Origin of the sequence: Sediminibacterium roseum (assembly GCF_009939005.1) — a bacterium.
Taxonomy (GTDB): Bacteria; Bacteroidota; Bacteroidia; order Chitinophagales; family Chitinophagaceae; genus Sediminibacterium; species Sediminibacterium roseum.
On sequence record NZ_JAACJS010000002.1, the window covers coordinates 665,032 to 721,999 of the forward strand.

A 56,968-nucleotide genomic window follows, 5' to 3' on the forward strand; every position below is an offset into this window, starting at 1 on the left:
GGCTCAAAATATTCTCAAAGAGGCCGAACTAAGGGCCGAAACGATCAAAAAAGAAAAACAACTGGAAGCGAAAGAACGCTTCGTTCAGTTGAAATCCGAGTATGAGCGTGAGGTGAACGAACGCAACCGCAAACTGGGCGAGTCTGAGAACCGTGCCAAACAGAAAGAACAGTCTATTAACCAGAAAGAGGCCAACCTCGACAAACAGGTTAAAGAGAACGAGGCCATCAAAGAAAACCTCAACCGCCAGATAGAGGTGGTGAACCAGAAGCGTACCGAACTGGAGAAACACCAGGAGGAACACATCCGCCGACTTGAAAAAATTGCCGGCCTCAGCGCCGAAGAGGCAAAAACGCAGCTCGTAGAAAGCCTCAAAGCCGAGGCGCATTCGCAGGCGCTTACTTTACAACAGGAGATCATCGAAGACGCGAAACTGAAGGCCAACAAAGAGGCCCGCAAGATCGTGATACAGTCTATACAGCGTACCGCTGCCGAAGTAACCATTGAAAATACGGTTACCGTGTTCAACCTCGAAACAGATGAGATCAAGGGGCAGATCATTGGCCGTGAGGGACGCAACATCCGCGCCATCGAAGCGGCAACGGGTGTTGACCTGATCGTTGACGATACGCCGGAGGCGATCATCCTTTCTTCATTCGATCCGCTGAGAAGGGAAGTGGCGCGTTTGAGCCTGCAGCGGCTGGTGTCAGACGGACGTATCCACCCGGCACGTATCGAAGAAGTAGTAGAAAAAACACGCAGGCAACTGGAAGAACAGATCATCGAAATAGGAGAGAGAACAGTGATCGAGATGGGTATTCACGGCCTGCACAAGGAACTGGTACGCATAGTGGGCAAGATGCGTTTCCGTTCATCTTACGGGCAAAACCTGCTCATGCACAGCCGCGAAACGGCCAACCTTTGTGCGATCATGGCCGCAGAGCTGGGTATGAACCCGAAGCTGGCAAAACGCGCGGGCCTGCTCCACGATATCGGCAAAGTGCCCGACGAAGAAACCGAACTCACACACGCATTGCTCGGCGCAAAACTGGCAGAGAAGTATGGTGAGAACCCTGCGGTGGTAAATGCCATCGGTGCGCACCACGATGAAATGGAGATGCAGTACGTAATCTCCCCGATCATCCAGGCCTGCGATGCAATCAGCGGTGCGAGGCCGGGTGCACGCCGCGAGATCATGCAGCAATACCTCCAGCGCATCAAAGACCTTGAAAATCTCGCGTTAACGTATACCGGTGTAGAAAAAGCCTACGCCATCCAGGCCGGCCGCGAACTCCGCGTGATCGTAGAAGCAGATAAGGTAACAGACGTAGACAGCGACAAACTAAGCTTCGAGATCGCACAAAAAATACAAACAGAAATGACCTACCCCGGCCAGATCAAGGTTACGGTGATCAGGGAGAAAAGGGCGATAAATATTGCGCGATAAATTTCTAATTCGTAGTTAGAAATTAGGAATTAGAAATTAGGAATTAGTAATTAGGAAGTAATAATTGTAACTAAAGATTAATGTGTGGCCTTTGTCAAACATAAAAACAGCATAAATATGCAACCACAGGGCTTGCAAAAAAATAATTACTAATTACTAATTATTAATTATCAATTATCCTTACCTTTGCCGTCCGCAAAAAAGAAAAGTTATGAACGCAGCAGTTCAATTTGTACACGACCAGTTGACCACACAGAAGACCCATCCTAAATTCAAGGCTGGTGACAATGTTACTGTGAAATATAAGATCGTAGAAGGTGGTAAAGAGCGTATCCAGGATTTCCGTGGAGATGTGATCAAATTACAGGGAAATGGCGCTACGGCATCATTTACTGTACGTAAAATATCAGATGGCGTAGGTGTGGAGCGTCTTTTCCCGATGCTTTCTCCAAACATCGATTCTATCGTTCTGAACAAGACCGGTAAAGTCCGCCGCGCAAAACTCTACTACCTGCGTGAGCGCAGCGGTAAGAGCGCACGTATCAAAGAAAAACGCTTCTAAGAACAGCGGTTTCAAAATAAACAGGAGCGAAAGTTTAGTAAATGCTAAACTTTCGCTTTTTTATTGCGTCTAAAACATGTTTTGCAGCGTATTTACCTATTAATTACTTGGAGAATATTGGTTTTCTCTTACCTTCACATCTCTTAAAACAATTTTTATGGGCAACTTAGGATTCCAAGAAATATTACTGATTGCAGTAGTAGTATTAGTATTGTTCGGTGGCAGGAAGATTCCTGAATTCATGAGAGGGCTGGGTAAAGGCATCCGCGAATTCAACGATGCAAAGAGCAACGTTAAGAAAGAACTGGAAGAAGGCATGAAAGAAAAAGACCAGACCACAACCACAACTACTACCCCACAACCGTAATTCATTTCTAAAAGTATTTTAGCCTTTGTTTCGCTACAGCTCAATCAAAGACTATCATAAAGCATTACAGAACGGCCAAACCACCTGCGTGGAGGCCGTTCGTTGTTATTTGGATGTCATCAGGCAAAAAAAACACCTCAACGCTTTTCTCGAAGTATACGATGATGAGGCGCTGAAAGCCGCAGCAGCACTGGATCTCCAACGCAATGGCCTTTCTGAGCTCCCACCTTTGCATGGCGTGGTGGTTGGGTTGAAAGATGTGATCAGTTACAAAGGCCATACCCTCTCCGCGGCTTCCCGCATTCTCGAAAATTTTACGGCCGTTTACAACGCAACCGCAGTCGATAAATTATTGGCCGCCGGCGCCATTGTGATCGGCAGGCAGAACTGCGACGAGTTTGCCATGGGCAGCAGCAATGAAAACTCTGCGTTCGGCCCGGTAAAGAACAGCATCGATGAAGAACGCGTGCCCGGTGGCTCTTCCGGCGGCTCCGCAGTAAGCGTGCAGGCCGGTATGTGCATGGTGAGCCTGGGCAGTGATACGGGCGGGTCCGTTCGCCAGCCGGCGGATTTCTGTGGTGTGGTGGGATTGAAGCCTACCTATGGAAGAATTTCCCGCTATGGTTTGATCGCCTACGCTTCTTCGTTCGACCAGATCGGCATTTTTGCCAACTCGGTCGAAGACGCAGCGATCGTACTCGAAGTGATCTCGGGTGCGGATGATTTCGACAGCACCGTTTCGCAACGGGAAGTGCCTGCGTTTGCGGAAGCACTGCCCGGGCCGGAAAAAAAATACCGGATCGCCTATTTCAAGGAAGCGCTGGAACATCCCGGGCTGGATGCGGCTATAAGGACGTCGATCGAGTCGTTTATAAAAAAATTAACAGAATCCGGGCATGTTGTAGAAGCCGTTGATTTCGAGTTGCTTGAACATGTTGTTCCTACTTACTATGTTTTAACTACCGCAGAGGCTTCCAGTAACCTTTCCCGCTTCGACGGGGTGAGATACGGTTACCGCGCCAACATCGCCAACGGCGATCTCACGGAGCTCTACAAGGCCTCCCGCAGCGAGGGTTTCGGTAAAGAAGTGCAGCGGCGCATCATGCTGGGCACCTTTGTGCTGAGTGCGGGGTACTTTGACGCCTATTTTACTAAGGCCCAGCAGGTTAGACAGTTGTTGTGCGATCGTACGAAACAGCTATTTTCTAATTACGATGCGATTGTTTCGCCTACCGTTCCCTCTACCGCTTTCAAGATCGGGGAGAAGAGCAGCGACCCGGTTGAAATGTTCCTGGCAGACATATATACGGTGTTCGCCAACCTGGCCGGGATACCCGCTATTTCCATCCCGCTCTTTAAACACCCCGATGGCATGCCGTTTGGCCTGCAGGTAATGACTTCTCATTTTGATGAGGTATCTTTGCTGCGCCTTTCCCAACAGCTTACACAGATGGCGGGGTAGGTAACTGACTGGTTCTTTCAACATGGCCCTGTCAGCTATTTGTTTCACGAATTCGATAGGCATGCGATGGTTCGGTATCAATATCAATAGTCATATTTCGTTGGCCAGGATCGGGCTGGTGGGTTTCTCTTTCGTGGTGGGAAGCATGGCCACCATGTCTTTCACCAATAAACCAGACGACGGCCAGCTCATCTCCGATTCTACTATTTCAGACAAAAACGGTTTTAAGAGTCTTTTCGCATCAAATACTTTCGATGCAACCAAGCCGTATGCAACGCAATTGAACCCGCGTGCGGTTTCTTTTGTGCAGGAATACATCCGCAAACAGGGCAAGGAGCTGGAGAGAATGAAGTCGTGGGGCAAACCCTATTTCGATCTTTATGATAATGTGCTGAGCCTTTACGGTGTTCCCAAAGAAATGAAATACCTGAGCGTGATTGAGAGCCACCTCAGCTCCGGCCTCGTTTCATGGGCGGGTGCCGTTGGCCCGTGGCAGTTGATGGATTATGAAGCAAGGCGTTTTGGCCTGCGCACCGGTGGCGCGGGCGACGACCGAATGGATTATTACAAAAGCACCCACGTGGCCGCCAAACTTATGAAAGAGCTGTACACTGAATTTGGCGATTGGCTGCTCGTAGTGGCTGCTTATAACGGCGGCGCAGGACGTGTAAGGCAAGCCATCAAAAGATCGGGGAGCAGGGATTTCTGGGAGCTCCAGTACAATTTACCCGAAGAAACACGCAACCACGTCAAAAAATTCATCGGTACCCATTATGTTTTTGAAGGAAGCGGCGGATGGACCACCCTTACCGCCAGCGAAACAGAGGCGCAGAAGCAATTGTTTGCCAAACCGCAGGAGGCTGTGCTTACCGATCTCGACCTCGAGAATACCGCCACCACAGAGATCAGCGGCCGTTACAACTCTGTTATTGTTGCAAACGGTCTGGCGATGGAAATCAACCAGTTCAACAAATGGAACCCGGGCTTTGATAAAACATTGGCAGAAGGGAAGAAATATCCCTTGCGTTTGCAAAAGGACAAGGTCGCGGTCTTTCATGCGCGCAAGAATAATTTCCTGATGGAGTCGGTAAGGGCGTTGCTGGACGGCAACACGAGTTCGCCGGCCAAATAGAAGAGCGCTACGAGAGTACTTTCCTTATCGCTTCGGCCTTCAATAAACATTCTTCGTATTCTTTTCCGGGATCACTGTAAAAAGTAATGCCCCCACCCACGAGGTACGAGAGATACCGGTTGGCCGCATTGTATAAAATACTCCGTATAACTACGTTGAAGTCGAAGTCCTTTCCCGGGCTTATGTATCCCACTGCGCCGGAGTAGATGCCGCGTTTTGTTTTTTCATACTGTTCTATCAGCTCCATCACCCTTCTTTTCGGCGCGCCCGTCATGCTACCCATGGGAAAGGTGGCGGTGATGATCTTCGATAGCGTTATACCGGGTTTCAAGTCGCCGCTTACCGTTGAGATCATCTGGTGCACCTGTGGGAAGCTGTACACGCCAAACAGCTCGTCTACTTTTACCGAACCTTCTTCGCAGATCCGGCTCAGATCGTTGCGCACAAGATCTACCACCATTACGTTTTCACTCTTGTCTTTCTCGCTTTGCTGCAGTTGCTGTTTCAGTGCCGCATCGGCCGCTGCATCCAACGCGTTGCGTTTGAATGTTCCTTTGATGGGTTGGGATAAGATATGGTTCCCTTTTTTCTGAAGGTATCTTTCCGGGCTTGCGCACAAAACATACCTGTTGTTCAGCTTGTAAAAACAGGAAAAAGGGTTGGGCGATATGGCAGTTAAACGGCGGTAAACCTGCAGTGCATCTACTTCAACATCTTCTGCAAAAAACTCCTGGCAGAAGTTGATCTCGTAACAATCGCCGCGCAAAATATGATCGCGCAGTTTTTCAACCGTTGCAATGTAATCGCTGCGCGGGATCTTCTGCCGGATCGGGATCGCCCACGATTCATCTGTTCCGGTAATGGACAGGGAGCTTATTTCCTGGTATACCGCAGCCGGATCTTTTTCAAGACAGGAGATCGTAAGTGTATCATCCTTCAACTGCAAAACAGTTTCCGGTTGAAAGAAAAACACATCGGGAAACCCGATCCTGTCTTCGTGCTGCGAATGGAGCGGGGCGGTTTCGTTTTTGAGGTCGTAGCCAAAATGGCCAAAGAGCCAGTCGTGGTGCGTATTACTGAATGCATCGAGTTGCGACAATGCATTTTCGCCCGGTGAAAAGATGTTTACTGCGCCTGCGGCCGCAAGGCACTCAACGGCCTGGTGCTGCGAATGGTACTGGTGGTTGTCCAGAAAGCAACAAATGTTGAACCGGTTTGCCCAGTTCAACATTTGCTGTTTGCATACATCGGTATGTTGTATTGAAAAAGATGCGGTTGTTCTGTTCACTGGCAGTTGCGATGATTAAAAATCATCATCTTCATCATCATCAAATCCACCACTTTTATCATTGAAGAGATCGAACTCTTTAAAGTCGTCGTCGAGCTTGAAGTCGTCGTCATCGTCGCCTTTCTTTTTGCCACCGGCGCCCGCAGCTTTCTTGCCCTTGCTTTTGGGGATGTCGAATTCATCAAAATCAGGATCCCAGTCGTCGTCGCCTTCTTCCGGTTTTTCCCAATCATCGTCTACATCAACATCTGAATCATCATCTTCATCATCATCGTCTTTTGATTTTTTTGATGATCCTTTTGCTGCTGTTTTTTTCACAGGTGCGGTATCCTCATCATCATCTTCCAAATCATCGTCGTCTTCTTCCATTTGTTTTTTGCTTTTGGAAGAAGGTTTCGCATCAGCATTTTTTGCCGGTGTTTTCGGAGTCGTGGATTTAGGACCCTTATCAGATTTCGCTGCCATATCCTAATAAGATTATTGCGTAAAATTTCAACGCAAATTATTATTAACCAAAAAAATTTTTACGTCACAAATGAAGTGCCAATAATTCCTACAGATGAATGATCTGTTCTCTGCCCGGCCCGTTTGAAACATATTTAACCGGGGCCCCGATGCTGCTGTTTATAAAGTTAATGTAATTCGTCATAGTTGCGGGCAAAGCTGCCACGTCGTTTATCTGGGTCGTATCCATGTTCCAGCCCGGGAAACCCTCCAGCACAGGGTCTATCTTCACCCTTGAGATCCGGAACGGTACTTCTTTGGTTTCTTTTCCATCGATGTTGTACGCGGTGCACACTTTAAGCTCGGCAAATGAATCGAGTACGTCGGCTTTTGTCATGATTACCTGTGTAACCCCGTTCAGCATACATGCATAACGAAGCGCCACAAGGTCTATCCATCCGCAACGGCGCGGCCTGCCGGTGGTGGCACCGAATTCGCTGCCTATTTTCCGAAGTTCTTCGCCTGTTGCATCGTCCAGTTCGGTTGGGAAGGGCCCGCCGCCCACGCGTGTGCAGTATGCTTTGGTTACGCCCATTACCTCATTGATGAGTTTCGGGGAAACGCCAAGCCCGGTACAGACTCCTGCCGAAATGGTATTGGATGAGGTTACAAAAGGGAAAGTTCCGAAATCAATATCCAGCATGCTTCCCTGCGCACCTTCTGCCAATACTTTTTTGCCTTTGGCGATCTGGTCGTTGATAAAATATTCGCAGTTCACCACGTTCAGCGTTTTGAGGAACTCGATGGCCTCAAAAAATTCTTCTTCCCATGATGAAATGTCTTCAATAAAATGAAAGTTATCCAGCAGTTTCTGGTGTTTCAACCGCAGCTTGATGTAATTGGTGGTAAAACTTTTGTCGAGCAGATCGCCCACACGCAGTGCATTGCGCCCGGTTTTATCCATGTATGCCGGCCCGATGCCCTTTAAGGTAGAACCGATCTTCGCTTCGCCCTTTGCCAGTTCCGAAGCCTTATCGAGTGCACGGTGCGTTGGTATAATGATGTTGGTGCGCTCCGAGATGAAAAGATTTTTTCTTACATCGATGCCATACGCTGCAACGGCGTCGCATTCTTTTTTCAGGGTAACCGGGTCGAGCACCACGCCACCGCCAATGATGTTGATGGTATTCTGGTGAAAAATGCCCGAAGGGATCTGGTGCAGCACCATTTTCTTTCCCTCTACATACAAGGTGTGCCCTGCATTTGGTCCACCCTGGAAACGGGCGATGATATCATAATTGGGTGCGAAATAATCGACAATCTTTCCCTTGCCTTCATCGCCCCATTGTAAGCCTAACAGTACGTCAACCATAAAATTATTTTGGATCGCGGCAAAAGTAAGCGAAAAACAAGCAACAAGAAACAAGTAGCCGCGAAGCTGGATGGTATTTTACATGAAATCACAAGTCCGGCTCTTTGTTACCCGTATTCCTGGTACCGGTACCTGTGTTTCCCGGTTCTCCTGGTTAGTTTTCTGTATCAAACCTGTCAACCGTTTGTATCCCGTTCAATTGTTTCAATGCATTCACCAGTACTTCCAGTTCCTCTTTATCGTGCACAAACACTTTGATGGTACCCTCAAACAGTCCTTCCCTCGATTCGATGGTCAGCCCCGCGATGTTGATGCGCAGGTCGCCGCTGATCACGTTGGTGATCTTGTTGATCACACCAACATCGTCCAGTCCCACAATTTTGAGGCCGGTGAGGAAAGAGATCTCCTTGTTCTTTGCCCATTTCGTTTTTACCACCCGGTGGCCGTAATTGGCGAGCAGCTGCGCGGCATTGGGGCAACTTGTGCGGTGGATGATCAGGCCCTTTCCGGTGCTCACGAATCCAAACACATCATCGCCGGGAATGGGGTTGCAGCATTTGGCAAGGGCATACATGATCTTATCGCTGCTCTCCCCGAAAATGATCAGCTCTGAATCTTTTTTGCTGTAATTTTTTGATGGTGCCTCGGGCTGTATCTCGGTAACAACCGGCTTGGGCTTTGGAAGTTCTATCTTATCGCCCAATACCTGGAATTCTTTCAGCTCTTTCAGATCGATTGCCTTGGTTGCGATCTTGTAATGCAGGTCGAGCGGCGATGGAAGTTTGTAAAACTGTACGAGCTCATTAATATTGTGTTCATTGTAAGCCGCGCCCATGCCTTCCATCTTGCGCTGCAAGGTGTATTTTCCGTCTTCTGCGATCTTTCTCTTCTCTTCGCGCAGCGCATCCTTGATCTTGCTTTTGGCCTTTGCCGTAACCACAATACCGAGCCAGTCTTCCGAAGGCTTCTGTTTGTTAGAGGTAATGATCTCCACCTGGTCGCCGCTGCGCAGCTTATGGCTGATGGGCACCAGTTTGTGATGCACTTTTGCGCCTATGCATTTGGTGCCGATGGCCGAGTGGATGGCGAAGGCAAAATCGAGCGCCGTGCTCCCGGTGGGGAGCATTTTTACTTCGCCCTTTGGCGTGTATACGTAAATTTCTTCGGCGAGGAAGGAGGTTTTAAAATCCTGTAAAAAGTCAACCCCGTCCGTATCCTGCGTGTTCAACACTTCGCGTATCTGGCCAAACCATTTATCGAAGCGGTCCTCGTCGCTTTTTTCTTCTTTGTATTTGTAATGCGCGGCAAGGCCCTTCTCTGCGATCTCGTTCATGCGCTTGGAGCGGATCTGTACCTCCACCCATTTACCCTGCGGCCCCATCACGGTTGTGTGCAGGGCCTCGTAACCGTTGTTCTTCGGGTTGCTCAGCCAGTCGCGTAGCCTTTCGGGCGATGGCGTGTACTCGTCTGTGATCATCGAATATACTTTCCAGCAGTCTTCTTTTTCTTTCTCGGGCGCCGAATCCAGTATCACCCGTATGGCGAAGAGATCGTAAACTTCTTCGAAGGCAACGGATTTCTTTTTGATCTTGGTCCAGATGGAATGGATGCTTTTTGGCCGTCCGTAGATCTCGAAATTCAATCCTACTGCTGTCATCTTTTCTTTCAGCGGCCTGATGAATTCGTTGATGTAACGGGTGCGTTCCCGTTTGGTTTCGGAGAGTTTCCTGGCGATGTCGCGGTAGGCTTCCGGCTCCATGTATTTCATGGAAAGATCCTCGAGTTCGGTCTTGATGTTGTACAGCCCCATCCTGTGCGCCAGCGGCGCATACACCCAAACCGTTTCGGAAGCGATCTTCAGCTGCTTCTCGCGTTTCATGTGATCGAGTGTGCGCATGTTGTGGAGCCTGTCGGCCAGCTTGATCAATATCACGCGCGGGTCGTCGGTGAGCGTGAGCAGGATCTTTTTGAAGTTTTCCGCCTGCTGGCTCGTATTGGTATCGATTACGTTGGAGATCTTGGTGAGCCCGTCAACGATCCGGGCGATCTCCGGGCCGAATTCCCTTTCCACATCTTCGAGGGTGATGTCTGTGTCTTCCACGGTATCGTGCAGCAGGGCGCAGATGGTGCTGCGAACCCCGAGGCCGATCTCTTCCACGCAGATCATCGCCACGGCTATGGGGTGAAGGATATAGGGTTCGCCGCTCTTGCGCCGCATGGTCTTGTGCGCCTCTGCGGCCATCTGGAAAGCTTCGCGTACCAGTTCCTTATCGCCTTTTTTCAATTTGGGGCGCAGGCTCCGCAACAGGGCACGGTAGTGCCTGATGATCTCATTTTTTTCCTGTTCGGGATTGAGATTGTATTTCGGTAAAACGGGTTCGGAAAGGGTTTCAGGTGCTTGCTCACTCATCCCTGCAAAGTTAAGCGTTTGGAGCGATGAGTTGGAGCGGTGAGGGGTTAAAATGGTCAAACCCATTAAAGCCGCGTTCAACTTAAATTATGATCGGCAGAATCCCTGCCGTTATACTCCTTAAATTTGCACCTCACTATGAGCCAATCGCCGAAAAAGAAAATATTTGATGTGTCGCTGCTGGGAAGGGTGTTCCGTTTTGTGCGGCCTTACCGTTCGTTTTTCTACATCAGCCTGGTACTGGCCATCGTAATGGCCGTGTTTGCGCCCATCAGGCCGTACCTGATACAGCTTACCGTAGACAAGGCCACGGGCAAACCGATCGCAGTTCCGCATTGGCTCGAGCTGTTCCTGTTCAAGTCAGATCTTTCGGATGCCACGCAGTTCATCATTGCCGTGAGCATTTTCCAGGTGATCTTTCTTTTTGTAGAAACAGCGATCCGTTTCTTCTTCACGTTCATCACGGCATGGATGGGGCAAAGTGTGGTGAAAGACATGCGCAATGCGGTGTACCAGAAAATCCTGAGCCTTAATTTAAGGCAGTTCGATAAAACGCCGATCGGCACGCTTACCACCAGGACCATCAACGATATCGAAAGCATCAACGATATTTTTTCGGATGGGCTGATCCCGATCATTGCCGACCTGCTCACGATCGTCATCACCCTGGGGTGGATGTTCTGGATGGATTGGCGCGTTACATTGATCAGCCTCATTCCTTTCCCTGTAATGATCATCGCCACCTATTATTTCAAGGAGAGCGTGAACAAAAGTTTCATCCGCGTGCGCAATGCCGTAACGGCGCTCAATGCTTTTGTGCAGGAGCACATCACCGGCATGCAGGTGGTGCAGGCTTTTGCCGCGGAAGAAAGGGAGATGGCCAAATTCAAAAAGATCAATACCGAACACCGCAACGCAAACATCAAGGCGATCTTTGCGTATTCCGTATTTTTTCCTGTGGTGGAAGTGGTGCTGGCCATCAGCATGGGACTGCTCGTGTGGTGGATCGCCGGGCATCCCACGAAAGATTCGGCGGGTCTGCTCGTTGCCTTTATTTTGTACCTCAACCAGATCTTCCGGCCGCTGCGCGTGATCGCCGATAAGTTCAACGTATTCCAGATGGGAATGGTGGCCGCCGAACGCGTATTGAAAGTGCTCGACAATGATGATGTTACGCCTCCCGCCCCAGCAAAAACCTACGACCCGGTACTGGTAGAAGGAAAGATCGAATTCAAGAACGTTTCCTTTGCCTATGTAGATGAGAATTATGTGTTGAAGAACATCAATTTCCAGGTGAAGGCGGGAGAAACGGTGGCGCTGGTGGGGCATACCGGCAGCGGCAAAACATCGATCATCAGCCTGCTCAACAGGCTGTATCATATACAACAGGGAGAGATACTGGTGGATGGCGTAAACATCAACGACTACAAACTGGATACCTTGCGGAAGAGCATTGGTGTGGTTTTGCAGGATGTGTTCCTGTTTTCGGGATCGGTGATGGACAACATCACCCTGCGCAACCCCGCCATCACGCGCGAGCAGGTGATCGCCGCTGCGAAGATGATCGGCGTTGATGAATTCATCACACAGCTTCCGAGCGGTTACGATTATAATGTGATGGAACGCGGAAGCACCTTGAGCCTTGGACAGCGGCAGCTGCTGTCGTTTATACGCGCCTTGCTGTACAACCCGTCTATACTCATATTGGATGAGGCCACTTCCTCTATTGATACAGAAAGCGAAATGCTGATAGAGAAAGCAACGGATGCGCTTATTTCGGGCAGAACGTCTATCGTGATCGCGCACAGGCTTTCAACCATACGCAAGGCCGACAAGATCATTGTGCTCGACAAAGGAGAAGTTAAAGAAATGGGCAACCACGAAGAGCTGTTGGCGCTGGGTGGATTTTATGCTAAATTGCATGAGATGCAGTTTGAGATGAAGAAGACTGCGTTGGTGTAACAATGTCGGAAAACAACAACATATTAAACGAACCCGATCAAAATGCTTATTTTGAAAAAGCAGAATTGGATCAATTGCGCGATGCGCTGAAACGCACATATGCTGAGCGTTTCAATATGATGGCAGAGTTAATGAAAATGAACCTGATGTTCCGCAAAGCAAAAATCACCCACAAACCCCTCAACGCAACCGGGCAAGCTTAATTGAGCAGTATATGGACATTTTCAACGAGGAACTGATAAATTTTTGGGTTTCCTTAAACAAAAATGAAGTTCGATATATAATGATCGGAGGCGTAGCTACCAATCTGCACGGTTATCAACGGACAACAGATGATATCGACGTATGGATCGATGATACGCGGGAAAACAGGACAAGATTTCGGTTGGCGATGAAAGAATACTGCGGGACGGACTACTTCATGCTCGAAACACTCCAGATTGTTCCCGGGTGGACACATTTCAATCTTAACAATGGAATGAGATTAGACCTTATGGTGGCCGTAAAAGGGCTGGAAGAGTTATCGTTCGAACAGTGCCTGCAAGCTGCCGCAATGGCCGATTTGGGGCCGGTTACCATCCCTTTTTTACATATTAATCATTTAATTTATTCAAAAAAAGCCGCCAATCGACCTAAAGATCAGATTGATGTATCCGTTTTAGAAAAACTGAAGCGTCTTATGGCCGAAGACGATCCAGAATCGGGCGGATAAATTTCTCCATTTTCTCCCGCCCCGTTCACATTTTTCAGCACCTTACCCCTATCTTTGCCGCAAATTTAGAAAGAGGTATGGCCCTTAGAACTGTGAAATATATACTGGTAGCGACTTTCAGCCTGTTTACGATCTTTTTTTCGGCTCCTTTGCTTGCACAGCATGATACTACCCATTCCGGTGAAACGGCCGGCAAGGGGGAACATGAGGCGGCGGGCGGCCACGAAGAGAAAAAAGAGGGTTTCGACGCAGCCGGCGTAATTTTCGGTCACATCCTCGATAACCACGAGTTCCACATTACAGAATACAAAGGCAGCGATGGCGCTGAACACAGCATTTCCATTCCTTTGCCTGTTATCCTTTATTCAAAAGAAAAGGGCCTCAGTCTTTTCTCATCTTCCCGTTTTGAGCATGGTCATGCAACCTATAACGGATACAAGATCACCAGCGAAAAGATCGTTGCCGTAAACGAAGACGGCAGCATCAACGAAAGCATCAAGGTTTACGATCTTTCGCTTACGCGCAACGTGGTACAGATGATGATCGCCCTGGCGGTGCTTACCTGGCTGATGCTCTCTATTGCCGGTGCCTATAAAAGGGGCCATGGCGTTACTTCTGCGCCAAAAGGCAAACAGAATTTACTCGAGGTGCTGATCATTTTTGTACGTGATGAAGTAGCAAGGCCCAACCTTGGCAAAAAATGGCAGAAATACCTGCCATACCTGTTAACTACTTTCTTCTTTATCCTCATCAACAATATTTTCGGATTGATACCAGGCACGGCGAATGTAACCGGGAACATAGCGTTCACAGTTGTATTGGGGCTGATCTCGTTCGTGGTGATCATCGCGAGCACGAACAGCCATTTCTGGGGCCACATCTTCAACCCGCCGGGTGTTCCGGGTTTTGTAAAACCGATCCTGGTGCTGGTAGAGTTTCTCGGCGTGTTCATCAAACCCTTTGCCTTGATCATCCGTTTGTTCGCGAACATGGTGGCGGGGCACATCATTATCATCTGTCTTATTTCCCTGATATTCATCTTCGGCGAAATGAACAAAGCGGCCGGATGGGGAACAAGCCCCGTAGCAGTAGGGTTCACGGTATTTATTTATATGATCGAGGTATTGGTGGCGTTCTTACAGGCGTTCATCTTTACCAATCTTACCGCGGTGTTCATCGGTTCGGCATTCGAGGGCGGGGATCATGAGGGCGAAACACTGCATGTATAAACAAGTATTTTTTAACTGTAAATAAAACGATCATGAGTTTGACTACAATTTTGTTGGATGGCGTTGCGAACGCGGGTGGCGCGGTAGGTGCAGGTTTGGCTGCAATCGGCGCAGGTTTAGGTATCGGTCAGATTGGTAAAGGTGCCGTAGAAAGCATCGCGCGCCAGCCTGAAGCAATGAACGATATCCGCGCGAACATGATCCTGGCTGCAGCCCTCGTAGAAGGTGCCGCATTGTTCGGAATCATCGTAGGCTTCCTTGCAATGGTATTGAAATAAACCATTGTAACAAATTACTAAACTGCACCTGAAGTACAGGACGGAGGGTGCAGTTTACTTTAACTTCCCTCCTCAGTTCCCGGTAAAAGGGAAGGACAGGAAAGGTCAAAAAATAAAACATCATGGAATTACTTACACCCGGCCCGGGGCTATTAATCTGGACGCTGCTTGCGTTCCTGATCGTTTTCTTTATTCTGAAAAAATTTGCATGGCCCGCGATCATCAAAGGACTGAATGAGCGTGAAGCAGGTATTGCCGAAGCCATCGCTACCGCTGAAAAAGTGAAAGGCGAAATGGCCGCTCTCAAAAACGAGAACGAAGCATTGATGGCGCAGGCGCGTGAAGAACGCACAGCGATGATCAAGGAAGCAAAGGAACAATCGGCTAAAATGATCAGCGAAGCAAAAGACAAGGCAAAATCAGAATACGACCGCATCGTAGCAGATGCACAGGCAGCCATCCTCCAGCAAAAAAATGCCGCATTGACCGACGTAAAAAACCAGGTTGGTGCATTGGTTATCGAAGTGAGCGAGAAGATCCTCCGCCGCGAACTGAGCAACAAAAGCGAGCAGGAGAAATACATCAAGGACCTTGCAGAAGGAGTGAAACTGAATTAATAATCACCAGGTACTAATAGTAATGGGCAATTATAAGCATACCAACCATTACCACTATACTCAATTATTAATTACTAATTTCTAATTACTAATTAACAAAGATGCCTAACCCGAGATTAGCAGACAGATACGCCAAAAGCCTGATCGACCTTTCTACAGAGAAAGGCCAGCTGGAAGCGGTGTATGCTGACATGAAATATTTACAGGCGGTTTGCAAATCGAGCAAAGAGTTTGTTGCAGTGCTGAAGAGCCCGGTGATCAATACCGATCAGAAGAACAACATCGTTGCTGCTGTTACCAAAGGAAAAGTAAGCGCGCTCACAGATTCATTCAACACATTGCTGGTAAAGAAGAAACGCGAGAGCGATCTTCCTGAAATTGCTTCTGCTTTTATTGACCAGTACAATGCCATCAAAGGGATACACAGGGTTAAACTGACCACTGCCGTTCCGGTAAGCGATGAACTGAAAAAATCGATCGAGGCAAAAGTAAAAAGCGCACAAAACCTCGGCTCGGTGGAACTGGAAACAGTGGTTGATGAAAAACTCATCGGTGGTTTTGTACTCGAGTTCAACAACAAGCTGGTGGATGCGAGCATACTCAGGGACCTGAACGATGTTAAAAAACAATTTGCAGGAAACCTGTTCGTACAGCAGTTGCGATAAAAATAGAAACAAGAATTTTAAACAATCATAAAAGAAGATAGATCATGGTAGACATTAAACCCGACGAAATATCAGCGATTCTGAGGCAGCAGCTCAGCAACTTCAATGCCTCCGCTGACCTGGAAGAAGTGGGTACCGTATTACAGGTGGGTGACGGTATCGCCCGTGTGTATGGCCTCAACGGCGTACGCAGTGGTGAGCTCGTTGAATTCGACAATGGCGTAAAAGCCATCGCCCTTAACCTGGAAGAAGACAATGTGGGTGTGGTATTGATGGGAGAAGGCGGAGAAATCAAGGAAGGTGCCAAAGTAAAAAGAACCGGACAGATCGCCTCTATCAAAGTGGGAGAAGGTGTTGTTGGCCGTGTTATCAATACACTCGGTGAACCGATCGATGGCAAAGGCCCATTGCTGGGTGAGCTGTACGAAATGCCACTGGAGCGTAAAGCACCGGGTGTTATCTACCGTGAGCCGGTTAAAGAACCACTGCAGACAGGTATCAAAGCGATCGATGCGATGATCCCGGTTGGCCGCGGACAGCGTGAGCTCGTGATCGGCGACCGCCAGACCGGTAAAACCGCCATCTGCGTGGATACCATCATCAACCAGAAAGAATTTTACGATGCAGGTAAACCTGTATACTGTATATATGTAGCCGTTGGACAAAAAGCATCAACCGTAGCCGGTGTTATGAAAACATTGAGCGATAACGGTGCGATGGCTTACACAACCATTGTCTGCGCGTCAGCCTCAGATCCGGCTCCTTTGCAGTTCTACGCACCATTTGCGGGTGCTGCGATCGGGGAGTTCTTCCGCGATACAGGCCGCCCGGCGCTGATCATCTATGATGACCTGTCGAAACAGGCGGTGGCTTACCGTGAAGTTTCTTTGTTGCTGAGAAGGCCTCCGGGACGTGAAGCGTATCCTGGTGACGTGTTCTACCTCCACAGCCGTTTGCTGGAGAGAGCTGCAAAAGTGATCGCGAACGACGATGTTGCGAAGAACATGAACGACCTGCCGGAATCGATCAAACACCTTGTAAAAGGTGGCGGATCACTGACCGCTTTGCCGATCATTGAAACACAGGCGGGCGACGTATCAGCATACATTCCTACCAACGTGATCTCGATTACCGACGGACAGATCTTCCTCGAGGGTAACCTTTTCAATGCGGGTATCCGCCCGGCGATCAACGTGGGTATCTCTGTGAGCCGTGTGGGTGGTAATGCGCAGATCAAATCGATGAAGAAAGTGGCAGGTACACTGAAACTCGACCAGGCACTTTACCGCGAGCTGGAAGCGTTCTCGAAATTTGGTGGAGACCTCGATGCGGCTACCAAGAACGTGATCGACAAAGGTGCGCGCAACGTGGAGATCCTGAAACAGGCGCAGTACACGCCGTTCACTGTAGAAAAACAGGTAGCGATCATCTATCTCGGTACACAAGGTTTGTTGAAAGACGTAGCGGTTTCAAAAGTGAAAGATTTCGAATCACACTTCCTTACCGATATGGAAAACAAATTGCCTGATGTACTTGCAGAGTTCAAAAAAGGACAATTGAACGATGAGAGCCTGGCCAAAATGGTAAACCTCGCAAAAGGTTTGATGCCATCTTACAAATAAGACCGTAACCAAACGATAAAAAACCCTTACAGCAATGTGAGGGTTTTTGTTTTTAAAAGGTCCGTTGTCGAAAAAATTATTTTGTTACCAAGCCTTCTTCGAATAACCTGCTTACGATAGGTTTGATCTCGTTGAGCGGCTCAATCGCCCATCTTATATCAACACCAACCGGCAAACAGGTAAGCCTCGTTTTCAACAGAATATTGGATATTGTCATGTTTCTTTCCGACTCCAGATCTTTCAGTTTTCCTGTGTTTACGATGAGAGGAGCACGTTTCACATAATCGATAAAAAGGGTGACAGCACCTGTGGTATCTGTTTTTGAGGCGAACTCATATGCTTCGTGCAATGTTCCAGAATCGGTATTGATTATGGATTGAAAAAGTTTATAATCGGCTGTATTAAAAAGGTTGTTCAGTTCAACAGGGGTGACTTTATAATCTTTCAGAATAGAATCAGCGATATCTTTTTGCCCGTTGATGTTTTTGTATTCATCGAAATCATATCCAAAAATGCTGTCTTTGATATGAAGAAAATAATGATAACGCACCTCCTGTACGATCACAGAATCATCAACCGACTCTGAATAATGATAAGGCAACCCGTAAACCGTTTTGTTTCCGGATTGGTACATTTCGATATAGACCGAATCAAAAACAGAAGATCTGCCTACGCTGTCAACAAATGCCATATAGCTCAATACCCTGGTGCTTTTAATGGGTTGCGATTGTACACCTGCTGATAACAACAGAAAACCGAATAGAAATTTCATTTTCATAGGAAAAATTAAAACAATATTAATCATTTTATTAATTTGAAAGAATGGGAAAAACACCCAAATCACTTGCGCTGGAAACCAAAAGAATTTATTTATCAAATAATTTGGTTTATAAAATAAACTGGTCTATGTTTGTCTTGTCAAACCAAAACAAATGAAAAAGCTAACAATCCTGCTTCTTACTGTTTTATCAGCAGGCTGGGTAAATGCCCAGGTAAAACTCTCCGGTAAAGTAACCGACAACCGCAACCACATCATAGCGGGCGCGAGCATACAGGTAAAAAATTCTTACGATGGCGGTGTCAGCGATTCTACCGGCCACTTTTCCTTCAAAACAACAGAAAAAGGCACACAGGTGATCGTGGTTACGAGCGTTGGTTACAAACCCGCCGAACAAACCATCACGATAGGAACGGATACCATCGACCTTATTTTCCTCCTCAAAGAAGAGATCAGCGAACTGAAAGCCGTAACCGTAACAGCGGGAAGCTTTGAGGCAGGCGACAAAAAACGCGCTGCTACCGTTCTGAGCCTGCTGGATGTAGTAACTACCGGCGGCGCCAATGCAGACATAACCGCCGTTGCCAAAACATTGCCCGGTGCACAACAGGTAGGAGAACAGGAAGGGCTCTTTGTTCGGGGTGGTGCGGGATACGAAACAAAACAGTTTATCGATGGAACGATGGTGAACAACCCCTACTTCAGCAGCGTACCCGATATTTCGCAACGCGGGCGTTTTTCACCCATGTTGTTCAAAGGAACGGTGTTCAGCACGGGCGGTTATTCTGCTTTGTACGGGCAGGCGCTTTCTTCCGCGCTCATTCTCGAAAGCATAGACATCCCGGAACGTTCCGAAGCAAGCGCATCCATCTCACCTATATTTTTAGGGGCCGCGATCCAGAACATTGCAAAAGATAAAAAATCGTCGTGGGGCGCCGACTACAACTACACGAACGTTGCGGCTTATTTCGCCCTCGTTAAACAAACGCCGGACTATTTTAAAGTACCCGAATTTCATGCAGCCTCTTTCAACTACCGCGCAAAAACAAAACGCGGCGGCATGATCAAGTTTTATACAACGTTTGCGGCCAACCAGCTCGGACTGCGCAGGCCCAACATCGATGACCCGTCTGTGAAAAATGCATTCGGCCTGAAGAATACAAACCTGTACAACAATTTCAGCTGGAGAGAAAACCTGGGCAATGGCTGGAAACTCAACCTGGGCGCTAGTTTCAGCACAGATCACAACGATATTACCAACCAGATCCAGGATGCGGGCAATGCACCCGTTACTACAGGACAGGTGTGGATAGACAGCACCAATTTCAACCTCACCACACGTGGCGACCTGAGCCAGGTCAAAGCGGTGTTCGATAAAAGATTGAGCGGCATCAGCATACTACGTTTTGGCGGTGAGTACCAGTATGCCTACAACAAAAGCTTGTACAATAGTTACAATGGTGTACTTTCTGATCATTATAAATCGTTGTTTGGTGAGGCGGACCTTTACATTACCAACGACCTCGCTGCAAAACTGGGTGCACGTTTTGAACATTCATCCGTGATCAACAAAGCGAACTTTGCCCCGCGTTTATCGCTCGCTTATAAAACAGGCGCCGGCGGGCAAATGAGCATCGCATACGGTGTTTTCTACCAGAAACCCGAGAATACGCAACTGAATTATACAACCAGTTTCGGATACACAAAAGCAACGCATTACATCATCAACTACATAAAAAACACAACACTGCAAACCTTCCGTGTAGAAGCGTTTTACAAACAGTATGATGATCTTGTAAAAACATTCCCCGCATACAACAACAGCGGAAGTGGTTATGCAAAAGGTGTGGAGCTGTTCTGGAGAGACAAAAAAACGTTCGAGGGTCTCGATTACTGGATCAGTTATTCATACCTCGATACAAAACGCGATTACCTGAATTACCCTGCGCAGCTTCAGCCAAACTTTGCCGCCAACCATACGGCCTCGCTGGTACTGAAAAAGTTTGTGACGAAATGGAACACAGGGTTCAACTTCACTTACTCATACGCAACCGGACGGCCTTACTATTTCTTCCAGAAGAACGGTACAAAATATGATATTGCCGACCAGGGTAAAACGATCGATTACAACTCACTTGGCTTCAGCACAAACTATCTCACCTCAATAGGTAAAGCATATGGTGTGTTTGTGTTCTCTGTAACCAATGTGCTCAACAGCAAACAGATCTTTGGATACAACTACTCCCACAATGGCGCCAGGAAAGAAGCAGTAACAACAACAGCGCCGCAGTTCTTTTTCATCGGCTTGTTCCTGAGCTGGGGAGTAGACAGGAGACAGGATGCGATCAACAACAACCTCTAATGCATCAAAATCAATAAACCCTAAAACCGACCAACCATGAACCCGCAACAACGCGACGACGAACTCTGGCAAACGGCAAAAGCAAGAGTCGCTTTCAAATGGAGCCTTGCAGTTTATTTTATTGTAAACGCATTTCTCGTGGCCCTTTGGTTTGTGACTGATGAGAACCACGATTACTTCTGGCCCGTATGGCCAATGATGGGCTGGGGACTGGGCATCGCATTCCAGTATTTTCATGCCTACCACGGTGGAAAACTCAACAACGTGAATGCAGAGTATGAGAAACTGAAAAGAAGGGAACAGGATCAGAACTTATAAACATAAAACGCAAATATCATGAGCACAAATGATGAAATATTATGGCACATCGCCAAGAAAAGAGCGTCTTTTAAAAAGCAGTTGCTGAGTTACATACTTGTTAACTGTTTCCTGTGGGGTGTATGGTTTTTATCCGACGACCGGTATACGCATCTGTCGTTTGGCAGTGCGCCCTGGCCGGTTTGGGTAATGTTTTGGTGGGGCATCGGTCTTGCGTTCTCTTTTGCGGGCGCATACATTGTAAACACCAAAGAATCCATTAGGGAAGAATTTGAGAAATTGAAAAAACAACAACACTAAAATTTTAAATACCTATTTTATGAAACAAGTACTTGTGATCATCAGTTTATTCCTCTGCGCGTTTGGTTCTGCACAGCCTAAATACGAAGGCGCGATGGGAAAAGGTTTACAACAATTGAAAGACGCAAAATCTGCAGATGACATGACCGCCACCGCAGCTTTTTTTGAAAGGGTGGGCGAGGCCGAAAAAGACAAATGGTTGCCCTACTATTATGCGGCTTATGCAAACTATCTTACCGGATGGATGAACCCGAAAGCAGACAAAGACAAAGTAGCAGAGAAAACAAAGGAACTTGTTACGAAAGCGGAAGCGCTCTCACCCAACAACTCTGAATTGTTTTGCCTTCGGCAAATGACGGCTATCCAGCAAATGACGGTTGACCCGATGACACGCTACCAGTCTTACGGCGCCGAGATCAATGCAAACACAGCCAAAGCAAAACAGGCAGATCCAACCAACCCGCGCGCATGGTTCGTAGATGCGCAATACTGGAAAAATGTACCTGAAGCTTTTGGCGGCGGAAAAGCAACCGCAAAAAAACTGGTTGAAAAATCGCTGGAGCTGTATAAAACGTTCAAACCGGCATCGCCCTTGCATCCTACATGGGGACAGGAGGAAGCGGAGAAACTTTTGGCTTCTTGTCAGTAATATGTGCATCTAATACAGCAGTGGTTGATGGGCCACTGCTATTTTTGTAAACCAACCGCTTACACATGGAAAACGAAGAAAAAGAATTGTCACCCAGGGAAAGTCTTGCATTGATCCAAACCATGATCAACAAGACGAAAGGAGCTGTTGCAGACGACAGTTTCCATTTTTTGTTGTGGGGATGGCTTGTATTCGGGTGTTGCGTGGCAGGATATGTATTGAAAGTATTTGTAGGCTACCCCAATCACTTCATTGTTTGGTGGCTGATGCCCGTTGGTGGAATTGTTTCAGGATGGTATGGGGCCAAACAGTCAAAACAGCAAAGGGTAAAAACGTTCCTGGACGAGGCATTGGGGTATTTGTGGCTCGCCATTGCCCTCTCGTTCATCGTGCTGGTGGCGGTAAATATGATTGGCGGGCAAGCATGGCAAACAGCGTTTACCTATTACATCCTGTTGTACGCGATCGGGACATTTGTAAGCGGCAGCCTGCTTCGTTTCAAACCGTTGGTGTATGGGGGATTGGTGAACTTCGGGTTGTGCGTGGTGTCTGCAAAATTTCAATACGATGACCAGTTGTTGATCGGGGCATTGGCAATATTGATCAGTTACATTATTCCCGGGCATTTACTCCGCCGCAGGTATCAAAAACAAAACAGTTAATCATGGAAGACGAAAAGCAACTCAGTGAAAAGGAAAGCCTGGCGCTCATTGCATCGATGATCAGCAAGGCAAAGAACTCTTATATCGATTCCGGTATAGGCCCTTTGTGCTGGGGTATATTGATTACTGTGTGCAGCCTTGTTACCTATGCGCAGCGCAAGTTTGCGTTTTCGATCGGTTTTGATATCTGGATATTGTCGTTGCTTGCGCTGATCCCACAGATTTATTTCAGCATCCGCTCGAAGAGAAACAGGACGTATACCACGCATGAAGAAGCGATGATGAATTACGTGTGGGGCACATTTGCGCTCAGTCTTTTTATGGTGAATTTTTACATCATCCACAACCATGCGCCCAAAGGCATTTCCCTGCAGATGATCATTTTCGGCATCCCTACATTTATCACCGGCGGTATACGCAAATTCAACCCGATGATCATTGGTGGCGTGGTCTGCTGGATCTGCAGCATTGCCAGCTATTACACCGATTTTCCAGAAGGCATGTTACTTATGGCATTATCAGCAACCAGCGCCTGGCTCATCCCTGGTATTATTTTACGCAGAAGGTACCTGAAACTCAAGCATGTTTAAAGAGCTCGATCCCATATTACACTCACAGTTGCGGCTCGCCGTGATGAGTTTGCTCATCTCGGTAAAAGAAGCGGAGTTCACTTTCATCCGCGAAAAGACCAATGCTACTGCCGGTAACCTGAGCGTGCAGGTGCAGAAGCTCAAAGAGGCGGGTTATATCGATGTGGTAAAACAATTCAAAGACAATTACCCCCAAACCACCTGCAAGATCACCCCGCAGGGGGTCGCGGCATTTGAGGCCTATGTGAAGGCCCTGCAGCAGTATCTGCAACCTTAGCGATATCCATTCACAAGTGCCCGGGCCTGCATTGGGAAAACTTTATGAACCCCGGATATAGATTCACAACGTACGGTTCGCCATTCACGCCTACCTTTGTATCCGCATGAGCCCGATCGTAAAAGTAACTTCCCTCACCAAACAGTTCAACAACCTCACCGCTGTTCAGGATCTTTCTTTTTCTGTGAACGAAGGAGATGTATATGGATTTCTCGGGCAGAACGGCGCGGGTAAAAGCACCACCATCCGTATGCTGCTTACGCTGATCAAGCCTACGCAGGGAACGGTGGAGATCTTTGGCAAGGAACTGTCGAAACACCGGAACGAAATATTGCGCGAAGTTGGCGCGGTCATCGAGAAACCGGATGTATACAAATACCTCTCTGCTTACGAAAACCTGAAACTGTTTGCCCGCCTGAGCGGTATGAAAGTGACCAGCCAGTTGCTCATGCAGCAGCTGGAAAAAGTAGGGTTGGCGGGCAGGGCAAAAGACACGGTAAAGACTTTTTCGCAGGGTATGAAACAACGCCTGGGCATTGCCATCGCGCTGGTACACGATCCGAAACTGATCATACTGGACGAACCAACCAACGGGCTGGATCCGCAAGGCATCGCAGACATCAGGAACCTGATCCTTCACCTGAGCCGCGACCTGAATAAAACAGTGATCGTATCATCGCATCTGCTGAGCGAGATAGAACAGGTAGCCACGCGGGTACTCATCATCAACAAAGGCAAAAAGATCATTGAGGGCAATGCCGAAGCACTTTTTGACCCTTCGCAAACCATTGTAGAGCTACAGACCTTCAACAACGAAGAGGCCTTACGGCAATTGCAGGCGAGTGAATGGAAAGAAAATATACAGCCACGGCGCGACGAATCATTGCTGGTTAAGCTGGATAAAAAACAGATCGCAGCTTTTCACCGCGACCTGGTAAGGATGAACATCGAAGTAATATCGGTGCAGCCGCGCCATTCGCTGGAGGATTATTTTTTACAGGTAACATCAGGTAAGCAACATGTGGACAGTTATACAAATTGAGTTATTCAAGATTTTCCGCAGGCCGAGAACCTATATCGCCTTTGCGGCCATTACGGGTTTGATCGGCATCATACAATTCGGCCTCAAACTCGATGGCGATGCGTATGTTGATTTCATGATGCGCGACATCACTTCTTCCATTACCGTAGAAGGAAAAATACTGAACGGTTACCAGGTTTGTTACATCGTATTGCAGGTGTTGCTGGTGCATGTTCCGTTGCTGATCGCACTTGTGGCCGCAGACATGGTATCGGGCGAGGCCAATATGGGAACGCTCCGCCTCATGCTCACCAAGCCCATCAGCCGCACGCGCTTCCTGCTTGCCAAGTTTGTGGCAACCATGGTGTACACGCTCCTGTTGCTTGTTTGGCTCGCCATTCTCGCGTTGTTCTTAAACATGATCATTTTCGGAACGGATGATCTCTTCCTGCTCAAATCGCAATACGTTGTGCTGCTGAAGAAAGACGATATTTTCTGGCGCTATGTATGGGCATTTGGTTTTGCGGCGCTGGCCATGACAACCGTTGCCTCGCTCGGTTTCCTGTTCTCGCTTTTTGCAGAGAACTCGATCGGCCCCATCGTGGCCACGATGAGCGTGATCATTTTCTTTACGATACTGAGCACCCTCAACATTGCTGTTTTCAATAAAATAAAACCGTTTCTTTTCACCACGCACATGATCGGCTGGAAAGAATTTTTTGACATCAAAGTGAACGATGCAAACGAAGCCATTGTTGGCAGCATCCAGAACCCGCAGCGCATCGTTCATTCGGCGCTGGTGCTGTTGTTGCACATCATCGGGTTTGTTACGGCTTCGGTATTGATCTTCAAGAAGAAGGATGTGTTGAGTTGACCTGTTCGCCCCAAATAATTATCATGAAAAAAATAACCATACTCCTGTTCATCATTCATTATTCACTGGTTGGCCATGCGCAGGACATGACCGCGCTTGTGGCAAAAGTGAAAGCAAAGCTTGACCTCGTAAACGATTACGAGGCAGATGGCAGGATGAAAACAGACGTTGCATTTATCAAAGCACCGATCGGAAAAGTAAAAGTGTATTACAAAAAGCCGAACAAGTTCCGTCTCAAAAAAGATGGCGGAATCTCGTTGTTACCCAAAGGAGGTGTGTCTGTAAACATGAATTCTATTTTCGGCATGACAGACTTCGTGGCCATTGCAGCGGGAGAAGCGGTTGTGGGCGGAACAAAAACGAAGATCGTAAAACTGCTCCCCAACAGCGAGAACAGCGAGATCGTTTTAACAACGATGTACATAGACGAGCAGAACCTCCTCGTAAAAAAGGCCGTAACCACAACCAAAGAGAACGGCACCTACGATATCGAGATGAACTACGGCCAGTTTGCGCAGTACGGACTGCCCGACAAGGTAACTTTCAGCTTCAACACCAAAGATTACAAACTCCCCAAAGGCATAACCCTCGAGTTCGACGATGAGCCAAAGGCGCAGACAGAAGCCGAGAAACTAAAGAACAGGAAAGGCAGGGTATACATTACCTACACCAATTACATCGTGAACAAGGGCGTAACGGATGCGGTGTTTAAATAGCGCACCGAACCTCCCTGATAAAAAATGCGGATCGTAAGGATCCGCATTTTTTATTATAGGTACATTTATCAACAACCGGTTGTTTATCCCTCACTCTCCTCGATCCGCTCATCCACCGCATTGGCAATGATCCTTGCGCTCATTTTCTTTAACGGGTTACGGCGCATATCTGCATATCCGTGGCGCATCCGTATAATCTCCACGCAGGTAAACAATGCGCCGAGAAACGAGCTGGGATCGGCTTTGTCTTTACCGGCTATGTCAAACGCAGTGCCGTGGTCGGGGCTTGTTCTTACGATCGGCAGTCCTGCGGTATAATTTGTTCCTTCACCCAGCGCAAGCGATTTGAAAGGGATGAGGCCCTGGTCGTGGTACATGGCGAGCACCGCATCGAACCGCTCAAAATGCCCGTGCGCAAAAAATGCATCTGCACTGTAGGGCCCGAAAACCATCATCGAGCGTTTCGCTTCCTTGATCGCGGGTTTGATGATCGATTCCTCTTCTTTGCCCACCAGGCCTTCGTCGCCGGCATGCGGGTTTAACCCGAGTACGGCAATTCTTGGTTTGTCTACCCCAAAATCTTTCTGCAGGCTGCTGTGGATGATCTTGAGTTTACCAATGATCGCTTCCGGCGTAATGTGTTTGGCCACATCGGTAACCGGCACATGCTCGGTTACCAAACCCACGCGCATGTTTTCCGCAACCATCAGCATTACCACATCGGGTACATTGAAGAAGGCCTTGAAATAGGGGGTGTGACCGCTGTAGTTGAACTCGGCCGACTGTATGTTTTTTTTATGGATCGGTGCGGTTACCAGCCCGTGGATATGACCGTCTTTCAACGCCTGCGTGGCTTGCTGCAGGGAAAGCAATGCATACTTTCCGCCGGTATCTGTAAGCTGGCCGGGTGTGATCGCCACTTCTTCTTCCCAGCAGTTCACCACGTTCACCTGTTTTGGGTTGAGGCGGTTGAGCTCCCTGGTATTGGAATAATTGAGGTTGTAGTCGGGCAAACCCTTTTTGTAGAAGTTGATGCATTTGTTGTTGGCAAAAACAACAGGTGTGCAGATATCGAGCAGGCGGTTATCAGACAGGGTTTTGATGATCAGTTCCAGCCCGATGCCATTGAGGTCGCCGCTGGTAAATCCGATAATGGGTTTTTGCTGTTCGTTCATTTGCAGTGTTTGAGGGGTAAAAATAAGAAGAATAGGTGAGGAATGGTGAATCATGAATAGCGGTTAACGATTGTGCCGGAGAAACGTGAACGGTGGACGCGGCGATACCGGAAACACCCATTGGCCCCTCACCACCAACTATTCACTACTTTTGCCGCAATGGAGTACACCCTTAAAAAATCGCTCGGCCAGCATTTCCTGAAAGACGAATCCGTTTGCCGCCGCATTGTTGCGGCTTTGGAGGAGGATCCGTTTGAGCGGCTGGTAGAAGTGGGCCCGGGAGGAGGGGCGCTTACGAAATACCTGTTGCCCTTGCCGGGCATCGATTTCAGGGCCGTTGAACTTGATGATGAGAAAGTGGTGTACCTCGAAAAAACATACCCGGCCATCCGCGGCAGGATCATACACCAAAGCATTCTTGATATTGACGCGCCGTTCGACCAACCTTTTACGGTGGTAGGTAATTTTCCGTACAACATTTCGTCGCAGATCCTGTTTAAGGTATTGGAGTGGAAGAATACGGTTCCGGTTATGATCGGCATGTTTCAGAAAGAAGTGGCGCAACGCATCACTTCAAAACCCGGAACCAAAGTATATGGCATAGTGAGTGTGCTGGTGCAGGCGTTTTACGAAGTGGAGTATTTATTTGACGTGCCACCCGAAAGCTTCAATCCACCACCCAAAGTGGTAAGCGGTGTAATCAGGCTGAAAAGAAAAAGCGATACCATAGCAATGGCAAGCGAGAAAAAATTGTTCACCCTCGTAAAAGCCGCTTTTAACCAACGCAGGAAAATGCTTCGCAACCCTTTGAAAGGGCTGTTTGAGAAAGAAATACTGCAGGACAAAATATTCGACAAACGCGCAGAGCAATTGAGCATCGACGATTTTGCCGCGCTTACTTTCAAGATGAGATAAGGCACTAAAAGGATTCACCGTTCACAAACAAAAACACCATGCAATCAGTGATCATCACGGCAAAAGTTCATCCTTATCTTCAGCAAACGCTGGAGGAGAAGGGTTATGAGGTGTTGTATCGGCCCGGAATCACGTATGAAGAATTGGGTGAGATCGTTGGTGGTGTGAGTGGGTTGATCGTAACTACAAGGATTAAGATCGATAAGGACATGATCGATAAAGCCGATAACCTGAAATGGATCGGCCGGCTGGGAAGCGGTATGGAGCTGATCGATGTGGCCTACGCGGAATCAAAGAACATCAGATGCGTAAGCAGCCCGGAAGGAAACAGGAACGCCGTTGCAGAACATGCATTGGGCATGCTGTTGGGCTTGATGAACCGGATCAATTCCAGCAACCAGGAAATCAAACAAGGCAAATGGCTGCGCGACGAGAACCGCGCGGATGAACTCACCGGCAAAACCGTTGGCATCATCGGATTTGGCAACACGGGCACCGCGTTCGCCAAATTGCTTGCTTCTTTCGATGTTACCGTAATGGCCAACGACGCCTATAAATCGGGCTTTGCCAAAAATTACATCCGCGAAGCGGGGATCGACCAGATCGTTCGTTATGCAGATGTGATCAGTTTACATCTCCCGCTCAACGATGAAACCTTTCATTTTGCAGGCGATGCCTTTTTTGATTCGCTCCTGCGAAAACCTTATTTCATCAATACCTGTCGTGGAAAGATCACCGACACCAGGGCCCTGATCCGCGCACTCCAGGCAGGTAAGATAAAGGGCGCCGCACTCGACGTGCTCGAAAACGAAAAATTACCAACCTATTCCAACGAAGAACAGGAAGACCTCAACTGGCTGCTGGCGCAACCCAACGTGATCATCACGCCGCACATTGCAGGGTATAGTCATGAAGCCTTCTATAAAATGGCAAGAGTGGTGCTGGAGAAGTTGGGGATCGTACAGTAGAACTTTTACACGGGTTAAGCAGGTTAAAAATAAAGAGGGTTAAAGAAGTGAACAACGAAGCTTCTTTAACCCTTTTCATTTGAAATTTATATTCCTTATTCCCTGCTTCGCAGCCCGAAATTTTCAATAGACCTTCCGCTCAATTGCAGGTTGGCGCGTTTGCCGAGTTGCAGTGAGCGTTGGCCGATCACGAGGTCCTTTGCATTGAATGAGCTGTTGTCATCGAGGCGGATGTTCATGGCCGCGATCGAATCCTTTGCTGAAACGCCGATGGATGCTGTATTTGCAGCAGCGATGGATAATGTTTTAAGACCGCCTGCCTTTACGTCAACTTCAGCTTTTCTGACTGCTTTAATGGAAAGATCAGCATTTATGTTCGAGACGATCCTGTATTCTCCATTTACCACATCGATGCTTTCAAGTTGTTTGGTGGTAATGATCATAGGCAGCCAGTGGCTGTAAGGCGATTGGTCCGTTTTGTCGAGGCTTATGTACAAAGTATCGTTCCTGACGTCGAAATTATAGGTTTTTCTTGCCGCGTAATAAGTGGCCACACCCGGTTCTTCACTGTTACCAACGCGGATCTCGAACCTGCCGTTCTTCAGCGTGTTCGTGTCTGTGAGGTCTTTGATGTGTGAGAAAGCGGGGAGTGTTTTTTTGATGTAAGGGTTTTCAAATTTCCCTTTGTCGTATTCACTCTTGAGTTTGAAGTTTACCACCGTGAGGGTAGCAAAGCCACCGGTAACAGCGAGTAGTGCGATAAGCGTACTTGTTTTCATAAATTATTTTTAAGCGCCTTTTTGTTTGTTGATAAATGCGTTGTACTGGTTTTGCAGTTCTTCGATCGATATGTTGAGCAAATGCGCCGTTCTGAAGATTTTCGGAAGTTCTTCATCCAGGAACTCCGATTTGCGGAGCGCCGTTGCTTTTGCAATTCCATCGGTAGAAACAAAATAGCCCACACCCCTTTTGTTGTTGATGATGTCTTTTCCCTGTAAAAACTCAAACGTCCGCATCACCGTATTCGGGTTCACTTCCAGCTGCACCGCCATTTCGCGCACAGAGGGGATGCGTTCGTCTTCCCTGAATGTTTTCAGTAAGATCTTTTCACAGATCAGCTCTGCGATCTGCAGGTAAATGGGTTGCTGGTTGTTGAATTCCATTGTTCGGGTTAAACCTGTTTTTCTTTCAATCTGAAATAACTGCCCATCCAGAACAAAACATAAAACATGCCCGGTACGAACCAGGTCAGGAAGCTTGTCCATGCGGCGGGCAAATGTACGATACCCTTAACGGTCTCGTCGTTGCCAACGCGTAAACTCGTATTGAAAAGATTATCGCCACCCGGCATTACATCGTCCGGCACCAGGGTCCTCATCCCGTAATAACTGTAAAACATATAAGCAACACCACCGATGATCGTAAGCAACGCTGTTTTTACAAAGGCATTTTTTTCGAAGCACAAAGAACCGTAATGGCTGATGGCGGTTACGATAAATGAAATAGTGATCCCGTTTAAAATTTCGGGATTGGTGAAGTCGACCGGTTTGGCGGTGTAAAACGCGATGTATTCCGGTGAAACATTCGCCGGCATTTTGTGGAATTTGTTGTAGGCAGCGACCATCACATGATCCACCAGGAAGAATACGATGAAATAAACAACAAAGAAAACGATCTGCGTAAACAAAAATCCGATCATCAGTTTTTCTGTATGCGACGAAGGAAGGTTAAGGTATTGAATGCCCTTTGCCTTGTTGTTGAAAAAGCTGTAGAAGGTAGAAGCAAAAAGTCCGCCCATAAACAGTATCCCGATGATGAAGAAGATAACCGGCGCCTCTTCGGGAAACCTTGAATTCAAACAGGCGAGCACCGTAAAACCGTATAGTACGAAAAGCAGGCCGGCCAAAATGGCGATGTATAAAAGATAAGTGGTGCTGTGCTCCTTGATGAATTTTTTTAGAAGCAAACCAAACCTCGAAAAACTGAAAGTATCGTTCATAAGAGTTTTATTAGTTGCTGAACAGGGATTGTATTTTGGTTTTGTTTGCGATGGCTGCATTGAAGAACAATTCTGTATCCATTCTCACATTTTCATCCTCGCCGTTGTTGAGCACCACGGCCGATGTGCCCAGCAGGTTGTTTTCAGAATAGAGGCTGTCCAGCGCATCGCCCTCTTCCTGGTATTGCCTGAACGCAATTTTTTGCGTGATGGTATTGATGTTGGCATTGAGGATGAGCTCGCCCTCGTCTACGATGATGATGTTGTCGATCAGGCTGTCGAGGTCGCGCACCTGGTGTGTGCTGATGATCACGCAGCGCTCGTCTGTAACGGTTGCCGCCAGCATTTTCCTGAACTGCCGCTTGGATGGAATGTCGAGGCCATTGGTGGGCTCATCCAGTATCAGCAACTGTGTATTTGCCGCAATTCCCAATGCGATCCAGGTTTTTTTCTTCTGGCCATAACTCATGGCCTTGAGGTTGGTTTGCGGAACGTCGAAATCATTCAGCAAACGGAGAAAAAGCTGTTTGTCGAAATTGGGATAAAACGGCGCATGGTCGTCTGCAAAGCCGATCACATCTACATCGGGTGTTTCAATTTCTTCGGGAATTACAAATACTTTCTCAAGAAAAGAGGGTTGGCGCCTCCGCGGCTCCTGTCCCAGCACCTCAACCTTGCCGGCTGATGGGAAAACCAGCCCAGAGATCAATTTCAATAAGGTTGATTTGCCCGCACCGTTCTTCCCGAGCAGCCCGTAAATATGCCCCGCTTCAACCGTAAGCTTGAGGTTGCGGTACAGCGGTTTCTTTTTCCTGTAACCAAAATGCACTTCCGAAAACTGGATCATAAATCGTGTATTAGTGTGATAGTACACTACAAATGTATAAATATGGGTTAAACCACCAAATTATTTTTTCGGGTGATGTGTAATCTGGCGTCTATGGGAAAGTTTTTTGTATTTTTGACACATGCAACGCCGCAGTAAAATGTGGCGTTGTATTTTTTTTGACTCTTTTAAACAGAATGAGATATGAGTGACACTATGTATGTAACAAAAGAGACATTCGACAAGCTTCGCGAAGAACTGCACAGGATGAAAACCGTTGATCGCCCCGCTTCTTCCCGCGCCATCGCGGAGGCGCGCGAAAAGGGCGATCTGAAGGAAAATGCCGAATACGATGCCGCCAAAGAAGCGCAGGGGATGCTCGAAGCCAAGATCAAACAACTGGAAGGCTCTATTTCCACCGCCAAGATAATCGATGCCAGCTCTATCGATACGAGCAAGGTTACGATCCTCACCAAAGTGACCATCACCAACATGGCCACCAAAAAAACCGTTACCTACCAGCTCGTGGGTGAGAAAGAAGCCGATCTCAAACTCGGGAAGATCTCAGCCGGATCGCCCATAGGCAAGGGCCTGATGGGAAAAGTAGTGGGCGAGATCGCTGAGGTACAGGCCCCGAACGGGGTGATGAAATTCAGGGTAGACGATATTTCCATTTAATTTCAAACCTGCCTAAACCTGCGGCATGACCCTTTTTACCAAAATAATCGATGGCCAGATCCCATCCTACAAGATCGCGGAGAACGATAGGTTCTTTGCGTTCCTGGATATTTTTCCATTGGTAGAGGGGCATGTACTGGTTGTTCCCAAGGTGGAGGTCGATAAGTTTTTTGATATTCCCGATGCGATCATTGGCGAACTGCTCCTGTTCGCCAAACCCATCGCAAAAGCGATTGAGCAAACCTTCGACTGCAACCGCTGCGGCATCAGTGTAGTGGGTCTCGAAGTGCCGCATGCGCACCTGCACTTGGTTCCCATCAACAGTGCCGACGACCTGAACTTTAACCGGCCGAAACTTAAGCTTTCGCCAGAAGAATTAAAAGCGATCCAGCAAAGGATCGTTGCGGCATTGTAGAATTTACAGGAAGTTATTTTTTGACCCGGCCGGGGTTTTTCGCGATAAATTCATCCCATCCCTTTGGCCCTTTGGCCACTTTCCCCAAAACAGAACTGCTTTGGTAATGATGGCAAAGCGCCACCGCCAAAGCATCTGTAGCGTCGAAGTACTGTGGCTTTTCCTCGATGCTGAGTACGCGTTGCAGCATGCGCCAGACCTGGTCTTTGTCTGCATTGCCATTGCCGGTAATGGATTGTTTTACTTTTTTAGGCGAGTATTCGGTAACCGTCATTTTTGCCTGCATGGCTGCGGCGATGGCCACACCCTGCGCCCGCCCCAGCTTGAGCATACTCTGCACATTCTTCCCGAAGAACGGCGCCTCGATCGCGAAGGTTGAAGGCTGGTAAAGCTGTATGAGCTCGCACACTTTGCTGTGGATCAGGTCGAGGCGCGCATAGATGTCTTTCTCCTTCGTGAGTTTCAAAACATCCATCAGGATCACCTGCGGCTGGCCGTTGTTGATGCGGAGCAGGGCAAACCCCATCAGTTGTGTTCCAGGATCTATCCCCAGAATGATCTCGCCTTTCTTCATCGTAGCGTGAAATTACGGCGTTCGGGGCATAGTTTTTTTAGATCTGTACAGGGTGGACGGCTTCGTGAACCCTGGAGCATCCATTGTGAGGAAGTGGTGCTGCCGGCGATAATGGCTATTGTTTGATCAGAACTCAAAACCGCAATGAATAACATACCGCTACCCACCGAATCGCAGTTAACCATTGGCGATGCGCACCTTACGATCGACGATTCCCGATTCAAAACCCGCGATTCCCGCATTTACCCGTTCTTTGCAACGGTAAAACAGTACCCCCTGAATAAAAAGCTAAAAATATTTCTCAACTATTTTGTAGGCCCCATCCTTTTTGTGTGGCTTTCTTATTCGATCTACCGCCAGGTGCAGCGGCAGGGCGATGTGCAGCAGTCGTGGCAACTGATCCGTTCTGCTTTTGCCGGCCCGCAGTTGCTCAAGTTGCTTTCTGTGATTGCCCTGGTACTGTTGAATTATGGAATAGAGGCGCACAAATGGCAATTGCTCATGGTCCGTATCCAGCGTGTTTCGTTTGGCAGGGCGTTCCGGGCGGTATTATCGGGGCAGGCGCTCGGTTTCAATACCCTCAACAGGGTTGGCGAATCGGCCGGCCGCGCCATCTTTCTCGACGAAGGAAACAGGTTGCGCGGCATCGTGCTCTCCGTGGTAGGCAGCCTTGCGCAGATCATTGTGATCTTTTGTATGGGACTCGGCGCGCTGCTTTACATGCGTTTTAACATTCTCAGTGAAACACAGCAGATCGGCGGGTTGTCAACCTTGTGGCTCGACGGGCTGATCTATGCCATTGCCGCCGGAACGGTCGTTGCGGTATTGATGTATTTCCGTTTGTCGTGGCTCATCAAACTGCTCGAAAAGGTTCCCTTCATCGCGAAGTACCGTTTCTTTGTTCAGGCGATGGAAGATTTTCACTGGAGGGAATTAACAAAAATTTTGTTCCTTTCTGCCGGCCGGTACGTTGTATTTGTGGTCCAATACCTGCTGCTGTTACAGGTGTTCGATGTGAACATAGCCTGGTTTGATGCGGCGTGCATGGTTTGTGTGATGTTCCTTGTATTGGCCATCGTACCCACCATTGCACTGGCTGAACTGGGTTTCAGGGGCAAGATCAGCCTGCAGCTGTTTGGTTTGTTAAGCACCAATACGATCGGTATTGTGGCAACGGCGGCTGGTATCTGGATCATCAACCTGATATTGCCAGCCATTGCCGGCAGTTTGTTTATATTGAGTGTGCGATTGTTTAGAAATAAATCTTAGAGGCGTTGAAAAAAATAGTTATTCTTTTTTGCATTGTATCATCCCTTTGCTGGAAACCGGTGGCCACCGCCGACGATTTCTGCGGTATCCGCAACCGTTCTTTCCAGGATGGTGAAAACATTTCTTACCATGTTTTTTATGCAGTTGCCGGTATTTACATCAATGCGGGCACGGCCAATTTTACCGTTAACCAGGAAAGTTTTGCCAACAGGCCCGTTTACCATGTGATCGGGACGGGGAGCTCGAACCCGAGTTACGACTGGATCTTCCGCCTGCGCGACAAATACGAATCGTATATCGATACGGCTTCTCTCAAGCCCCTGAAATTTGTACGCGACATCAATGAAGGCGGTTTCAAGAAATACGAGAACATCACCTTTAACCACAATGCAAACACGGCGGTAACAACAGAGGGTGTGTACAAAGTGCCGGATTGCATTCAGGATGTGCTGAGCTCTATCTATTATGCACGCAACATCGATTTCAACAAATACAAGCCCGACGACAAGATCCCTTTCCAGATGTTCCTGGATAATGAGGTGTACAATCTCTACATCAAATACATTGGAAAAGAAACCGTGAAAACGAAATACGGTAAATTCAAAGCCATCAAATTCAAACCCCTGCTCATCAAGGGAACCTTGTTTGAGGGCGGCGAAAAAATGACCGTGTGGGTGAGTGATGATGCCAACCATATTCCCCTGCGCATCGAGAGCCCTATCGTGGTGGGATCCGTGAAAGTGGATATGATGCAATACAGGAACCTGAGATATCCCCTGAGCTCAATGATCAGCTTTAATCATTAAACAACCAACCCGGGCTTACGGTTCCTGCCGTATAGGATTGCAATGCCGGAACAAGCATCAAGGTTCATTCGAGATGGATCCTGTTCAGTTGCGAATTCCGGTAAGCATACATACAGATGCCCGTGATAATAACCGCTGCTACCAGGCAGCCCGACATCAACCCGCCAAACAGCGACTCATAATTTTTTTGCCCGATATAGGCGCCAAGAACAATAGATGCAGCCGACACGATACCGGAAACCCCGGCGATAACGGCATTGGCGGTGCGGTTGGAAATTTCTATGCGGGCATTGCAATCGCCGCAGTTGGTAACAGAAAAATTGTTGAGCTGTACGAATTTCTTGAACGAAATACGCTGGCCACAGCTCGGGCAGCAGGCAGTTTGGTTTCTCATTGGATACGGTTTTGTTTACACAATTCCTGGGCATCTAAAATACTAATCCACAACAGAAACCATTACCGTAAAACACCGAAATACATCGTTGAAAAGACCGTAAAAAGCATAGACACGCGGCCTGTAACCGTGTAGTGATATGGCTTTCGGCGGATGGGTTTGTACTAATCAACTACCGGCCGTTCGTTTACAGGTCGCCGAGTGTAAAGCTTTCTTTTGGCCGTATGCCTTTTTCGGTCTGCTGTACCGTGCAGCATTCGTTTGCCGCATCGTGTTCAAAATAGAGGATGTAATCTTTGTCGGCCGCCTCCTGCAAAAAGCTTTTCTTTTCCTGCAGGGTGGTTAGCGGGAACATATCATACGCCATCACATAAGGCAACGGCATATGCGCGGCAGAGGGCAGCAGGTCGGCCATGTACACAATGGTCCTGCCTTTGTAACTGATCTGCGGTAACATCATTTTATCTGTGTGCCCATTCACAAAACGCACTTCTATGTTTTCTGAAAAAGAAGTGCGGGCAAGCAGCCCATCCATACCCATTCCTTTCTCCGGCACGTTTACAAACTGTAGCTGGCCGCTTTCTTTGATAGGCAAAATATTTTCTTTGAGGAATGAGGCCTTCTCCCTTTCATTGGGGGTGGTTGCCCATTGCCAGTGGTCTTCGTTGCTCCAGTAGGTTGCGTTCTTAAAGGCGGGCACCAGTTTATCTCCTTCTCTCACGATACTCCCACCGCAATGATCGAAATGCAGGTGCGTGAGAAAAACATCCGTGATATCGTTCCGGTGAAAGCCGTGCGCGGCAAGTGATTTGTCGAGCGTGTCGTCGCCATGCAGGTAATAATGGCCAAAGAATTTTGCATCCTGCTTGTTGCCCATGCCATTATCGATGAGCAAAAGTTTACCATTGTCTTCAACCAGCAAACAACGCAGCGCCCATGCGCACATGTTGTTCTCGTCTGCCGGGTTCAGCTTGTTCCAGATGCTCTTCGGCACCACCCCAAACATAGCGCCGCCATCGAGCTTGAAGAAACCAGCGTTGATTGTATATATATTCATAATAATAAAGACTTTGATAATTAGTAATTAGGAATTAGGAATTAATAATTGGTGTTTTCTCCTTAATTCCTAATTCCTAATTCTTAATTCCTAATTTTTCTGTTTCCTGTTGCCAACAACGCCAGTCCGATCACAAAGAATACTGCGAGGACCAGGACGGAGTTTCGCTGCGATCCGCTGAGCTCGGTGATGTAGCCGAAGCTCAGCATGCCGATTACGATCGCGATCTTTTCTGTTACATCGTAGAAGCTGAAGAAGGAAGTGGTGTCTTTGGTTTCAGGCATCAGTTTGGCATACGTGCTCCTGCTGAGCGATTGAATGCCTCCCATTACAAAACCCACCACCGTGGCAAGGCCATAAAACTCGAAGATGCCGTTCCTCGGTAAAAAATAGCCGATAACGCAGGCTACGATCCATAAGCAGATGGTGATCATCAGCGCTTTGAAATTGCCCATTTTCTCAGACATCCTTGCAATAAAATAAGAACCGGGTATCGCCACGAGTTGAATGATCAGGATCGATATGATCAGGTTGTTCGTAGGAATGTTCAATTCGCTTTTGCCGTATAATGTTGCTACCAGCATTACTGTTTGCACACCCATGTTGTAAAAGAAAAATGCGACCAGGTATTTTTTCAAGACAGGAAGGTGCTGGACCTGTTTCCATACTTTTCTCAATTCCTTATAGCCATGTGTAAATACACTGCCGCGATCTGTTTGCCGGGCAATGGGCGTGCCCTTGGGCAGGCGCGACAAAGAGAACTGTGCAAATGCCCACCACCAGATACCCACCAGCAGGAAAGAGATCTGGGAACCCTTACCGGCCGTCATGCCAAACGGTTTAGCCAGCACAAAAACAAAACAGATGATCTGCAGGATCACGCTTCCGATATAGCCCATGGCATATCCCTTCGCACTCACACGGTCCTGGTCCTGTGGCGCCGCTATTTCCGGGAGGTAAGAATTGTAAAAAACAAGGCTGCTCCAGTAACCGGTGCAGGCAATAATCAGGCAAAGCAGGCCGAACCCTAAATTGCTGCTGTCAAAAAAATACAGGGCAGAGCAGGCGATCGATCCGATGGTGCAGAAAAAGAAAAGGAAACTCTTTTTGTTACCCTTGTAATCTGCAATGGAGGAAAGCAGGGGGGAGAGGATAGCGACCACCATGAACGCAATGGCCAATGCATAATTGTAGAGAGCCGTATTTGAAAATTCCCTTCCGAGAAAAACAACACTGTCGTTTAAGGTTTCATCTTTGCCATCGCCGGTAACCGCTTCGTAATAGGCAGGGAAGATGGTGGAAGTGATCACGAGATTGTAAACACTGTTGGCCCAATCGTACATTGCCCAGCCATTGATCACTTTTTTAGGAGCAGTTTGCATGTGGTGGATTTTGGTCTTTTTAAAGATAAGCAGGATTGGGGGTTGCTGGAGTTTTTGTTGCCACGGATTTCACGGAATGACACGGATGGCTTGCCCTGCATCGGTTCTGTTGGAGTTGGATAGGGATGCGGGTGGGTGGATCGGGGTTATTTTAGATAGCCGGTCAGTACCAGCACCAGTAACACCGCGCCGGCGATTACCCGGTACCAGCCAAACAGACGGAAGCCGTATTTCTGTAAAAAGCCGATGAAGAACTTGATCGCAAGCATGGCCACCACAAACGCGATGATGTTGCCCAGTCCGAGCGCGATGAGGTTGTTTTTGTTTTGCAATACCTCGGGGTTTTCTTTCCAAGCTTTTAATAATTTATAGCCTGTGGCGGCGGCCATGGTTGGCACGGCGAGGAAAAAAGAAAACTCGGCGGCAAGGTTGCGTGTTAACTTCTGCTGCATGCCGCCGATGATGCTCGCCGCGCTGCGGCTGGTTCCGGGGATCATCGCGAGGCATTGCCAGATGCCGATGGTGAACGCTTTGGATAAACTGATGTTTTCTTCCTTGTCTACCGTTGGCTGTTTAAAGAGGGAGTCGATGAACAGCAACACAAAACCGCCCACAAGCATGGTGATCGAAACCGTGAGCGGGCTCTCGAGCAGGTTGTCGATCTTGCTGGAAAACACGGCGCCCAATACCAATGCCGGGATAACGGCAATGATGAGTTTGAAATAAAAATTCAGTTTGTTGAACGACAGGAACTTTCGCCAGTACAGCACTACAACAGAGAGTATCGCCCCGAATTGTATCGCTACTTCAAAGAGTTTTGTAAAGGGGTCGGAAGAAATGCCCAGCAGGGAGCTGGCTATGATCATGTGGCCCGTTGATGAGATGGGTAAAAACTCCGTCAAGCCTTCGATGATGGCAATGATAATGGTCTGAAAAATGGTCATGGTAGTTCTTGTTAGATTCTGGAGCCCGGATAAGGGGTAGGGTAAAATAAGTAGAAGAGCGATGCACAGGCACCGCTCTTCTACTTATCGTTTGCAGCCGGCCTTGTGGCTTACTGCGTAACTACAACTGCTTTTGGTTTCTTGAAGATCGCGTACACTTCAACCAGCAATCCGAGCACGATCAGGATCGGCGCGATGGTGATGCGGGTTGTGCTGTAAACCTCGTTGGTATTGAATACCCTCGGATCTGCGCTTTTGCCACCGCTCATCAGGAACATACCAAGGGCAATAACGATACCGCCGATGATCATCCATGTATAATTGTCTTTCGTAAAAAGGGCCGAATTCACGTTTTGTTTTTTGTCGCTCATTTGGTAAGTTTTATAGTGTGTAAGATAGGGAAAAGTTGGATCAGTCGGGAAGCAGGAGGTGAATGTTCTCGTTACCCGCTCCTGGCTTAATACAGGTCGTCCAGTTTCATTTTCAGGTATTTCAAAACGCTCCGGTGCGTACTGTAAACAGAGATGCCCACGCCGAGCAGGATGAGCCCGCCGAACAGGATCAGGGTCAGTTTTACATCGCGTATGGTCTTGAGCTGCGGAAACTGGTTCTCGGCCCAGCCGATGAGCATGAACAGCACAAAAATGGCGATGCCCGAGCTGATCAATCCATTGATGAGCGCCCTCAGGTTCAGCGGCTTTGCGATAAAACCCCGTGTGGCACCCACCATCTGCATGGTTTTGATGAGGAAACGGTTGCTGAACATCGCGAGCCTGATGGTATTGTCGATGCTGAACACCACGATCAGGCAAAGCACCACGGCCACCACCAGGAAGATGAGGCCTATTTTCGATGCGCGTTCATTCAGGTTGCTTACGAGTATCTTCGGGTATTGCAGTTCCGTGATCTGGTCGCCATAAGCGGCCATCAGGTTACTGGAGATCTTGTTGAGGCTGTCTGAATTTACATAGTTCGCTTTCGCATAAAAATCGATGCTTTCAGGTAGCGGGTTCACATCCAGGATCTTTGCCCAGTCTTCGTTGTTCTCTTTGTTCCAGATCTCCTGCGCCGCTTTTTTGTCTACGTACACCACGTTCTTGGCATACGGCTGCGCCGCGATGTATTGCTGGATCTGGCCTATGGTATCCTTGTTGAGGGTACGCAGGTAAGCGCTCATCCGGATATCTTCCTTGAAAGCATTTCCCACCGAACTGATGTTCAGGAAAAACCATCCCATAATGCCCATGATCAGTAAAACAAGCGCCACGCCTACGATGCTGTAAATGTAATTGGGCTTGCTTCTTTTCATTGATGATTTGCTCAGATCTGCCATGTATCGAAAGATTTAATAGTTCAACGCCAATCGTTTTAACCTGCCTCCCTCCCTTCGCCCTTCGCCGGGAAGCCGCCGGGGATGTGGCAAATGTACGCCAAACACTTACATTTGCAACCCACACCCAACCCTAATTTGCTTTTTGAAAATAGCGCATTCGGAAACGGGTGGCGGTTAAAGAAACGTTAGAAATTACAGAATGGAATACAACTTCAGGGATATCGAAAAAAAATGGCAGGCCAACTGGAAAGCAACCGGTGCATACAAGGTCAGCAATACCTCAACCAGGCCAAAATGTTATGTGCTGGATATGTTCCCCTATCCAAGCGGAGCGGGCCTGCATGTGGGGCACCCGCTGGGCTACATCGCTTCTGATATTTACAGCCGCTTCAAGCGCCTGAAAGGCTTTAACGTACTGCACCCGATGGGCTACGATGCATTCGGGCTCCCAGCCGAACAATATGCCATCGAACACGGCATCCACCCTGCAGTGAGTACCGCAAAAAACATCGATACGTTCAGGAAACAATTGGATAATATCGGGTTTTGTTACGACTGGGACCGCGAGGTACGCACCAGCGAACCATCCTATTACAAATGGACGCAGTGGATCTTCCTGCAGCTCTTCAACAGTTTTTACAACCGCAATACACAAAAGGCGGAAAGCATTGCATCCCTTGTAAAAGAATTCGAGAAGCATGGCAATGTTGCACATGAGTGCCCCGAAGACAGCCTCGTTTCATTTACCGCATTTGAATGGAACGCATATACGCCGAAAGAACAGCAAGACATCCTCATGCAATACCGCCTGGCCTTCTGCGGCTACGGTGAAGTGAACTGGTGCGAGGCGCTGGGAACGGTATTGGCAAACGATGAAGTGGTGAACGGTGTGAGCGAGCGCGGCGGGCATCCCGTTGTGAAAAAGAAACTGCGCCAATGGTACCTGCGCATCACCGAATATGCAGACCGCCTGCTGAGCGGGCTCGAAACGATCGAGTTCAGCGAAGCGATGAAGGAGATGCAGACAAACTGGATCGGCAAATCATACGGCGCTGAAATTGATTTCGTGGTGAACACAACTGCCGTTACGCCGCACGAGATCCCGCTTACGGTCTATACCACAAGACCCGACACAATTTTCGGGATAGACTTTATGGTGGTAGCACCGGAGCATGAACTGATCGCCAACATTACAACAGCAGAACAGGCGCATGCCGTTGAAGCATACATCGCATACGTTAAGAGCCGCAGCGACCGCGAACGGCAGGCCGAGAAAAAGATCTCGGGTTGTTTCACCGGCGCCTACGCGGTAAACCCCTTCAACGGAAAGAACATCCCGATCTGGATCTCTGAATATGTGCTGGCCGGTTATGGCACCGGCGCCATTATGGGCGTGCCTTGCGGCGATGAGCGTGATCATAAGTTTGCAACGCATTTCAACATACCCATTACAAACATCATTGGCGAACATTACGACGGCAAAGAAGCCAATCCAACCAAAGACGCAAAACTGGAGAACAGCGATTTTCTCAACGGGATGGTGATGCGCGATGCCATGGCAGTCGTGATCAGCAAACTCGAAGAAGAAGGCATCGGCAAAAAGAAAGTGAATTACAAAATGCGCGACGCCGCCTTCAGCCGGCAGCGCTACTGGGGCGAACCTTTCCCGATCCAATGGAAAAATGGCGTTGCCGTTGCACTGGATGAAAATGAACTGCCTTTGCTGCTGCCCGAAGTAGACAGCTACAGCCCGGGCCCCGAGGGCGAGGGCCCGCTCGCAAACATTCCTGAATGGGTGAAGCGTGAACTGGAAACCAATACCATGCCCGGTTACGCCGGCAGCAGCTGGTATTTTTTACGGTACATGGATCCACACAACGACACGGCTTTCTGCGACAGAAAAGCAAGCGATTACTGGAACCAGGTAGACCTGTACATCGGTGGAACAGAACATGCCGTAGGGCATTTGCTGTACAGCCGCATGTGGACCAAGGCCCTGTACGATCTTGGCCATATTGGATTTGATGAACCCTTCAGGAAACTGCTGAACCAGGGAATGATACAGGGAAGCTCAAGATTTGTGTACCGGTTGAAGGGAACAAACAAATTTATTTCGCACGGATTGATCGATGAGAAGGCATATAAGTCAGAAGACATGGATCCCATCCGTGTGGACGTAAATTTTGTGGATGGCGTGGAACTCGATATCAACGCATTCAGGTCATGGCGCAATGGCGAATATGCAGATGCGGACCTGGTTTTGGACAACGACAAATACATCTGCGGGGTAGAGGTTGAAAAAATGTCCAAGTCGAAATTCAACACGGTAAACCCCGATGAACTGGTAAACAAATTCGGCGCAGATACCTTCCGCATGTACGAGATGTTCCTCGGTCCAGTGGACCAAAGCAAACCTTGGGATACCAAGGGTATCGAAGGTGTGCACCGCTTCCTAAAAAAATTATGGCGCCTGTTTTATGATGAGGCAAAGGGCAGGATCTGGAACGAAGAAAAAGCAACGCCGGAAGAATTGAAAGTGCTGCACAGGACCATCCGCAAGATCGAAGAAGACACCGAACGATTCAGCTTCAACACCGCGGTAAGTGCGTTCATGATCTGCATCAACGACCTGTCTGACCTACGATGCAACAAACGGGAAGTGCTGGAAAAGGTACTGGTCATGCTCACCCCTTATGCACCGCACATCAGCGAAGAACTGTGGCAGGCATTGGGCAACAGCGGCTCCATACTTGATGCCGCTTACCCGGCTTTTGAAGAAAAATATGTGATCGAATCATCCAAAGAGTACCCGGTAAGCATCAACGGGAAAGTGCGTACCAACATGAACATAGCGCTGGATGCATCTGCGGAAGAGGTTGAGAAACTGGTACTCGCCAATGAACTCGTTCAAAAATGGGTGGAAGGCAAACCCGTAAAGAAATTCATTTTTGTAAAGGGAAAAATGATCAATGTTGTGGTTTAGAACCAGGGCAGGGTTTGTTTTTTATTAAAAATCCGAACAAAACAGTACTCCGATTGTTGTAAACAAAAAGCATTGCCATGAAAAAAATAATCATTCTCGGCTGTTTCCTTACGGCAACCCTCGTAACAAAGGCAAACACAGACTCTGCGCAGTTAAAAGAGCAGGTGCAGCAGATGGAAAAGCTTGTTAAACAACTTCAGACGGAGATCAAAACACTGAAGACAACAGACAGCACGCTTACAGCGGAACTGAACACGTTAAGACAATCGATTCCTGCAAACAACAGGCAAAAAAAATTGGTGATCGACAGGCGCGGCAGCAAACAGGCTTCTTTCCAATAGAAACAAAACAAAGACGCGGCCATCCCGCGTCTTTGTTTTTCCATTCAGTAATGCGTGAAAGCATTACTCCCTTTCTTCAATAGCTCCAGCAGCGCGGGAAACAGTGAAGCAAAGTCTGCATATTTTTTCTCTTCGATGTATTCCTTCCAGATGAACGGTGCGAGATCGTTCACATAAATAAAATCACTTGCATCTTCACGGCTGATCGTTTTTTCATATGGACGGTAGCCGCGATACTGCCTTTTTAAACAGGCAACAACAGAACGTACAATATTCTCGTTCAAACAATACGCCCAGCTACCGATCGAATTCCGTTTCATTCCCTCATCGTTCCCATTGTAGAGGAAAGCGAGTTGTGCAATCTCGGCGTCGTGTTTTTTCATCAATCCCTCGATCATGATGTGCCCGCCCTCGTGCCAGAGCAGATCGTAGATCGTTTCCGTTCCCATGGTAAATTTGGGTTCGCCATATTTTGTAGCGGTGTCGTTGAAGTAGCCCGTTTCGTAAGCAACAAGGTTGTTGTATTTCGGATTGATCTCTGCAAAACCCGGTATCGCATGCGCCCCCCAATTGTTTAAGGGCTCGATACCGATGTACAGCCTTACGGGCTTTTTGATCTTGTAAAAACCATACAGTTTTTCAAACGAAGCGCTGTCTTTGATCTTTTGCTGAACATCTTTTGCCCACCGCGCGTAATTGGTTTCGTGCGCAGCATAGAATTTCCAGAACTGTGAGTCTTCGTAAAACTGTTTCACCAACCTGAGATACCGGATCACAGAATCCTTTCCATAATTCCTTATCCAGTTCTGTTTGGTCGGTTCGGTAAGCGTGATGCCGGGAAAACCATCAAAGCACCAGCCAAGTTCAACAAAATCTGTGTACAGATTCTTTTTGAAACTTTTCAGGTATTCAACCGCCGGGTGGTTGGCATACGGCTTGAAGTATGCTTTCATCTCTTCTGCATAAACAGAAGGCGTTGGCTGCGGGTATTTGTCTGCGAGGATCTGTACCACCGACATCAGTTCAACACCAGGGTGCACATAAACGGTGAGATCCTCCCCGGCAACGGCACCGTAAGGAAGCGGTTGTTTTTCCTGGGAATGGACGGCAAACACGGCCAGTAAAAAAAACGGGAGCAATATTGATTTCATAAATTTTATTTTGATGCAAGATTTTAAAATCTGCAACCGCATATTCCCGGTTATTGATAAACACCCTTAAGGAATTGACGAAACCCGTTTTTATTTTGTCTGCCCGATAGCCGGTTTCGTCACTCAAAAAAGGGTGTTCATAAATTGATTTGAGGAATCGCTTGCGATCGAAGTACTTTCATACGCGTTATGCAACGGAAAAAGGTCATACTCATCCATATTTTGTTCTGGCTCGTGCTTTTTGTGAAAAGCAGGGTATTGGAAATGACCTCCGATGGCCTGGTGCTTACATTCAGCGGCCTGCTGAGCCTGCACAATGGCCTTGTGATTTCGATAGGCTATATGTCTGTTACCATGTTTGCGTTTTACGGCGCCTATCTTGTTTCAAGAAAAGTGCTTGACGGGCGCAAATTATGGCAGGGTGTTTTATATGTACTGCTTCTTTTTGCCTCGCTTGTTGCATACCGCGCGGTACTGGAGTTCTGGATCTTTAAACCACTCTTCAACTTCGACAACTACGCGCACAATACCGCCCGGCCGTTCTGGCGTTTTTTTATCCCGAATGTGATCCTATATTACTGGGATTCCATTGTATATGGACTGTCGTTCGCGCTTTTTATGCACTGGCAGAAAATGGACAAGGCAAGACGTGAGAAGGAAACACTTGACAAAACGATGCAGTTGCAATTCCTGCAGTCGCAGATCAACCCGCATTTTCTTTTCAATACCATCAATGATATTTATGCGCTCGTGCTGAAAAAATCGGAGCTGGCACCGGAAGCGTTGATGCAGCTTTCGGGTTTGCTGCGTTATGCCTTGTACGGGAACAACCAGCCCGCGGTTCCGCTGCAGAACGAGATCGATCACATCAACGATTACCTGAACCTGCAAAGAACGGGCTATGAAAATAAATTTTATGTAGCGGTAGAAACAACAGGCGATGTTTCCCTCTGGCGGATACCGCCGATGTTGCTGTTGCCTTTTGTGGAAAATGCCTGCAAACATGGCGTTACCGATGATGAGGCAAACCCGGTTCGTGTTGCATTGCATGTAAACGGGCGAAGTTTCTCCTTGTTTGTGACCAACCGTATCAGGACCGCGCAGAAAGACGCGGTGGGTGGCATCGGGATAGAGAACATCCGCAAACGGCTTATGCTGGTATATCCGTCCAGACATTCATTGCAGATCAGGCAGGACGGTGATACCTTTGTTGTTCAACTGCAAATTGAAAACTAATGTTATCCGTGATCATTGTAGACGACAAGCCCCTCGCCATCGAAATACTCGAGGGCTACCTGCAGAAGATCCCTTTTGCAGGTTGCAGTGCAAGTTTTACCAATGCCCTCGAAGCGCTTGATTATATCGAGCTGCATGCGCCCGATCTGGTTTTGCTGGACATACAGATGCCCGAAATAACAGGCGTGCAGCTGAGAAAAATGGCCGGCGCAAAAAGCCGCTACATCCTGGTGACCGCCTACCCTGGCTATGCCATCGAGGGCTTTGAACACAACGCGGTTGATTATTTATTGAAACCCGTATCCTTTGACCGTTTTTACCAGGCTATGCAGAAAGCAAAGGCAGTGATGGATAAAAATGAAAGTTCGCCCATAGCCAATGTTCCAAAAACAAAAGATTTTGTTTTCATCCGAACGGAAAGAAAGATAAGGAAGATCGATTTCAAAGACATCCTTTTTATCGAGGCGCGCCAGAACTACGTGGAGATCCATCTTGGCAACGAAAAGATCATGGCGCTGCAAACCATGAAGCAAACAGAAGACATGCTGCCGGCCGACCTGTTTTGCCGCATACACAAATCGTTCATCGTTTACATTCCTGCAATCCGATCCGTAGAACAGCACCAGGTTTTGGTCGGGAAAGAAGCGGTTCCTGTAGGGGAGGCGTACAGGCCGGCATTTTACAAAAAGCTCGGTGTCTGACCCATTGTAAAATCCTGTGCTACCGCACATCTAGTTTCTCTCAAAAGAGTTCTGTAAAATCTTATATTGTATCTGCAACCAAATCATACTGCAATGAAAACTCTTTTTCTTTTTGCGGCCGCATGCCTGACTGCGGTTTGTGGCATGTCGCAATCTTCAGACGCCTATTTTTTATCTGCGCCCTGCTTGTCGCCCGATGGGCAAACCGTTGTGTTCAGTTACGAGGGCGATCTGTGGAAAGCTGCCGTTAACACCGGGCAGGCCGTTCGCTTAACCGCTATGCAGGGTTACGAGAGCAATGCGCGGATCTCGCCGGATGGCAAATGGATCGCGTTCACAGGCCGGCAAATGGGAAACGCCGATGTATACGTGATGCCACTTGCAGGTGGCGAAGTAAAACAGCTCACTTTCCACAGTGCGGCAGACGATGTGAACAGCTGGAGTTGGGATAATAAAAAAATATATTTCACATCAGGACGTACGGGGCAGCTTTCCGGCTACACCGTGAGCATCAATGGCGGCACGCCGCAGCGTTTGTTTGGCGATCATTATTTTTTGTTTGATCATGGCTTGTTCGAACACCCGTCAACCGGCGAAATATTTTTCAACGATACCTGGGAAAGCAGCAACCAGCTTTCGCGCAAACGTTACAAAGGGCCGTTTAACCCCGACCTTCAATCGTACAACCTTAAAACAAAAGAGTACAAAAAATATACAAACTGGGAAGGGAAGGATTTTGGAACAACCATCGATAAAAACGGCAACATCTATTTTGTTTCAGATGAGGCCAATGGCGAATACAACCTGTATGCGCTTGATAAAGGAAAGAAGGTAGGGTTAACCAAATTCCCGACTTCCATCAAAACCCCCATGGTAAATGCCAATGGCGGCAAGATCGTTTTTGAAAAGGATTACCAGTTGTGGATGTATGATGTTGCAAAAAAAGAATCGGAAAAGCTGGACATCAAACTGTTCCGCAACAATATTCTGCCTGCGGAAAAAGACTACGAAGTGACCCGCAACATCACCAATTTTGATCTGTCGCCCGATGGCAAAAAGCTCGCGTTCACCTCGCGCGGCGAATTGTTTGTGAGCGATGTGGACGGAAAATTCGTACAACGCATCAACCGTAAAAACACGGAGCGCGCAAGGGAAGTGAAGTGGATGAGCGATAACAAAACGCTCTTGTTCAACCAGACCGCCGGTGGTTACCTTAACCTCTATACCGTAGCGGCAGATGGTTCTTCTGGCGTAAAACAGGTTACCAACGATCAGAAAGACAACCGGTCCATCGCTTTCAACAAAACAAAAACAAAAGCGGTTTACCTCAGCGGGCGCGACGAAGTAAAAATGCTCGACCTGAAAACGATGGAGAACAAAACGATGGTGAAAGACGAGATCTGGGCGTTCCAGAATTCCGACCCGGGCTTTTCACCCAACGATGAGTACATATTCTTTACCGCGATCCGCAATTTTGAACAGGATATTTTTGTTCACAACATCAAAGAGAACAAAACCATCAATCTTACCAATACCGGTGTAACGGAGGCATCGCCGATCTGGTCGCCGGATGGCAAATACATTTATTTCAATTCTGCACGCACCAAACCATCGTATCCGTTTGGCCCGCAGAACCCAAGGATCTATCGCATGGCGCTTGAAAAAATAGACGAGCCTTACCGCAGCGATAAATACAACGACCTGTTTAAACCCCTTGATAAAAAAGAGAAAGCAGACAGCGCAAAAAAAGACACTACCAAAAAAGAACCCGTTGTTACCAACGCGATCGCGATAGATGTTGAGAACATAATGGAAAGGCTCGAGCAGGTTGGCCCCAATTTCGGTTCGCAGTTCCTGGGCGCGGTGATACAGAAAGGCGATAAAACTTCCGTACTCTACATCAGCGATCATGCCGAGGGCAGGGGTGCAATGTGGAAGACAACGATAGAGCCTTTTGAAAATAACAAGACAGAAAAGATTACCGGAGCGGATGCATTCGGTTTCGATCTTGCTGAATCTACCGATAAAACAATGGCGCTGATCGGTGGGAACATTTACAAACTCAACCTGGATGGAAACAGGCTTGACCCGGTTGCCATCAGCTATACGTTCCGAAAAAATCTCTCCGCAGAATTTGCACAGATCTTTGAAGAAGCATGGGCGCAGGTGGAAGAGAATTATTACGATGAGAAGTTCCATGGACTGGATTGGCAGGCGACAAAGAAAAAGTACGAGGCATTCATTCCGCATATCAACAACCGGTCCGATCTGCGCACGCTGCTGAGCGATATGCTGGGCGAACTCAATTCATCGCACCAGGGCTTTACTTCAAATGGCGATGAAGAAAACCTGAACTTGTCGAACAGGACCATGGAAACAGGTATCCTCTTTGAGAACAACGATCCATACAAAGTAAGATCGGTGGTCAAAAAAAGCAACGCAGATAAGAAAGCGATCGATGTAAGACCCGGTGATGTGTTGACGAAAGTAAACGATGAGCCGGTTGACCAACGCATTGACCGCAATTACTATTTCAGCAGGCCCTCCCTCGACAGGGAGATCAAACTGAGCTTCAGCCGCGGCGCGCAATCGATAGACGTTAAAATTCATCCGCAGCCAACGCTGGCCAATGTGTTGTACGATGACTGGATCGACAACAACCAGAAGATCGTTGATGAGAAGAGCCGGAACCGTATTGCCTACCATTGCATGAAGAACATGGGCACCGGCGAGCTGGAGAAATTCCTGATCGATATGACACAGGATTTTTACAGGAAAGATGCATTGATACTGGATTTGCGCTACAATACAGGTGGAAATGTGCACGATGAAGTGTTGAAGTTTTTGAGCCAGCGTGCCTACCTCCAATGGAAATACCGCGAAGGAAAATTAACGCCGCAGGCAAATTTTGCGCCTTCAGACAAACCGATCATCCTGCTTACCAACGAGCAATCGCTGAGCGATGCGGAGATGACAGCGCAGGGGTTCAAAGCGCTCAAACTTGGAAAGATCGTAGGAACGGGAACGTATCGCTGGATCATCTTTACAAGCGGCGTTGGCCTGGTAGACGGATCGTTCGTACGTTTGCCGAGCTGGGGTTGTTATACGCTGGATGGCAAGGACATTGAGAAAACAGGCGTAGATCCCGATATACTGGTGAACATGAATTTTGAAGACCGCATCAATCACCGCGACCCGCAGCTGGAAAGGGCGATAGCGGAGATCATGAAACAATTGAAATAGCATCCGGATCACGGTTCTTACAGGTGCTCAATGGGAAATTCCCATGTGTGCAGGCTGTAAGGGCCGTGATTTTTTTCAACCACCCACTTAATTCCGATCCATGCAACGGGTTGTGCCATTCGATCCTTCTTCAGACAAATTGATCCGGCTCGATTTTACATCGAAGAACACTGAATTGACAGATGAGATCGTGAACGATACAACATTGTTCTCTGCTTACATCGATCATAAAATACAATCGCATACTTACGGCATTGGCGGATACGACGAACACCGCACAGTGTACAGCCGCAGTAAAGTTTTTGATACCGGGGAAGAACCGCGCCGTTTGCACCTGGGCGTGGATATCTGGGGCAAGGCCGGAACGCCGGTGTATGCGCCGCTTGAAGCAACGGTGCATAGTTTTGCGTTCAATGATCAATATGGCGACTATGGCGCAACCATTATTTTGTCGCACGGAACATTTTATACCCTATACGGTCATCTTTCCTTAAAGGACCTCGATGGTTTGTATGAAGGAAAACCAATCAAAACCGGTGAACGGATCGCGCATTTTGGAGAACCGGCTGAGAACGGGCACTGGCCACCGCATTTGCATTTCCAGTTGATCAATGAGATGGGGAACCATAGGGGCGATTATCCCGGTGTTTGTAAATTCAGTGAGCGGGAAAAATATCTGCAAAATTGCCCGGATCCCGATTCCATATTGCAGATGATCCAATATGTATAATACTTTATGAGACTACAAACGTTCATATACGTTTAAAATACGGCCGCTCAGCGGCTAGCCCCCAGATCATGTTCCCAAAATGGGTAATTCCCCGGAAATTCAATAAAATCAAGGGTTCAGCAACTTTTGAACATCCTGTGAAAAACATTATCCTCCCCATCCGGGCAACCACTGTAACATTGTGTTGTTAATCTTTGGTTTTGGTTTCAATACCAGGTGAAGCCGAATTAAAAGGGAATCGTGTTAAAATCACGAGCTATCCCCGTAGCTGTAAATCCTAAAACGTTTTTTGCATCATTCTTGCCACTGTTCCGTGTACGGGATGGGAAGGCCGCAAAAGATAAGGACAAGCCAGAAGACCTGCCAGCTTAACACAAACACCAGCTTTCGGAGGAAAAGCAGCGTGAAATGGAAAGGGATACCTGTCTCTGCCACTTCCGCATCTTCGTCTCCGCAGCAGAAAGTTTTGATCTTTAAAAACGATTATATGCAGAACGAACCGATACTCCAGGATAACAAAGACCGCTTTGTGTTGTTCCCGATCAAGCACCAGGACATATGGCACATGTACAAACAGGCAGAAGCAAGTTTCTGGACAGCAGAAGAACTTGATCTTACTACAGATGTACAGGACTGGGCCAACAAACTGAATGAGGATGAGAAATATTTTATCAAACACGTGCTTGCTTTTTTTGCAGCGAGTGATGGTATTGTGAACGAAAACCTTGCCGTTAATTTTCTGCAGGAGGTTCAATACCCTGAGGCGCGTTGTATGTATGGATTCCAGGTGATGATTGAGAACATACACAGCGAAGTGTATTCGTTGCTGATCGATACTTATATCAAAGAACCGGTAGAGAAAGACAGGCTGCTGCGCGCGATAGATACCATCGATTGCGTGCAGAAGAAAGCGGGATGGGCGCTGCGCTGGATAGAAAAAGGAAATTTCGCCGAGCGGCTCATTGCTTTCGCAGCCGTAGAAGGCATTTTCTTCAGCGGCAGCTTCTGCTCTATTTTCTGGCTGAAAAAAAGAGGATTGATGCCCGGCCTCAGTTTCGCGAACGAACTGATCAGCCGTGACGAAGGATTGCATTGCGATTTTGCATGTTTGCTGTACACCAAACACGTCGTTAACCAATTGTCACAGGAAACCGTTGTTACCATCATACGCGATGCGGTGGAAATTGAGAAAGAGTTTGTGAGCAGTGCATTGCCTGTAGGACTGATCGGTATGAACGCCGCACTGATGTGCCAGTACATCGAATTTGTTGCAGACCGTTTGCTGGTGGCGCTCGGATGCAGCAAAATATACAACGTGGCCAACCCCTTTGATTTCATGGAGATGATCTCACTGCAGGGCAAAACAAATTTCTTTGAAAAGAGAGTGGGTGAATACCAGAAAGCAGGCGTGATGAGTGATGCGGGATCGAAGACATTTTCGATAGATGAAGACTTTTAATTCAATTAACCTTATAATAGATACAACACCATGTTTGTAGTAAAACGGAACGGAAAGAAAGAAGCAGTGCATTTCGACAAGATCACTTCGCGCGTGATGAAGCTGAGCTATGGATTGCATTTGAAACAGGATGACATCATCGAGATCGCGAAGAAAGTGATCATCGGGATCTACAACAATGTAACCACTACGGAACTGGATAACCTTGCAGCAGAAACAGCCGCATCGTTTACCACGAAGCATCCTGATTTTGCGGTACTCGCGGCGCGCATTGCCGTGAGCAACCTGCACAAGAACACGGTAAAATCATTTTCCCAAACGGCAAAGTTGCTGTACAACTACATCGACGATAAAACCAATGAACCTGCGCCATTGATAGCGGATGATATTTACGAGATCATACAGGAACATGCAGACAGGCTGGATGCATCGATCATTTATGAAAGGGATTATCATTTTGATTTCTTCGGTTTTAAAACACTCGAAAAATCATACCTGCTCAAAGTGAACGGAAAGATCACCGAGCGCCCGCAGCACATGTTCATGCGGGTTGCGCTGGGTATTCACAAAGCGGATATAGAGGCTGCTATTGAAACGTATAACCTGATGAGCGAAAAATGGTTCATCCATGCAACACCAACACTGTTCAATGCGGGCACGCCCAAACCGCAGATGAGCAGTTGCTTTTTGCTGAGTATGAAAGACGACAGCATCCCGGGTATTTACGAAACGTTGAAGGATTGTGCGCAGATCTCCCAATCGGCCGGCGGCATCGGCCTCAACATCCACAACATCCGCGCAACGGGCAGTTACATCAAAGGAACCAACGGAACATCCAACGGCATCATCCCGATGCTTCGGGTGTTCAACGATACTGCGCGTTATGTTGACCAGGGAGGCGGTAAACGCAAAGGCGCGTTTTCCATTTACCTCGAGCCATGGCATGCCGATGTGTTTGAGTTCCTCGAACTGAGAAAGAACCAGGGAAAAGAAGAAATGCGCGCGCGCGATCTTTTCCTTGCCTTGTGGATCCCCGACCTGTTCATGAAACGCGTGGAAGCAGATGGGCAATGGAGTTTGTTTTGTCCCAACGAAGCAAAGAACCTCCACACCACGCATGGCGAGGCATTCGAAAAGTTGTACCATCAATACGAACAGGAAGGAAAGGCCCGCAAGACTTTTCCTGCGCGCGAGTTGTGGAACGCGATCCTGGAGGCACAGATCGAAACAGGAACACCTTATATTTTATACAAAGACGCGGCCAACGAAAAAAGCAACCAGAAGAACCTGGGAACGATCCGTTGCAGTAACCTGTGTACAGAGATCATCGAATACAGCGATGAGAACGAAACTGCGGTTTGTAACCTCGCATCGCTTTCATTACCGCGTTTTGTTGAGGGCAAGAATTTTAATTTCGACAAGCTGGTTGAAGTAACGCAGATCGTTACGCGCAACCTCAACAAAGTGATCGATAACAATTTTTACCCGATCGAAGAAACCAAAAGAAGCAACCTGCGCCACCGGCCCATCGGGTTGGGCGTACAGGGCCTCGCAGATGTATTCATGTTGCTCGGCCTGCCGTTTGAAAGCGATATGGCAAAAATGCTCAACAGGAATATTTTTGAAGCGATTTATTTTGGCGCCATGACCGCATCAAAAGACATTGCGAAAGAAGTTGGCCATTACGAAACATTCCCAGGGTCGCCATTGTCGAAAGGCATTTTCCAGTTCGATATGTGGAACACCAAACCGAGCGACCGCTTCGATTGGGAAGAACTGCGCAAAGAAGTGATGCAATATGGCGTACGCAATTCGCTGTTGCTTGCACCGATGCCAACCGCATCCACTTCACAGATCCTAGGCAACAACGAGTGCTTTGAACCGTATACATCCAACATCTACAACAGGCGCGTATTGAGCGGCGAATTTGTGGTGGTGAACAAACACCTGCTGAAAGACCTGGTCACACTTGGTTTGTGGAACGACAACATGAAGCAGCGGATCATCGCCGCAAACGGATCTGTGCAAAATATCGAAGAGATCCCTGCGGAAATGAAGGAGATCTATAAAACGGTTTGGGAGATCAAACAAAGGAACATCATCGACATGGCTGCAGACAGGGGCGCTTTTGTTTGCCAGTCGCAATCGCTTAACCTTTTTGTTGAACAGCCGAATTTTGCGAAGTTGTCGTCCATGCATTTTTATACCTGGAAGAAAGGTCTGAAAACGGGCATGTACTATCTCCGTACCAAGGCCGCTGCAGATGCGATCAAATTCACGATCGATGCATCGGTACTGGACCAGGCCAGGATACAGCAGGAAGAATCTGCGGCGCAGATCTCGTGTTCGCTGGATAACCCGGAAGGGTGTGAGATGTGTGGATCTTAGTTTTTCCAGGTCAACATTGCATTGAATAAAAAATGCCGGGATACAGTTTGTACCCGGCATTTTTTATCCGCCAACGGCGGATTGTAATGCATTCGCGAAGCGGTCAATGTTTTATTTTTTCAAGCAACGATCCTGCGATGGCCCGCCACTCGTCTTTCAACGGTGCAGGTGAAATCTCTTTTCCGGCCCGCCGGTACCAGTAGGCTGCATTACCCAAGTCGCCTTCCTTGCGGTGCAGGTATGCGTGTACCCAGGCAGCATCTTTGTCTTCGAGATCGTTGACAAGCCCGTGCGCAGATTCCCAATCGTTTCTTGCATCGTACCACAACGCAAGCAATTGAACAGGCAGGTTGGGAGCGGTTTCTTCGGAAACACTTTTTACAAATTCATCCAGGTTCATACAACAAAATAAAAAAACAAAACCTCATTTCCATCCTTGTCCTGTTTTATTTGATGGTAAAAAAGGAAGGAGGAAAGAGGTTTGTGGATTATTCATCAATCAAAAACTACCAGGGTAATTCTTCACCGAGGTGCATGTATTTCCCCGTTGGACCGTTTTCGTCCAGTAAGGAGAGCGCCACCGAAGTTTTTGCGCCGTCGGTGATTTCCATAGGGGCGGCATCGGTTCCCATGTCTGTTTTAACCCAGCCGGGATGCACGGAATTTACTTTCACGCTGGTTCCCGCGAGCGCGGCCGCGAGGTGTATGGTGTATGAGTTCAATGCTGTTTTTGAAGTGTTGTAGGCAAACAGCTTGGATTCATAAATAGGAGAGCTTGCATCGCTGTGAAGATTCAGCGAACCGAGGATGCTGCTCAGGTTCACGATGCGGCCCGCATTGCTTTTACGGATAAGGGGAAGCAAGGTGTTCGTGAGTTTTACCACGTTGAAAAAGTTGGTGTCAAGTGTATCGTGCAGTTCTTTGTCTGAGATGGTGGTGGTATTGTTGGTACCAAACCCGCCGCTCTCGATCATGATGCCTGCGTTGTTCACAAGAATATCGAGTTTGCCGTATTTGTTGTTGATGTAATCGTATGCGCCTTTGATATCGGCATTGTTGTCTACATCCAGCTGCAAAAATTCGGCAGTAATGCCTTCATCCTGTAATTGCTTAACGGCTGCTTCTCCTTTTTCTTTGCTGCGCGCACCTGCAATAATGGTTACGCCTTCTTTGCCCAATTGACGGGCGGTTTCAAAACCTATGCCTTTGTTGGCACCGGTGATCAATGCAATTTTGTTCGACATGTTATTGTTTTTATGAGTGATTGTTATGGGGCAAGAAATTCCGCCCTGTTTTGTATTTGGTATTATGAATGGTAAACCTTCGCAAATGTTTGCGCAAAATCTTCGAGTTTAACCTTCCCCAGTGCTGCAGGGCGGTTGGCGAAGTAATCTTCCGTCATGGAGCCATTGTGCAGCGACTGGTTCATCTCTGCATAGTTTTTTGCGACCTCTTCCGGGAGCCCGGCCTGGATCATTCCGCCGAGCGCCTGTTCGTTGGTAAAGAGTGTCCATTGCAGTTCGGGTTTACCGATGGCCTTGCCAAGTTCGGATGCGATGCGGTCGGTCGACACTTCATCGCTCGCGAGATAACGTACCGAACGGCCGGTAAAATCAAGCGCGAGCAAGGCTTCAGCGGCCACTTCAGCGATATCGGCAGGCGAAACGATCGGGAATTTTGATTCACCTATCGCAAAGCTCGATCCTATGATGCCCATGTTTTTGATCATGCCAACATTGGCCAACAGGTTGTTGAAGAAATAAGGCGGACGAAGGTGCAGGATGTTTACGTTGTCAAGCGCGTTGAGGTGTTGCTCCACGGCATACAGACCGCTTACCGGGCCAACGCCATCGGGAAGGTGAGCCCCTACGCTGCTCAGGTTAAC

58 protein-coding genes and 1 riboswitch (2 of these 59 running past the window's edge) are annotated in these 56,968 nt (G+C 47.9%); of the genes, 37 read left to right on the forward strand and 21 right to left on the reverse strand.

From position 1 onward, the window contains the following. The 5 genes from rny to GWC95_RS02890 all read left to right on the forward strand — a co-directional run. Positions 1-1,447 carry the 3' portion of a ribonuclease Y gene (gene rny, locus GWC95_RS02870; protein ID WP_161817157.1) on the forward strand. The gene continues 119 nt to the left of window position 1, outside the view, so the window shows 1,447 of its 1,566 coding nt (coding positions 120-1,566); the start codon falls outside the window, past its left edge; its stop codon occupies positions 1,445-1,447. A gap of 211 nt (positions 1,448-1,658) precedes the next feature. Then, the gene (rplS, locus tag GWC95_RS02875) at positions 1,659-2,009 is read left to right on the forward strand and encodes a 50S ribosomal protein L19 (protein ID WP_161817158.1); all 351 of its coding nucleotides are present in this window, start codon (positions 1,659-1,661) and stop codon (positions 2,007-2,009) included. Between the two features lie 157 nt (positions 2,010-2,166). Next, positions 2,167-2,376 carry a Sec-independent protein translocase subunit TatA/TatB gene (locus tag GWC95_RS02880; protein ID WP_161817159.1) on the forward strand — a complete coding sequence of 70 codons (210 nt, stop codon included), beginning with the start codon at positions 2,167-2,169 and terminating at the stop codon, positions 2,374-2,376. A gap of 25 nt (positions 2,377-2,401) precedes the next feature. Beyond that, a complete protein-coding gene (gene gatA, locus GWC95_RS02885) occupies positions 2,402-3,838 on the forward strand; it encodes an Asp-tRNA(Asn)/Glu-tRNA(Gln) amidotransferase subunit GatA (RefSeq protein ID WP_161817160.1) in 1,437 nt (478 codons plus the stop codon). A gap of 61 nt (positions 3,839-3,899) precedes the next feature. After that, positions 3,900-4,970, forward strand: coding sequence for a lytic transglycosylase domain-containing protein (locus tag GWC95_RS02890; protein ID WP_161817161.1), 1,071 nt, complete (start codon positions 3,900-3,902; stop codon positions 4,968-4,970). A gap of 7 nt (positions 4,971-4,977) precedes the next feature. Here the strand turns inward: GWC95_RS02890 and GWC95_RS02895 are convergent, their stop codons facing one another. The 4 genes from GWC95_RS02895 to GWC95_RS02910 all read right to left on the reverse strand — a co-directional run bounded on the left by GWC95_RS02895 (position 4,978) and on the right by GWC95_RS02910 (position 10,484). Then, positions 4,978-6,258, reverse strand: coding sequence for an anthranilate synthase component I family protein (locus GWC95_RS02895; RefSeq protein ID WP_317164073.1), 1,281 nt, complete (start codon positions 6,256-6,258; stop codon positions 4,978-4,980). 15 nt (positions 6,259-6,273) lie between these two features. After that, on the reverse strand, positions 6,274-6,723 hold the full coding sequence (locus GWC95_RS02900) for a hypothetical protein (protein WP_161817162.1): 450 nt from the start codon (positions 6,721-6,723) through the stop codon (positions 6,274-6,276). Positions 6,724-6,811: 88 nt separating this feature from the next. Then, on the reverse strand, positions 6,812-8,074 hold the full coding sequence (locus GWC95_RS02905) for an adenylosuccinate synthase (protein ID WP_161817163.1): 1,263 nt from the start codon (positions 8,072-8,074) through the stop codon (positions 6,812-6,814). A gap of 154 nt (positions 8,075-8,228) precedes the next feature. Then, positions 8,229-10,484: a RelA/SpoT family protein gene (locus tag GWC95_RS02910; RefSeq protein WP_161817164.1), complete on the reverse strand. Its 2,256-nt coding sequence runs from the start codon at positions 10,482-10,484 to the stop codon at positions 8,229-8,231. A gap of 138 nt (positions 10,485-10,622) precedes the next feature. Between GWC95_RS02910 and GWC95_RS02915 the strand changes: the two genes are divergently transcribed. From GWC95_RS02915 to atpA, 8 genes are all read left to right on the forward strand, one after another. Next, positions 10,623-12,446 (forward strand): ABC transporter ATP-binding protein, encoded by a 1,824-nt coding sequence (locus tag GWC95_RS02915; protein ID WP_161817165.1) that lies wholly within the window; start codon positions 10,623-10,625, stop codon positions 12,444-12,446. 2 nt (positions 12,447-12,448) lie between these two features. Next, positions 12,449-12,649, forward strand: coding sequence for a hypothetical protein (locus GWC95_RS02920; protein WP_161817166.1), 201 nt, complete (start codon positions 12,449-12,451; stop codon positions 12,647-12,649). Positions 12,650-12,660: 11 nt separating this feature from the next. After that, positions 12,661-13,158 carry a hypothetical protein gene (locus GWC95_RS02925; RefSeq protein WP_161817167.1) on the forward strand — a complete coding sequence of 166 codons (498 nt, stop codon included), beginning with the start codon at positions 12,661-12,663 and terminating at the stop codon, positions 13,156-13,158. 77 nt (positions 13,159-13,235) lie between these two features. Beyond that, complete coding sequence (atpB, locus tag GWC95_RS02930; RefSeq protein ID WP_161817168.1) at positions 13,236-14,387, forward strand: F0F1 ATP synthase subunit A; 1,152 nt, start codon at positions 13,236-13,238, stop codon at positions 14,385-14,387. Positions 14,388-14,419: 32 nt separating this feature from the next. After that, the gene (atpE, locus tag GWC95_RS02935) at positions 14,420-14,665 is read left to right on the forward strand and encodes an ATP synthase F0 subunit C (RefSeq protein ID WP_161817169.1); all 246 of its coding nucleotides are present in this window, start codon (positions 14,420-14,422) and stop codon (positions 14,663-14,665) included. A gap of 122 nt (positions 14,666-14,787) precedes the next feature. Next, positions 14,788-15,282 (forward strand): F0F1 ATP synthase subunit B, encoded by a 495-nt coding sequence (atpF, locus tag GWC95_RS02940; RefSeq protein ID WP_161817170.1) that lies wholly within the window; start codon positions 14,788-14,790, stop codon positions 15,280-15,282. Between the two features lie 101 nt (positions 15,283-15,383). Next, entirely contained in the window at positions 15,384-15,947 is a 564-nt protein-coding gene (atpH, locus tag GWC95_RS02945) for an ATP synthase F1 subunit delta (RefSeq protein WP_161817171.1), read from the forward strand. A 44-nt stretch (positions 15,948-15,991) separates the two neighbouring features. Further along, a complete protein-coding gene (gene atpA / locus GWC95_RS02950; protein ID WP_161817172.1) occupies positions 15,992-17,569 on the forward strand; it encodes a F0F1 ATP synthase subunit alpha in 1,578 nt (525 codons plus the stop codon). Between the two features lie 76 nt (positions 17,570-17,645). On the opposite strand, the gene GWC95_RS02955 is transcribed toward atpA, so the two are convergent. Then, the gene (locus GWC95_RS02955) at positions 17,646-18,341 is read right to left on the reverse strand and encodes a hypothetical protein (protein ID WP_161817173.1); all 696 of its coding nucleotides are present in this window, start codon (positions 18,339-18,341) and stop codon (positions 17,646-17,648) included. 160 nt (positions 18,342-18,501) lie between these two features. On the opposite strand from GWC95_RS02955, the gene GWC95_RS02960 reads away from it, so the two are divergent. From GWC95_RS02960 to GWC95_RS03005, 10 genes are all read left to right on the forward strand, one after another. Beyond that, positions 18,502-20,709, forward strand: coding sequence for a TonB-dependent receptor (locus GWC95_RS02960; RefSeq protein WP_161817174.1), 2,208 nt, complete (start codon positions 18,502-18,504; stop codon positions 20,707-20,709). A gap of 36 nt (positions 20,710-20,745) precedes the next feature. Further along, the gene (locus GWC95_RS02965) at positions 20,746-21,027 is read left to right on the forward strand and encodes a 2TM domain-containing protein (RefSeq protein ID WP_161817175.1); all 282 of its coding nucleotides are present in this window, start codon (positions 20,746-20,748) and stop codon (positions 21,025-21,027) included. Positions 21,028-21,045: 18 nt separating this feature from the next. Beyond that, a complete protein-coding gene (locus GWC95_RS02970) occupies positions 21,046-21,327 on the forward strand; it encodes a 2TM domain-containing protein (protein WP_161817176.1) in 282 nt (93 codons plus the stop codon). A 19-nt stretch (positions 21,328-21,346) separates the two neighbouring features. Continuing rightward, on the forward strand, positions 21,347-21,976 hold the full coding sequence (locus GWC95_RS02975) for a hypothetical protein (RefSeq protein ID WP_161817177.1): 630 nt from the start codon (positions 21,347-21,349) through the stop codon (positions 21,974-21,976). A 65-nt stretch (positions 21,977-22,041) separates the two neighbouring features. Then, entirely contained in the window at positions 22,042-22,638 is a 597-nt protein-coding gene (locus tag GWC95_RS02980) for a hypothetical protein (RefSeq protein ID WP_161817178.1), read from the forward strand. A 2-nt stretch (positions 22,639-22,640) separates the two neighbouring features. Then, positions 22,641-23,228: a hypothetical protein gene (locus GWC95_RS02985; RefSeq protein WP_161817179.1), complete on the forward strand. Its 588-nt coding sequence runs from the start codon at positions 22,641-22,643 to the stop codon at positions 23,226-23,228. Further along, positions 23,221-23,505 (forward strand): winged helix-turn-helix domain-containing protein, encoded by a 285-nt coding sequence (locus tag GWC95_RS02990; RefSeq protein WP_161817180.1) that lies wholly within the window; start codon positions 23,221-23,223, stop codon positions 23,503-23,505. Before GWC95_RS02985 ends, GWC95_RS02990 begins: the two co-directional genes overlap by 8 nt. Before the next feature lie 106 nt (positions 23,506-23,611). Next, a complete protein-coding gene (locus GWC95_RS02995) occupies positions 23,612-24,547 on the forward strand; it encodes an ABC transporter ATP-binding protein (protein ID WP_161817181.1) in 936 nt (311 codons plus the stop codon). Beyond that, positions 24,525-25,400 (forward strand): ABC transporter permease, encoded by an 876-nt coding sequence (locus GWC95_RS03000; RefSeq protein ID WP_161817182.1) that lies wholly within the window; start codon positions 24,525-24,527, stop codon positions 25,398-25,400. The genes GWC95_RS02995 and GWC95_RS03000 overlap by 23 nt, the downstream gene beginning before the upstream one ends. A 23-nt stretch (positions 25,401-25,423) precedes the next feature. After that, complete coding sequence (locus tag GWC95_RS03005) at positions 25,424-26,116, forward strand: LolA family protein (protein ID WP_161817183.1); 693 nt, start codon at positions 25,424-25,426, stop codon at positions 26,114-26,116. Positions 26,117-26,199: 83 nt separating this feature from the next. Here the strand turns inward: GWC95_RS03005 and pdxA are convergent, their stop codons facing one another. After that, positions 26,200-27,291 (reverse strand): 4-hydroxythreonine-4-phosphate dehydrogenase PdxA, encoded by a 1,092-nt coding sequence (pdxA, locus tag GWC95_RS03010; protein ID WP_161817184.1) that lies wholly within the window; start codon positions 27,289-27,291, stop codon positions 26,200-26,202. 159 nt (positions 27,292-27,450) lie between these two features. On the opposite strand from pdxA, the gene rsmA reads away from it, so the two are divergent. Both rsmA and GWC95_RS03020 read left to right on the forward strand, forming a co-directional pair. Next, complete coding sequence (gene rsmA / locus GWC95_RS03015; RefSeq protein ID WP_161817185.1) at positions 27,451-28,206, forward strand: 16S rRNA (adenine(1518)-N(6)/adenine(1519)-N(6))-dimethyltransferase RsmA; 756 nt, start codon at positions 27,451-27,453, stop codon at positions 28,204-28,206. 38 nt (positions 28,207-28,244) lie between these two features. Beyond that, positions 28,245-29,174, forward strand: a complete 930-nt coding sequence (locus GWC95_RS03020; RefSeq protein WP_161817186.1) for an NAD(P)-dependent oxidoreductase — start codon at positions 28,245-28,247, stop codon at positions 29,172-29,174. Between the two features lie 95 nt (positions 29,175-29,269). Here GWC95_RS03020 and GWC95_RS03025 read toward each other — a convergent pair whose 3' ends face one another. From GWC95_RS03025 to GWC95_RS03040, 4 genes are read right to left on the reverse strand one after another with little or no spacing between them, the layout of a single operon-like run. Then, on the reverse strand, positions 29,270-29,953 hold the full coding sequence (locus GWC95_RS03025) for a hypothetical protein (protein ID WP_161817187.1): 684 nt from the start codon (positions 29,951-29,953) through the stop codon (positions 29,270-29,272). A gap of 9 nt (positions 29,954-29,962) precedes the next feature. Beyond that, positions 29,963-30,337 (reverse strand): GntR family transcriptional regulator, encoded by a 375-nt coding sequence (locus GWC95_RS03030; RefSeq protein ID WP_161817188.1) that lies wholly within the window; start codon positions 30,335-30,337, stop codon positions 29,963-29,965. A gap of 8 nt (positions 30,338-30,345) precedes the next feature. Further along, positions 30,346-31,173 carry a hypothetical protein gene (locus GWC95_RS03035; protein ID WP_161817189.1) on the reverse strand — a complete coding sequence of 276 codons (828 nt, stop codon included), beginning with the start codon at positions 31,171-31,173 and terminating at the stop codon, positions 30,346-30,348. Between the two features lie 10 nt (positions 31,174-31,183). Further along, on the reverse strand, positions 31,184-32,020 hold the full coding sequence (locus GWC95_RS03040; protein ID WP_161817190.1) for an ABC transporter ATP-binding protein: 837 nt from the start codon (positions 32,018-32,020) through the stop codon (positions 31,184-31,186). Positions 32,021-32,203: 183 nt separating this feature from the next. Here GWC95_RS03040 and greA point away from each other — a divergent pair, with 183 nt between their 5' ends. Both greA and GWC95_RS03050 read left to right on the forward strand, forming a co-directional pair. Continuing rightward, a complete protein-coding gene (greA, locus tag GWC95_RS03045) occupies positions 32,204-32,677 on the forward strand; it encodes a transcription elongation factor GreA (protein ID WP_161817191.1) in 474 nt (157 codons plus the stop codon). Between the two features lie 25 nt (positions 32,678-32,702). Further along, positions 32,703-33,092 (forward strand): HIT family protein, encoded by a 390-nt coding sequence (locus GWC95_RS03050; protein ID WP_161817192.1) that lies wholly within the window; start codon positions 32,703-32,705, stop codon positions 33,090-33,092. 13 nt (positions 33,093-33,105) lie between these two features. Here GWC95_RS03050 and ruvC read toward each other — a convergent pair whose 3' ends face one another. Then, a complete protein-coding gene (gene ruvC, locus GWC95_RS03055) occupies positions 33,106-33,666 on the reverse strand; it encodes a crossover junction endodeoxyribonuclease RuvC (RefSeq protein ID WP_161817193.1) in 561 nt (186 codons plus the stop codon). A gap of 144 nt (positions 33,667-33,810) precedes the next feature. Here ruvC and GWC95_RS03060 point away from each other — a divergent pair, with 144 nt between their 5' ends. Both GWC95_RS03060 and GWC95_RS03065 read left to right on the forward strand, forming a co-directional pair. Beyond that, a complete protein-coding gene (locus GWC95_RS03060; protein ID WP_161817194.1) occupies positions 33,811-34,935 on the forward strand; it encodes a lysylphosphatidylglycerol synthase domain-containing protein in 1,125 nt (374 codons plus the stop codon). Positions 34,936-34,940: 5 nt separating this feature from the next. After that, positions 34,941-35,741, forward strand: a complete 801-nt coding sequence (locus tag GWC95_RS03065; protein WP_161817195.1) for a DUF3108 domain-containing protein — start codon at positions 34,941-34,943, stop codon at positions 35,739-35,741. Positions 35,742-35,805: 64 nt separating this feature from the next. Here GWC95_RS03065 and GWC95_RS03070 read toward each other — a convergent pair whose 3' ends face one another. From GWC95_RS03070 to GWC95_RS03095, 6 genes are all read right to left on the reverse strand, one after another. Continuing rightward, positions 35,806-36,135 (reverse strand): hypothetical protein, encoded by a 330-nt coding sequence (locus tag GWC95_RS03070; RefSeq protein ID WP_161817196.1) that lies wholly within the window; start codon positions 36,133-36,135, stop codon positions 35,806-35,808. Positions 36,136-36,322: 187 nt separating this feature from the next. Next, entirely contained in the window at positions 36,323-37,192 is an 870-nt protein-coding gene (locus tag GWC95_RS03075) for an MBL fold metallo-hydrolase (RefSeq protein WP_161817197.1), read from the reverse strand. Positions 37,193-37,275: 83 nt separating this feature from the next. Beyond that, positions 37,276-38,574 carry an MFS transporter gene (locus GWC95_RS03080; protein ID WP_161817198.1) on the reverse strand — a complete coding sequence of 433 codons (1,299 nt, stop codon included), beginning with the start codon at positions 38,572-38,574 and terminating at the stop codon, positions 37,276-37,278. Between the two features lie 146 nt (positions 38,575-38,720). Further along, entirely contained in the window at positions 38,721-39,518 is a 798-nt protein-coding gene (locus GWC95_RS03085; protein WP_161817199.1) for an undecaprenyl-diphosphate phosphatase, read from the reverse strand. A gap of 110 nt (positions 39,519-39,628) precedes the next feature. Then, positions 39,629-39,889 (reverse strand): DUF3098 domain-containing protein, encoded by a 261-nt coding sequence (locus GWC95_RS03090; protein ID WP_161817200.1) that lies wholly within the window; start codon positions 39,887-39,889, stop codon positions 39,629-39,631. An 86-nt stretch (positions 39,890-39,975) separates the two neighbouring features. After that, positions 39,976-40,851, reverse strand: coding sequence for a cell division protein FtsX (locus GWC95_RS03095; protein WP_161817201.1), 876 nt, complete (start codon positions 40,849-40,851; stop codon positions 39,976-39,978). Between the two features lie 199 nt (positions 40,852-41,050). Between GWC95_RS03095 and leuS the strand changes: the two genes are divergently transcribed. Next, a complete protein-coding gene (gene leuS / locus GWC95_RS03100) occupies positions 41,051-43,834 on the forward strand; it encodes a leucine--tRNA ligase (RefSeq protein WP_161817202.1) in 2,784 nt (927 codons plus the stop codon). Positions 43,835-43,911: 77 nt separating this feature from the next. Continuing rightward, positions 43,912-44,175 carry a hypothetical protein gene (locus GWC95_RS03105; protein WP_161817203.1) on the forward strand — a complete coding sequence of 88 codons (264 nt, stop codon included), beginning with the start codon at positions 43,912-43,914 and terminating at the stop codon, positions 44,173-44,175. A 44-nt stretch (positions 44,176-44,219) separates the two neighbouring features. Here GWC95_RS03105 and GWC95_RS03110 read toward each other — a convergent pair whose 3' ends face one another. Further along, entirely contained in the window at positions 44,220-45,326 is a 1,107-nt protein-coding gene (locus tag GWC95_RS03110; protein WP_161817204.1) for a DUF4932 domain-containing protein, read from the reverse strand. A gap of 189 nt (positions 45,327-45,515) precedes the next feature. On the opposite strand from GWC95_RS03110, the gene GWC95_RS03115 reads away from it, so the two are divergent. From GWC95_RS03115 to GWC95_RS03140, 6 genes are all read left to right on the forward strand, one after another. Continuing rightward, entirely contained in the window at positions 45,516-46,562 is a 1,047-nt protein-coding gene (locus GWC95_RS03115; protein WP_161817205.1) for a sensor histidine kinase, read from the forward strand. After that, positions 46,562-47,263: a LytR/AlgR family response regulator transcription factor gene (locus tag GWC95_RS03120; RefSeq protein ID WP_237722045.1), complete on the forward strand. Its 702-nt coding sequence runs from the start codon at positions 46,562-46,564 to the stop codon at positions 47,261-47,263. Before GWC95_RS03115 ends, GWC95_RS03120 begins: the two co-directional genes overlap by 1 nt. A 93-nt stretch (positions 47,264-47,356) precedes the next feature. Next, on the forward strand, positions 47,357-50,506 hold the full coding sequence (locus GWC95_RS03125; protein WP_161817207.1) for a S41 family peptidase: 3,150 nt from the start codon (positions 47,357-47,359) through the stop codon (positions 50,504-50,506). Positions 50,507-50,606: 100 nt separating this feature from the next. Then, complete coding sequence (locus GWC95_RS03130; protein ID WP_161817208.1) at positions 50,607-51,236, forward strand: peptidoglycan DD-metalloendopeptidase family protein; 630 nt, start codon at positions 50,607-50,609, stop codon at positions 51,234-51,236. A 184-nt stretch (positions 51,237-51,420) separates the two neighbouring features. Then, a riboswitch (cobalamin riboswitch) is annotated at positions 51,421-51,618 on the forward strand. 105 nt (positions 51,619-51,723) lie between these two features. Next, on the forward strand, positions 51,724-52,695 hold the full coding sequence (locus tag GWC95_RS03135; protein WP_161817209.1) for a ribonucleoside-diphosphate reductase small subunit: 972 nt from the start codon (positions 51,724-51,726) through the stop codon (positions 52,693-52,695). A 30-nt stretch (positions 52,696-52,725) separates the two neighbouring features. Continuing rightward, the gene (locus GWC95_RS03140; RefSeq protein WP_161817210.1) at positions 52,726-55,083 is read left to right on the forward strand and encodes a ribonucleoside-diphosphate reductase subunit alpha; all 2,358 of its coding nucleotides are present in this window, start codon (positions 52,726-52,728) and stop codon (positions 55,081-55,083) included. 103 nt (positions 55,084-55,186) lie between these two features. On the opposite strand, the gene GWC95_RS03145 is transcribed toward GWC95_RS03140, so the two are convergent. From GWC95_RS03145 to GWC95_RS03155, 3 genes are all read right to left on the reverse strand, one after another. Beyond that, positions 55,187-55,483, reverse strand: a complete 297-nt coding sequence (locus GWC95_RS03145) for a hypothetical protein (protein WP_161817211.1) — start codon at positions 55,481-55,483, stop codon at positions 55,187-55,189. Positions 55,484-55,589: 106 nt separating this feature from the next. Continuing rightward, entirely contained in the window at positions 55,590-56,327 is a 738-nt protein-coding gene (locus tag GWC95_RS03150; protein WP_161817212.1) for an SDR family oxidoreductase, read from the reverse strand. A gap of 62 nt (positions 56,328-56,389) precedes the next feature. Further along, a protein-coding gene (locus GWC95_RS03155) for an NmrA family NAD(P)-binding protein (protein WP_161817213.1) crosses the window boundary here: on the reverse strand, positions 56,390-56,968 show its 3' portion. 312 nt of this gene lie beyond the right edge of the window; the window shows 579 of its 891 coding nt (coding positions 313-891); its start codon lies off the right edge, out of view; it ends in the stop codon at positions 56,390-56,392.

Excerpts from the sequence above, each read along its gene's own strand:
- rplS (WP_161817158.1), top strand. The coding sequence starts at position 1,659 with ATGAACGCAGCAGTTCAATTTGTACACGACCAGTTGACCACACAGAAG.
- GWC95_RS02880 (WP_161817159.1), top strand. The coding sequence starts at position 2,167 with ATGGGCAACTTAGGATTCCAAGAAATATTACTGATTGCAGTAGTAGTA.
- GWC95_RS02890 (WP_161817161.1), top strand. The coding sequence starts at position 3,900 with ATGCGATGGTTCGGTATCAATATCAATAGTCATATTTCGTTGGCCAGG.
- GWC95_RS02900 (WP_161817162.1), bottom strand. The coding sequence starts at position 6,723 with ATGGCAGCGAAATCTGATAAGGGTCCTAAATCCACGACTCCGAAAACA.
- GWC95_RS02905 (WP_161817163.1), bottom strand. The coding sequence starts at position 8,074 with ATGGTTGACGTACTGTTAGGCTTACAATGGGGCGATGAAGGCAAGGGA.
- GWC95_RS02910 (WP_161817164.1), bottom strand. The coding sequence starts at position 10,484 with ATGAGTGAGCAAGCACCTGAAACCCTTTCCGAACCCGTTTTACCGAAA.
- GWC95_RS02915 (WP_161817165.1), top strand. The coding sequence starts at position 10,623 with ATGAGCCAATCGCCGAAAAAGAAAATATTTGATGTGTCGCTGCTGGGA.
- GWC95_RS02920 (WP_161817166.1), top strand. The coding sequence starts at position 12,449 with ATGTCGGAAAACAACAACATATTAAACGAACCCGATCAAAATGCTTAT.
- GWC95_RS02925 (WP_161817167.1), top strand. The coding sequence starts at position 12,661 with ATGGACATTTTCAACGAGGAACTGATAAATTTTTGGGTTTCCTTAAAC.
- atpB (WP_161817168.1), top strand. The coding sequence starts at position 13,236 with ATGGCCCTTAGAACTGTGAAATATATACTGGTAGCGACTTTCAGCCTG.
- atpE (WP_161817169.1), top strand. The coding sequence starts at position 14,420 with ATGAGTTTGACTACAATTTTGTTGGATGGCGTTGCGAACGCGGGTGGC.
- atpF (WP_161817170.1), top strand. The coding sequence starts at position 14,788 with ATGGAATTACTTACACCCGGCCCGGGGCTATTAATCTGGACGCTGCTT.
- atpH (WP_161817171.1), top strand. The coding sequence starts at position 15,384 with ATGCCTAACCCGAGATTAGCAGACAGATACGCCAAAAGCCTGATCGAC.
- atpA (WP_161817172.1), top strand. The coding sequence starts at position 15,992 with ATGGTAGACATTAAACCCGACGAAATATCAGCGATTCTGAGGCAGCAG.
- GWC95_RS02955 (WP_161817173.1), bottom strand. The coding sequence starts at position 18,341 with ATGAAATTTCTATTCGGTTTTCTGTTGTTATCAGCAGGTGTACAATCG.
- GWC95_RS02960 (WP_161817174.1), top strand. The coding sequence starts at position 18,502 with ATGAAAAAGCTAACAATCCTGCTTCTTACTGTTTTATCAGCAGGCTGG.
- GWC95_RS02965 (WP_161817175.1), top strand. The coding sequence starts at position 20,746 with ATGAACCCGCAACAACGCGACGACGAACTCTGGCAAACGGCAAAAGCA.
- GWC95_RS02970 (WP_161817176.1), top strand. The coding sequence starts at position 21,046 with ATGAGCACAAATGATGAAATATTATGGCACATCGCCAAGAAAAGAGCG.
- GWC95_RS02975 (WP_161817177.1), top strand. The coding sequence starts at position 21,347 with ATGAAACAAGTACTTGTGATCATCAGTTTATTCCTCTGCGCGTTTGGT.
- GWC95_RS02980 (WP_161817178.1), top strand. The coding sequence starts at position 22,042 with ATGGAAAACGAAGAAAAAGAATTGTCACCCAGGGAAAGTCTTGCATTG.
- GWC95_RS02985 (WP_161817179.1), top strand. The coding sequence starts at position 22,641 with ATGGAAGACGAAAAGCAACTCAGTGAAAAGGAAAGCCTGGCGCTCATT.
- GWC95_RS02990 (WP_161817180.1), top strand. The coding sequence starts at position 23,221 with ATGTTTAAAGAGCTCGATCCCATATTACACTCACAGTTGCGGCTCGCC.
- GWC95_RS02995 (WP_161817181.1), top strand. The coding sequence starts at position 23,612 with ATGAGCCCGATCGTAAAAGTAACTTCCCTCACCAAACAGTTCAACAAC.
- GWC95_RS03000 (WP_161817182.1), top strand. The coding sequence starts at position 24,525 with ATGTGGACAGTTATACAAATTGAGTTATTCAAGATTTTCCGCAGGCCG.
- GWC95_RS03005 (WP_161817183.1), top strand. The coding sequence starts at position 25,424 with ATGAAAAAAATAACCATACTCCTGTTCATCATTCATTATTCACTGGTT.
- pdxA (WP_161817184.1), bottom strand. The coding sequence starts at position 27,291 with ATGAACGAACAGCAAAAACCCATTATCGGATTTACCAGCGGCGACCTC.
- rsmA (WP_161817185.1), top strand. The coding sequence starts at position 27,451 with ATGGAGTACACCCTTAAAAAATCGCTCGGCCAGCATTTCCTGAAAGAC.
- GWC95_RS03020 (WP_161817186.1), top strand. The coding sequence starts at position 28,245 with ATGCAATCAGTGATCATCACGGCAAAAGTTCATCCTTATCTTCAGCAA.
- GWC95_RS03025 (WP_161817187.1), bottom strand. The coding sequence starts at position 29,953 with ATGAAAACAAGTACGCTTATCGCACTACTCGCTGTTACCGGTGGCTTT.
- GWC95_RS03030 (WP_161817188.1), bottom strand. The coding sequence starts at position 30,337 with ATGGAATTCAACAACCAGCAACCCATTTACCTGCAGATCGCAGAGCTG.
- GWC95_RS03035 (WP_161817189.1), bottom strand. The coding sequence starts at position 31,173 with ATGAACGATACTTTCAGTTTTTCGAGGTTTGGTTTGCTTCTAAAAAAA.
- GWC95_RS03040 (WP_161817190.1), bottom strand. The coding sequence starts at position 32,020 with ATGATCCAGTTTTCGGAAGTGCATTTTGGTTACAGGAAAAAGAAACCG.
- greA (WP_161817191.1), top strand. The coding sequence starts at position 32,204 with ATGAGTGACACTATGTATGTAACAAAAGAGACATTCGACAAGCTTCGC.
- GWC95_RS03050 (WP_161817192.1), top strand. The coding sequence starts at position 32,703 with ATGACCCTTTTTACCAAAATAATCGATGGCCAGATCCCATCCTACAAG.
- ruvC (WP_161817193.1), bottom strand. The coding sequence starts at position 33,666 with ATGAAGAAAGGCGAGATCATTCTGGGGATAGATCCTGGAACACAACTG.
- GWC95_RS03060 (WP_161817194.1), top strand. The coding sequence starts at position 33,811 with ATGAATAACATACCGCTACCCACCGAATCGCAGTTAACCATTGGCGAT.
- GWC95_RS03070 (WP_161817196.1), bottom strand. The coding sequence starts at position 36,135 with ATGAGAAACCAAACTGCCTGCTGCCCGAGCTGTGGCCAGCGTATTTCG.
- GWC95_RS03075 (WP_161817197.1), bottom strand. The coding sequence starts at position 37,192 with ATGAATATATATACAATCAACGCTGGTTTCTTCAAGCTCGATGGCGGC.
- GWC95_RS03080 (WP_161817198.1), bottom strand. The coding sequence starts at position 38,574 with ATGCAAACTGCTCCTAAAAAAGTGATCAATGGCTGGGCAATGTACGAT.
- GWC95_RS03085 (WP_161817199.1), bottom strand. The coding sequence starts at position 39,518 with ATGACCATTTTTCAGACCATTATCATTGCCATCATCGAAGGCTTGACG.
- GWC95_RS03090 (WP_161817200.1), bottom strand. The coding sequence starts at position 39,889 with ATGAGCGACAAAAAACAAAACGTGAATTCGGCCCTTTTTACGAAAGAC.
- GWC95_RS03095 (WP_161817201.1), bottom strand. The coding sequence starts at position 40,851 with ATGGCAGATCTGAGCAAATCATCAATGAAAAGAAGCAAGCCCAATTAC.
- leuS (WP_161817202.1), top strand. The coding sequence starts at position 41,051 with ATGGAATACAACTTCAGGGATATCGAAAAAAAATGGCAGGCCAACTGG.
- GWC95_RS03105 (WP_161817203.1), top strand. The coding sequence starts at position 43,912 with ATGAAAAAAATAATCATTCTCGGCTGTTTCCTTACGGCAACCCTCGTA.
- GWC95_RS03110 (WP_161817204.1), bottom strand. The coding sequence starts at position 45,326 with ATGAAATCAATATTGCTCCCGTTTTTTTTACTGGCCGTGTTTGCCGTC.
- GWC95_RS03115 (WP_161817205.1), top strand. The coding sequence starts at position 45,516 with ATGCAACGGAAAAAGGTCATACTCATCCATATTTTGTTCTGGCTCGTG.
- GWC95_RS03120 (WP_237722045.1), top strand. The coding sequence starts at position 46,562 with ATGTTATCCGTGATCATTGTAGACGACAAGCCCCTCGCCATCGAAATA.
- GWC95_RS03125 (WP_161817207.1), top strand. The coding sequence starts at position 47,357 with ATGAAAACTCTTTTTCTTTTTGCGGCCGCATGCCTGACTGCGGTTTGT.
- GWC95_RS03130 (WP_161817208.1), top strand. The coding sequence starts at position 50,607 with ATGCAACGGGTTGTGCCATTCGATCCTTCTTCAGACAAATTGATCCGG.
- GWC95_RS03135 (WP_161817209.1), top strand. The coding sequence starts at position 51,724 with ATGCAGAACGAACCGATACTCCAGGATAACAAAGACCGCTTTGTGTTG.
- GWC95_RS03140 (WP_161817210.1), top strand. The coding sequence starts at position 52,726 with ATGTTTGTAGTAAAACGGAACGGAAAGAAAGAAGCAGTGCATTTCGAC.
- GWC95_RS03145 (WP_161817211.1), bottom strand. The coding sequence starts at position 55,483 with ATGAACCTGGATGAATTTGTAAAAAGTGTTTCCGAAGAAACCGCTCCC.
- GWC95_RS03150 (WP_161817212.1), bottom strand. The coding sequence starts at position 56,327 with ATGTCGAACAAAATTGCATTGATCACCGGTGCCAACAAAGGCATAGGT.